General features: G+C 66.5%; 39 protein-coding genes, 2 pseudogenes and 1 riboswitch (1 of these 42 only partly in view). Of the genes and pseudogenes, 22 read left to right on the top strand and 19 right to left on the bottom strand.

The annotated features are described in order from the left end of the window. Positions 1-1,120: 1,120 nt before the first annotated feature. Together CXZ05_RS16000 and CXZ05_RS23480 are read right to left on the bottom strand one after the other, a co-directional pair. Positions 1,121-2,563, bottom strand: a complete 1,443-nt coding sequence (locus CXZ05_RS16000) for a P-loop ATPase, Sll1717 family (RefSeq protein WP_102973524.1) — start codon at positions 2,561-2,563, stop codon at positions 1,121-1,123. 87 nt (positions 2,564-2,650) lie between these two features. After that, positions 2,651-2,830, bottom strand: a pseudogene (locus CXZ05_RS23480) (HNH endonuclease); the annotation flags it as partial. On the opposite strand from CXZ05_RS23480, the gene CXZ05_RS23140 reads away from it, so the two are divergent. The 4 genes and pseudogenes from CXZ05_RS23140 to CXZ05_RS23710 form a co-directional block, all read left to right on the top strand. Further along, positions 2,814-3,044, top strand: coding sequence for a hypothetical protein (locus tag CXZ05_RS23140; RefSeq protein ID WP_180987418.1), 231 nt, complete (start codon positions 2,814-2,816; stop codon positions 3,042-3,044). The pseudogene CXZ05_RS23480 and the gene CXZ05_RS23140 sit on opposite strands and share 17 nt — an antisense overlap. A 6-nt stretch (positions 3,045-3,050) precedes the next feature. Then, on the top strand, positions 3,051-3,179 hold the full coding sequence (locus CXZ05_RS23720; RefSeq protein WP_374754666.1) for a hypothetical protein: 129 nt from the start codon (positions 3,051-3,053) through the stop codon (positions 3,177-3,179). After that, positions 3,137-3,286: a hypothetical protein gene (locus tag CXZ05_RS23715; protein WP_374754665.1), complete on the top strand. Its 150-nt coding sequence runs from the start codon at positions 3,137-3,139 to the stop codon at positions 3,284-3,286. Before CXZ05_RS23720 ends, CXZ05_RS23715 begins: the two co-directional genes overlap by 43 nt. A 9-nt stretch (positions 3,287-3,295) precedes the next feature. After that, a pseudogene (locus CXZ05_RS23710) lies at positions 3,296-3,476 on the top strand (IS110 family transposase); the annotation flags it as partial. Between the two features lie 211 nt (positions 3,477-3,687). Here the strand turns inward: CXZ05_RS23710 and CXZ05_RS15985 are convergent. After that, positions 3,688-3,900 carry a hypothetical protein gene (locus tag CXZ05_RS15985; protein ID WP_102973522.1) on the bottom strand — a complete coding sequence of 71 codons (213 nt, stop codon included), beginning with the start codon at positions 3,898-3,900 and terminating at the stop codon, positions 3,688-3,690. Positions 3,901-4,482: 582 nt separating this feature from the next. Next, positions 4,483-6,513 (bottom strand): VCBS repeat-containing protein, encoded by a 2,031-nt coding sequence (locus CXZ05_RS15980; RefSeq protein ID WP_258006611.1) that lies wholly within the window; start codon positions 6,511-6,513, stop codon positions 4,483-4,485. Positions 6,514-6,743: 230 nt separating this feature from the next. Here CXZ05_RS15980 and CXZ05_RS15975 point away from each other — a divergent pair, with 230 nt between their 5' ends. Further along, positions 6,744-7,613 (top strand): DUF4031 domain-containing protein, encoded by an 870-nt coding sequence (locus CXZ05_RS15975; protein ID WP_102973520.1) that lies wholly within the window; start codon positions 6,744-6,746, stop codon positions 7,611-7,613. Between the two features lie 24 nt (positions 7,614-7,637). Here CXZ05_RS15975 and CXZ05_RS15970 read toward each other — a convergent pair whose 3' ends face one another. The 3 genes from CXZ05_RS15970 to CXZ05_RS15960 are packed head-to-tail and all read right to left on the bottom strand — an operon-like array spanning position 7,638 to position 9,899. Then, positions 7,638-8,039 (bottom strand): YccF domain-containing protein, encoded by a 402-nt coding sequence (locus tag CXZ05_RS15970; protein ID WP_102973519.1) that lies wholly within the window; start codon positions 8,037-8,039, stop codon positions 7,638-7,640. A 52-nt stretch (positions 8,040-8,091) separates the two neighbouring features. Beyond that, positions 8,092-9,261, bottom strand: coding sequence for an MFS transporter (locus tag CXZ05_RS15965; protein ID WP_102973518.1), 1,170 nt, complete (start codon positions 9,259-9,261; stop codon positions 8,092-8,094). Between the two features lie 41 nt (positions 9,262-9,302). Further along, positions 9,303-9,899 carry a phosphoribosylanthranilate isomerase gene (locus tag CXZ05_RS15960; protein ID WP_102973517.1) on the bottom strand — a complete coding sequence of 199 codons (597 nt, stop codon included), beginning with the start codon at positions 9,897-9,899 and terminating at the stop codon, positions 9,303-9,305. 105 nt (positions 9,900-10,004) lie between these two features. Here CXZ05_RS15960 and CXZ05_RS15955 point away from each other — a divergent pair, with 105 nt between their 5' ends. From CXZ05_RS15955 to CXZ05_RS15935, 5 genes are all read left to right on the top strand, one after another. After that, positions 10,005-10,640: a HutD family protein gene (locus CXZ05_RS15955; RefSeq protein ID WP_102973516.1), complete on the top strand. Its 636-nt coding sequence runs from the start codon at positions 10,005-10,007 to the stop codon at positions 10,638-10,640. A 43-nt stretch (positions 10,641-10,683) separates the two neighbouring features. Further along, complete coding sequence (locus tag CXZ05_RS15950) at positions 10,684-11,214, top strand: ferritin (protein ID WP_102973515.1); 531 nt, start codon at positions 10,684-10,686, stop codon at positions 11,212-11,214. A gap of 86 nt (positions 11,215-11,300) precedes the next feature. Continuing rightward, positions 11,301-11,367, top strand: a riboswitch (guanidine-III (ykkC-III) riboswitch). A gap of 9 nt (positions 11,368-11,376) precedes the next feature. After that, the gene (locus CXZ05_RS15945; protein ID WP_102973514.1) at positions 11,377-11,700 is read left to right on the top strand and encodes a multidrug efflux SMR transporter; all 324 of its coding nucleotides are present in this window, start codon (positions 11,377-11,379) and stop codon (positions 11,698-11,700) included. Then, positions 11,700-12,083, top strand: a complete 384-nt coding sequence (locus CXZ05_RS15940; protein WP_102973513.1) for a multidrug efflux SMR transporter — start codon at positions 11,700-11,702, stop codon at positions 12,081-12,083. Before CXZ05_RS15945 ends, CXZ05_RS15940 begins: the two co-directional genes overlap by 1 nt. A gap of 27 nt (positions 12,084-12,110) precedes the next feature. Beyond that, entirely contained in the window at positions 12,111-12,761 is a 651-nt protein-coding gene (locus CXZ05_RS15935; protein WP_102973512.1) for an MBL fold metallo-hydrolase, read from the top strand. Positions 12,762-12,859: 98 nt separating this feature from the next. On the opposite strand, the gene CXZ05_RS15930 is transcribed toward CXZ05_RS15935, so the two are convergent. Further along, on the bottom strand, positions 12,860-14,728 hold the full coding sequence (locus CXZ05_RS15930; RefSeq protein ID WP_102973511.1) for a DEAD/DEAH box helicase: 1,869 nt from the start codon (positions 14,726-14,728) through the stop codon (positions 12,860-12,862). Between the two features lie 718 nt (positions 14,729-15,446). Here CXZ05_RS15930 and cycA point away from each other — a divergent pair. From cycA to CXZ05_RS15900, 6 genes are all read left to right on the top strand, one after another. Then, positions 15,447-16,931, top strand: coding sequence for a D-serine/D-alanine/glycine transporter (cycA, locus tag CXZ05_RS15925; RefSeq protein ID WP_102973510.1), 1,485 nt, complete (start codon positions 15,447-15,449; stop codon positions 16,929-16,931). A gap of 202 nt (positions 16,932-17,133) precedes the next feature. After that, a complete protein-coding gene (locus CXZ05_RS15920; protein WP_102973509.1) occupies positions 17,134-17,481 on the top strand; it encodes a molybdopterin oxidoreductase in 348 nt (115 codons plus the stop codon). After that, complete coding sequence (gene nirB / locus CXZ05_RS15915; protein WP_102973508.1) at positions 17,481-19,994, top strand: nitrite reductase large subunit NirB; 2,514 nt, start codon at positions 17,481-17,483, stop codon at positions 19,992-19,994. Before CXZ05_RS15920 ends, nirB begins: the two co-directional genes overlap by 1 nt. Continuing rightward, positions 19,991-20,305, top strand: a complete 315-nt coding sequence (locus CXZ05_RS15910) for a Rieske 2Fe-2S domain-containing protein (RefSeq protein WP_102973507.1) — start codon at positions 19,991-19,993, stop codon at positions 20,303-20,305. Before nirB ends, CXZ05_RS15910 begins: the two co-directional genes overlap by 4 nt. A 43-nt stretch (positions 20,306-20,348) precedes the next feature. Beyond that, the gene (locus CXZ05_RS15905) at positions 20,349-21,032 is read left to right on the top strand and encodes a cyclopropane-fatty-acyl-phospholipid synthase family protein (RefSeq protein WP_102973506.1); all 684 of its coding nucleotides are present in this window, start codon (positions 20,349-20,351) and stop codon (positions 21,030-21,032) included. A 131-nt stretch (positions 21,033-21,163) separates the two neighbouring features. Beyond that, a complete protein-coding gene (locus tag CXZ05_RS15900) occupies positions 21,164-21,760 on the top strand; it encodes a dihydrofolate reductase family protein (RefSeq protein ID WP_102973505.1) in 597 nt (198 codons plus the stop codon). Positions 21,761-21,848: 88 nt separating this feature from the next. Here the strand turns inward: CXZ05_RS15900 and CXZ05_RS15895 are convergent, their stop codons facing one another. Further along, positions 21,849-23,246, bottom strand: coding sequence for an MFS transporter (locus tag CXZ05_RS15895; RefSeq protein WP_102973504.1), 1,398 nt, complete (start codon positions 23,244-23,246; stop codon positions 21,849-21,851). Positions 23,247-23,248: 2 nt separating this feature from the next. Continuing rightward, complete coding sequence (locus CXZ05_RS15890) at positions 23,249-24,319, bottom strand: Lrp/AsnC family transcriptional regulator (protein WP_102973503.1); 1,071 nt, start codon at positions 24,317-24,319, stop codon at positions 23,249-23,251. A 100-nt stretch (positions 24,320-24,419) separates the two neighbouring features. Between CXZ05_RS15890 and CXZ05_RS15885 the strand changes: the two genes are divergently transcribed. Continuing rightward, positions 24,420-25,676 carry a M20 family metallopeptidase gene (locus CXZ05_RS15885; protein WP_102973502.1) on the top strand — a complete coding sequence of 419 codons (1,257 nt, stop codon included), beginning with the start codon at positions 24,420-24,422 and terminating at the stop codon, positions 25,674-25,676. Between the two features lie 24 nt (positions 25,677-25,700). Further along, positions 25,701-26,990 (top strand): MFS transporter, encoded by a 1,290-nt coding sequence (locus CXZ05_RS15880; protein ID WP_102973501.1) that lies wholly within the window; start codon positions 25,701-25,703, stop codon positions 26,988-26,990. Between the two features lie 7 nt (positions 26,991-26,997). On the opposite strand, the gene CXZ05_RS15875 is transcribed toward CXZ05_RS15880, so the two are convergent. Next, positions 26,998-28,260: an MFS transporter gene (locus CXZ05_RS15875; protein WP_102973536.1), complete on the bottom strand. Its 1,263-nt coding sequence runs from the start codon at positions 28,258-28,260 to the stop codon at positions 26,998-27,000. Positions 28,261-28,469: 209 nt separating this feature from the next. On the opposite strand from CXZ05_RS15875, the gene CXZ05_RS15870 reads away from it, so the two are divergent. From CXZ05_RS15870 to CXZ05_RS15860, 3 genes are all read left to right on the top strand, one after another. Continuing rightward, positions 28,470-28,889, top strand: coding sequence for a DUF3953 domain-containing protein (locus CXZ05_RS15870; protein ID WP_102973500.1), 420 nt, complete (start codon positions 28,470-28,472; stop codon positions 28,887-28,889). A gap of 93 nt (positions 28,890-28,982) precedes the next feature. After that, positions 28,983-29,915 (top strand): tRNA (guanosine(46)-N7)-methyltransferase TrmB, encoded by a 933-nt coding sequence (gene trmB, locus CXZ05_RS15865; protein ID WP_102973535.1) that lies wholly within the window; start codon positions 28,983-28,985, stop codon positions 29,913-29,915. 105 nt (positions 29,916-30,020) lie between these two features. Further along, positions 30,021-30,827, top strand: a complete 807-nt coding sequence (locus tag CXZ05_RS15860; RefSeq protein WP_258006614.1) for a DUF1206 domain-containing protein — start codon at positions 30,021-30,023, stop codon at positions 30,825-30,827. 30 nt (positions 30,828-30,857) lie between these two features. On the opposite strand, the gene CXZ05_RS15855 is transcribed toward CXZ05_RS15860, so the two are convergent. Both CXZ05_RS15855 and CXZ05_RS15850 read right to left on the bottom strand, forming a co-directional pair. Then, entirely contained in the window at positions 30,858-31,541 is a 684-nt protein-coding gene (locus CXZ05_RS15855) for a zf-HC2 domain-containing protein (protein ID WP_102973499.1), read from the bottom strand. Next, positions 31,538-32,038, bottom strand: coding sequence for a sigma-70 family RNA polymerase sigma factor (locus CXZ05_RS15850; protein ID WP_102973533.1), 501 nt, complete (start codon positions 32,036-32,038; stop codon positions 31,538-31,540). Before CXZ05_RS15850 ends, CXZ05_RS15855 begins: the two co-directional genes overlap by 4 nt. A 191-nt stretch (positions 32,039-32,229) precedes the next feature. On the opposite strand from CXZ05_RS15850, the gene CXZ05_RS15845 reads away from it, so the two are divergent. Next, complete coding sequence (locus tag CXZ05_RS15845; RefSeq protein WP_102973498.1) at positions 32,230-32,742, top strand: hypothetical protein; 513 nt, start codon at positions 32,230-32,232, stop codon at positions 32,740-32,742. A gap of 477 nt (positions 32,743-33,219) precedes the next feature. Here CXZ05_RS15845 and CXZ05_RS15835 read toward each other — a convergent pair whose 3' ends face one another. The 6 genes from CXZ05_RS15835 to CXZ05_RS15810 form a co-directional block, all read right to left on the bottom strand. Further along, the gene (locus CXZ05_RS15835) at positions 33,220-34,758 is read right to left on the bottom strand and encodes a glycoside hydrolase family 32 protein (protein ID WP_102973497.1); all 1,539 of its coding nucleotides are present in this window, start codon (positions 34,756-34,758) and stop codon (positions 33,220-33,222) included. Positions 34,759-34,790: 32 nt separating this feature from the next. Beyond that, positions 34,791-35,669, bottom strand: coding sequence for a carbohydrate ABC transporter permease (locus CXZ05_RS15830; RefSeq protein ID WP_102973496.1), 879 nt, complete (start codon positions 35,667-35,669; stop codon positions 34,791-34,793). 1 nt (position 35,670) lies between these two features. Then, a complete protein-coding gene (locus tag CXZ05_RS15825) occupies positions 35,671-36,630 on the bottom strand; it encodes a carbohydrate ABC transporter permease (RefSeq protein ID WP_102973495.1) in 960 nt (319 codons plus the stop codon). Positions 36,631-36,712: 82 nt separating this feature from the next. Beyond that, positions 36,713-38,008, bottom strand: a complete 1,296-nt coding sequence (locus CXZ05_RS15820) for a sugar ABC transporter substrate-binding protein (RefSeq protein WP_102973494.1) — start codon at positions 38,006-38,008, stop codon at positions 36,713-36,715. A gap of 139 nt (positions 38,009-38,147) precedes the next feature. After that, positions 38,148-39,170: a LacI family DNA-binding transcriptional regulator gene (locus CXZ05_RS15815; protein WP_219726557.1), complete on the bottom strand. Its 1,023-nt coding sequence runs from the start codon at positions 39,168-39,170 to the stop codon at positions 38,148-38,150. A gap of 200 nt (positions 39,171-39,370) precedes the next feature. Next, positions 39,371-40,943: the 3' portion of an Ig-like domain-containing protein gene (locus CXZ05_RS15810; RefSeq protein ID WP_102973492.1), read on the bottom strand. 149 nt of this gene lie beyond the right edge of the window; only the last 1,573 of its 1,722 coding nucleotides appear in the window; its start codon lies beyond the right edge, outside the window; its stop codon occupies positions 39,371-39,373.

Raw genomic sequence — 40,943 nt, 5'->3', positions numbered from 1 at the left:
GCTCAACCACACCAACACCGGCGCTGAACAGCGCAAATCGTGGGCCCGGACCCCGGCGCTAACCCGCCCCACACATGGACCCTTCAAGAGCCAATATTCATGATCTGTCTTATGCCATTCTGGAACCCAAGTGTAAGGCAGTGGAGAGCCGCCAAGTTCAGACCGGAGATCCCGAAAAAATGCGCCAAGATGGGAACGCAATTCCTGGGGATCATGGCAGGACTTTGCATACGTGACTGTGCCAAGACGGTTGAGCCGGTTTGCTGCGCAGTAGCGGCGAAGTTTTGACCCGGCGCGTCTCCCGGCCTCCGCAGCTGCCCGTTCAGGATCGGCAGCAGAGCCTTTTGCCACGAACGCGCGGTTCGGTTTGTATGACGACCGAAACCCACCGCCACCCTCGCCGGCATCCGGATACAGCGAGAAGAACCAGCCGGCATCCGCGGCGATGAGCCGGCCAAGAGAAGTGCTGACAGGTGACGTAGACATAAGGACCCCAAGAGAACGAAACCGACAAGGAATCGCCAAGGTCCACTGAGAAAAGAAAACAGAAGATGATTTTCGACAGGGGCCTCAGCATCCGGTCTCGCTCCGGCGGGCCCAACTCTGTCGTTTAACCGTGAGCATTTCTTATGGACGCGGGCCTACCACGCTGTTCGGCCCCTCAGGAAGGCCACCTGCTAAGTATCAATACCGGCCCTGAGTTGGTCCTGCCGGGTCCTGCAATGCGCCCATCTTGCCATATGAATTACACGGTTGTCACTACCTGCCGCGGGACCGTTCGTCCTCGGACGCTGAGCGTCCTCCGGGCGCTGCGTCCCTTGCCACCGTTGACGCGCTACCCTGAGCGCATGACCACAAGCCACCAACGAAGCGGCGAACACGGACCAGACATCTTGATAGTCGACACCTAGGGCGGCACCCTACCTCACCTCGCGCTGCTGGATGATCCTCACGTTTCGTTCTGCGGCGTCGCGACATCCGGACCGTCGCGAACGTGGTTCGCACTGACCGGGTGCAAACGCTGCGCGACGGCAGCACGAAAGAAAGGCATTGCCGCGGTCACGGACGTAGACGGCGATATGTGCCTGATCTAGTCCCCGAGTTATGTTGCTATTTCAAGTCAAGACGCCGCTGCGCGGCGTGTCTCGCGAATGCTGAGTCCCTTGAACAAACTCTGATGAACATAGGCTGCGCCCGAGTCGGGCAACGCAAGGCTGCTGTCTTCTGCTTTGAAGCGCGTAGAACCCGCATCCGCTAGCCGCACACCAATCACAGAGAACTCCAGTAATTTCTCGAGTAGAGACCGTGTTCCATATTCAGATACGAGATCTGGGACTTTTCGCTCAAGTAAGGCAGAAAGTTCATCCAAAGTTTCATAACGGTGCACTTCTTGACGAAGGCTCTCAAGCAACTTTTCGAAGTCAGGAAATGCCTTAGAGTACTCCTGCTTGAGATCACTGACTTTCCAAGCGCTATATCGCTCTTCGGCGGTTCTAATATCGTCCTTCGAGATAAACAGGGCGCCTCCCCCAGCTACCCGGATGCACTCGTCCAGGAACTGAAGCACCTCCCGGGGACGAAGGAAGGTTCTCTTTACCAAGTAGTTGAAAGGAGATATCGAACCCCGCATTTCGCCCTCTTCGAACAATTCACGCGTGGTAAGACCGTCCGGCAGACGGCGATCGACCATCTCATTCAATAGCTCTGGCGTCCATTGAATTGGTTCTTCAAGAGACCTGTGCTTGTCCTTGTCATCGAACTTCAGGCTGTCATAGATGTCGGAGCGAATGAATGTAAGGATGCGGAGCCCTCGATCGTATCCAATACGAGGAAACTCATCATTCAAGTCCTTTGATGCCTTGAGAAGTCCGATCATCAAAGAGGCCGACGATGGGCTACCGTCCCACGAGTCGTCTAGGCGGTCTATCGCTACGACGACTCCTTCTTCACGAATGGCCGGAGCCAGGGCAGCCATAATTTGAGCGGCGATGGCCGGAGTCAGTGGTTGCTTCTCATCAATGCGGCGCGTAACTCCGGCCCCGAAACCAAAGGCGCTGAGATTAAAGGACGTCAGACCTTTCACGATTGATTTTGCAGTTCCGAGAATGCCTGGATTCACGCTGCCATAGTTGTCTGTCAGAAATTTACGGACCTTGGAGAGCGAGTCAGCGGTGCCGGGCGCCCAAACTCTGTCGGCGACGAGCACTGCACCAGCGATCTCGACAGCGAGCGTCAGCTTCCAGGCATCAGTTTGCGCTTGTTCTTCTGAGATTCCTTGCTCCCGGTAGTCGCGCAAAGCTCCCCACGCGTACTGGTTAGGTGTCAGCGAAAGAACGACGGCGTCAGGCTCCGCGCTCTGAGTTACGAGAAGGGGAACCTGTCGAAAAAGAGCCGACTTTCCGCTGCCTTTTCGTCCCAGAAAGTGTCGGCGCTTTCCTCTCAGAGCCGACTCCACGTAGGGAGTCGTCACAAAATATCTCTGGAGCCCCGTGTCAGATTCAGCATCGATCCCACCGAAATCCAAGTCCCTCAGCTGTAATCCCATATCTTCAAGCGTCGCCATCTACCGATCATGTCAGACAGTGACAAGACATCCACAGATTTTCGTGGGTGTTGCCGCGCAAGCGACCAAGAGGTTAGATTCGCAATTTGTCCCGTTGTCGGTGCTGGTGGGTCCGCCGCGGGACCAGTAGGTGATGTAGTGGGCTTCGCACCAGGATTCGGGGATGGTGAAGTTGGAGAAGGCGCAGCCTTGGTCTCTGGCGTTGAGGGCTTTGCGGATGTGGGGCGGGAAGATGCGGGTGGTGCGGCCGATGTCGAGGATCCATACCTGGCTGCGGATCCTCACCTCCCGGCGGGCGGACAAATCCGTGGACCGGGTCCGGACGACCAACCGCCTGCAGGCCCAGCTGCTCGAATACTTCCCGGCGCTGGAGCGGGCCTTTGACTACAGCCATTCAAAGGTAGCCGTGTTGCTGCTGACCAAACACCGGACGCCGGACGGGATCCGCCGGACGGAGAGACCTGGCTTCACGTGGGGCTGAAGAAACATGGCCGAGCTCGATGCGCTGATCAGCGAGAAGGTGACCGAACACCGGCACAGGCAGACCCGGCTGAGCATGCCGGATTCGGACCCATCCTCGCCGCCGAGTTCCTCGGCGCCCCCGGTGGAGATCTGACCGTCTTTGAAACGGTGGACCGGTTCGCCGGCGTCGCCGGACTCGCTCCCGCACCCAGGGATTCCAGGAGGATCCACTGGCAACCACCACCGCCCCCGGTGTGCTAGGACCGCCGGCTCCTCCGCGTGTTCTATCTTTCCGGGCTCTCGGGTTTGAAGAGCTGCCCCGCCTCACGGGCCTACTACGATCGCAAACGCACCGAAGGAAAAACCCACATCCAAGCCATGCCCTCCCTGGCCCGCCGTCTGGGCCATGCTCCGCGACGGAACCACCTACACGCCTCTACCCGTTCACTAAGCGCGCCCTGCTGCTTGACCGTCTCGGCTCGCGTCGCAGCACGATGCTGAATCGATACCGGTTGCTTTCCGAATCTCCGAGGCCTGGCCACCTGAGGTGGTCGTTGCCGGCCTGAGCTGCCGTCCTGAGCCTGCTGCGCCCCGATACGGAGCGAGCAGCCCTCGCTGCCCTCGACGACTGGGCCTCCGGGGCCGAGCGCTGGTCCGCTCCGCTACGGGGCGCAGGTTTTCCGGGCATGAAGGGATGACGACGGCGTGAGGTCGCCGTCGGAGATCCGCCGCACGGCACGCTCGACGCGGACTTGTTCGTCGGCGCCGACGGCATCCATTCCAAGGTGCGTGCCCGGGAGTTCGGTCCTGAGGAGGAATTCTTGCCCCGTCTGGGCATGCGTGCTGCGGCCTTTATCGTGACCGAACCGCTGCATGCCCACTCCCGGAACCGGTTCTTCTCACTGACAGCATCGACCGGGCTCTACAGTCTCCGCTTGGACGAGGTAGAGGCCTTTATGGTCTACCGGGTTGCCGCAGGCGCGATAGTGCATTTGCCGTCCGGGGAGTCCGCGGGAGCGGCTGCGCGGCGAGTTCGCCGGACTTGGCGAGGGGATCGATCGTGTCCTGGAACTGTGCCCCGAGCACCCGTACGACGATGTTGTCGCGCAGACTGTCATGCCAGGCTGGCAGAACGGGCGGACCGTTCTCGTGGGGACGCCTGCGGGGCCGTGTCCCTCCTCGCGGCCCAGGGCGGCTCGCTCGCCATCGCAGGTGCTGCGCTGCTGGGACGTCCTTGCACCCGTTACCGCGTCTGAAGGGATCAGTTCAGCCCAAGCTCCCTTCTGATCGGACCGACCAACAACGGCTAGTCATGATCATCGAACGGTTCCGCCGCCAGCACACGCCGCACTAAGACACCGACCAGGAACACATCTCCAACAGACCTGAGGGCACCGCCTCCGTAACGGATGTTACGAAGGCAGTGCCCTCGTTGCTGGTCAGTCCGGTTCAGGTCTTTAGCTCAGTGCATTCATGATGTTCCAGCCTGCCCCGGCCCTGAGCCTGGTTGGGAAGGCGCCTGCACCGTTGCCGCGGTAGGTCCACAGCACTCCACTCGTGTCCCTGGCGACTAGGTCTTCGCGTCCGTCACCGGTGAGGTCACCGGCGGCACTGATCGCATTCATGATGTTCCACCCTGCACCGACCCGGATCCTCGTCGGGAAGGTGCCGTTGCCGTTGCCGCGGTAGGTCCACAGCACACCACTGGAATCCCGGGCTACCAGGTCTGCGCGTCCGTCACGGGTGAGGTCGCCGGCGGCGCTGATCGCATTCATGATGTTCCACCCTGCACCGACCCGGATCCTCGTCGGGAAAATACCGTTGCCGTTGCCGCGGTAGGCCCACAGCACACCACTGGAATCCCGGGCTACCAGGTCTGCGCGTCCGTCACCGGTGAGGTCACCGGCGGCGCTGATCGCATTCATAATGTTCCACCCTGCACCGACCCGGATCCTCGTCGGGAAGCTGCCGGTGCCATTGCCCAGGTGGGACCAGAGCACTCCGCTGGAATCCCGGGCAAGCAGGTCAGCACGCCCGTCGCCGTTGAAGTCATGCGAAACGATCGGAGCGGTCGTATCACCACCACCGCCACCACCGCCGGTGGAGTCGTAGTAGTGCCAGTACCGGCTTGTGGCGTTCACATCGGCGAGCACCAGCAGACCGCTGTTGGCCGTGCCCCAGGCCGCACTGTTGAGGTTCTGCTTCGTCGACGTTACGTTGTGCACATACTGGTTGGCGTCCACGATGCGGGCCTTCTTCGTGGTGGTGAAGTTGATGTTGCTCAGCGGCGTGGACTTCTCGTAGACCGCACCACCGGAGCTGGTGCAGACACCAGCGTTCGTCGTGCCACTCGGCTTCGGATAGGTAGCGAAGGTACGCAGCTTCTGCGCAGCCTCGTCAATCATGACGATCACCCGGTTCGGGCACTCCGACACGGTCGCGATCGTGTGCGCTGACCATGTTGATGTCGTGTCATTCAATACCAACAGCTGGATCAGCGGCAGGGACGCCGACGTGTTCGAGGTCTTAGTTGCGGCGAAGACCCGGCCACCCGATGAGTCCAGCCACTTCAGGTTCATATGGTCATCACCGGTGCGCAGCCCCTTCACCGCCGCCACAGGAGTGGACCAGGTGGAGTTCGAGGCCCCATCGACGTGGAAGCTCCAGTACATGCCGTCGGTGGCGTCACCGAGCTGCCGGCTCCACATCACACCCATCTTGCCGTTGCCGGCTCCGCCGAACGCGATCACAGCCGAGGTGTCGTCCACAGACACGTTGCTCAACGACGCAGGATGCGCGAACGGCGCCCCCCAGGTCGTGCCAGTCCCGTCAGTGGTGACGTTCAGAAAGATCCGGTTCCCCTGCTGCCAGGTGGCCCATACCCGACCAGTCGAGTCCTTGTCGATGGACATGGTCTCGACCTTATTGTTGTGGATTCTTGCAGAGCCCAGCAGCGTGTACGTCTTCGTACTGGAGTTGTAGCTGTAACGCCGCATGGTCGACGGGAAGTTCGGCTCAAAGGGCAGGCCGTCATTGACGAACCGATAGCTCGCCACAAACAGCGTCGTCCCGTCCCACAGCACGTCATGATGAGTGTTCGCCTGCGTCTCCGTCGCCACACCCGTATTGACCCACGAGTTGGTGGCGGCATTGAACCGGAAGATGTGGAAATCCGAGCTGGCAGTGTCCCACAGGTTCCCCCACCAGATCCCGTCGTTGAACCACAACGCATTCGTCTGCCGCTTTGTACCCGTGGGCGTCCCGGTCCCCGTATGCGAGAAATCCTGCACTCCCACATCAGCTGCAGCGGCCGTAACCGGCACCACCAGAGCAGTCAGCGCAAGCAGGAGCGCTGCCAGCAGTGCGGTGAGGCCCAGATTCCGCGACCCGCGTGACCGGCTCCTGCCACGCCTGCCAACGTGAAAGAATGTATTGCCCAGCAACGTTGCTTCCCGGAGTTGAACGTCGGCCTGTATAGGGATGCTCACTAGCCTCACCACTCATCGAAGTTGTCTGCCTATGCCAGTTCCGAGCAACCTTCCGGGCTGAATCGGAGACATCGAAGCGCCTGCTACTGCGGTCCTGGCAACTTGCGTGCACTCCCCCTCGGAACATGGTCGACGCGACAACTTGTAAAAAGCTTGGGGATTCTTGAGCTAGCCCCAGTTATTGGGGGTAACAGAATCGTTGGAACCGGCATCGGACTAGACTCTCCCCCATGGCCGTCTACCTCGATCCGCCGCTTTGGCCTGCCCATGAAACACTTTTTTCGCATCTGATTTCGGACACTTCCCTGGCCGAACTGCACGCCTTCGCTGCTGCGGCGGGCATCCCTGAGCGGGCATTCGACGGCGACCACTATGACGTGCCGCAGCGCCGCTATGACGGTCTGGTGGCCGCCGGTGCCATCCCGGTTGAGGCACGGGTCCTCGTGCGGAAACTCATTGCCAGCGGGCTCCGGATCCCCGCGCGCAGCCGCACGAAGTCCCTCAAGACTCCCCTGCTCAACCGCTGGAACATGGTGCTGCCGGGCCATGACGCCCTGTTCCTGGACCTGCTGGACCGATGGAGCGAGAGCCACCGCAGGTACCACGGCTGCACCCACCTGCTCGCCGTGCTGGAGGCCCTGGACCTGCTCACCGCACCCGCCCGGCCGGCGCGCACCGTGCTGCTGGCGGCATGGTTCCACGACGCCGTCTACCGGGGAGTGGCGGGCCAGGATGAGGAGGAATCCGCCCGGCTAGCCGAACTCAGGCTCAGCCAGGCCGGACTGCCGGAAGCCGACGTCGAAGAGGTGGCGCGGCTGGTCCGGCTCACCTCGGATCACCGGCCGGAGGCCGGGGACGACGACGGCGCCCTCCTCTGCGACGCCGACCTGTCAGTTCTCGGCGGCGAACCGGAGCCTTACGCCCGGTATGTGGCGGCCGTCCGGGAAGACTATGCGCACATCGGCGACGCCGACTTTGCGGCCGGCAGGGCCGCCGTCGTCCGCCAGTTGCTGGCGCTGGACCCCCTCTTCCACACCGAACGCGCCCGCAGCCTGTGGCTGGAGGCCGCCCGGCGGAACCTGCAGGACGAGCTGGCCTGACGGCGCCGCCGAACTGCCTCTGGGTTAGCGGTAGGCCGTGATGAATGGCCTGTCGGTGGGTACGATCTGCTTGCCCAGTGGCATGAGGGAAACCGGGATCAGCTTCAGGTTGGCGATGGCCAGTGGGATGCCGATGATGGTGATGGCCATGGCGAACGCCGTGACCACGTGCCCAACGGCGATCCAGATGCCGGCCACCAGCAGCCAGATCACGTTGCCGACGAGCGAGAACACGCCGTTTCCGCCCGGCTTGTCCACCACCATCCGCCCGAAGGGCCACAGGGTGTAGGACGCGATCCGGAAGGAGGCGATGCCCCAGGGGATGGTTACGATGAGCAGGCAGCAGATGATGCCGGCGGCGAAGTAGCCCAGCGCCAGCCAGAAACCGCCGAAAACCAGCCAGATGATGTTCAGGATTGTCTTCATCCGTCCATTCTGCCGGGCCGGAGGGCTGAAGCACCTCGGGATGTGCCCTGAACTAACCCTTAACCTTCAGCCTGGAGCTGAGGCGCGGGACCCCGGCGGCCGCGACCAGCAGCGCGAGGAGTCCCAGGCCCAGCGGGAGCGAGGCGGCGGTCGCGACGGCTCCCACCAGGAGCGGGCCGCCGGCATCGCCGAGTTCACGTCCCAGCTCGGCCGAGCCCATGGTCCGTCCCATCCTGTCCTTCGGCGTGCTGTCGGCCAAATGTGCAAAGCCCAGCGGCGTGGCCGCGCCGACGCCGGCGCCAATGACCGCCGCGGCGATGAAGATGGTGACCGGCCCCGGGGCGGCGGCCACCAGGGCGACCCCGGCGGCGGTGAGCAACAGGCCCGTGCGCATTCCGCCGGCGTCGCCGATGCGGTGCAGGTCGCGCATCGCTCCGATCCGCGGCTGGACCAGCAGGGAGGCGACGGCCAGCACACTGACGGCGGCCGTGCCAGCCACCGGATCAAGGCCGTGCTGCACGGCCAGGGCCGGGAGGAAACCGATAGCCGCCCCCATGGCCGCCATCGATGCCGCCAGCACCAGGGTGGGCACCAGGAACCTGCGCTCCGCAACCTGCCGGCCCAGGTCCAGCACGGTGTAGCGCTGGCGCGGGAGCGGCTGCAGATGCGGCACGGCGAGCAGAACCCACACGGCGGTGGCCGCAGCAAGCGCGGACAGAGCGCCGAACAGCAGGGCAAAGCCGCCGGCGGCGATCAGCCCGGCACCGAGCAGGGGTCCGATCACATATCCGAGGCTCTTCCAGGACCCGTACCTGCCGAAGAAGGTCCCGGCGTTCTTCCCGGCCGAGAGCCGGGCCACCATCGCTGAGGACGCCGGCGAGAACGCCGAGGCGGCGGCGCCCTGGCCCAGGCGGGCAAGGCCCAGCAGCAGCGGATCCGCGGCCCACAGGCCGATCAGGGACAGCGCGGCGAAGCCGATGAGTCCGCCGACGATGACCGGCTTGGCGCCGATTCGGTCGCTCAACGCGCCAAAGACCGGCTTGAGGAACACTTCGGAGATGTCGTAGACGGCCAGCAGGATTCCCAGGTTCAGGAGGGTCAGGCCGATGTTGCCGCTCTGGGCGCCCATGCCGGCGGCAATGCTGTGCGCGCCGAACGCGGTCACGAATCCGGCAGCGTAGAGAGGTGCCGCCGGCGTCCGGGTGCGCGTCGGATGTGTCACGGGGTCGCCGGAGTCACGTCATCGGCCGAGTCACGGGGCGGTCAGCCTTTGGCTGCCGTCACGAAGGCCCTGATCTTGGCCAGGTCCTTCACTCCCCTGCTTTGTTCGACGCCGGAGGAGACGTCCACGCCCCACGCCCCCGCATCACGGGCGGCTTGGGACACGTTGGCGGGATCGAGGCCGCCGGCCAGGAGCCACTGCCGTCCCGCCAGGCCTTTGGCGCGCACGGAACCGTAGTCCCAGGCTTCGCCGGAACCGGGAACTGCGGCGTCGATAAGCAGCAGTTCCTCGCCCCAGTTGGCAAACTCGTCCGGTGCGGCACCCATGGTGACGGCGCGGATGACCTTCATGCCAGCGTCGTGCGCTGTTTTTACGTCATCCGGCGTGCGCTCACCGTGAAGCTGGATCCAGCCCAGCCCGGCGGCGCGGGCGATGGTCACCGCGTCGGCGGCCGGTTCGGAACGGAAGACGCCGACGGCGGCCACACCGTCCGGCACGGCCTTCACGAGCTGGGTGACCTGCGCGGGTGACACCACGCGGGGGCTGGCCGTCAGGACAAAGCCGACGGCGTCCGCTCCGGCTTCCACGGCCTCCCGGACTGATTCAGGCGTGCTCAGGCCGCAGACTTTGACGAACATTCACCGACTCCTCGTTGTTGAAAGCGTCGCCCAAGACCGCAGCGATCCGTCGACGACTTTACGCGGGGGGAGAGTGTGCGGGCAACGCGCGGATAGGGTTGGCTGATGCAGATCATCCGCTTCGCCGACCTCAAACCCCAGCCCTGGCGCAACGGCGGCGGGGTCACCCGCGAGCTGGCCAGCCATCGCGGGAGCGCTTCGTCTGGGGCCGCTTCAGCTGGGGCCACGTCATCGGACGATGGCGCGTGGGACTGGCGGGTCAGCATCGCCGACGTCACCAGTGCCGGGGAGTATTCCCCCTTCCCGGGGATGGAACGCGTGCTGACCGTGGTCGAGGGCGAGCTGCTGTTGCTGGCCGTGGACGGGACCGAGCACCCGCTCGAAAAGTACCGGCCCTTCCGCTTCCCCGGCGGCGCGGCTTCCTCCTCGGCCCTGCCCACCGGGGATGTCCGCAACCTCAACGTCATCGCCCGGGAGGGCACTTTCAAGGCGTACACCTCGATCGTTGAACTGTCCAAGAAGCGCGCCCATCCCGTGTTCGAGGGCCAACTGGGCATCCTGCTGCAGGGCCAGGCGGCGGTCAGCGCGGGGAATGCCGGGCAGGACAACGGCGGCGGGCAGGACAGCGCGCCCGTAGCACTCAACCGCTACGACTCGGTGGTGGGTTCGGACAGCCATACGCCGGAGATCCTGGGCCGCGGGTTCCTGGCCGTGGTGTCCATCGATCCCGTGGCGAGCTAACAGCTCTGGTCCGCAGGAGGTGCCGGAACCTAGACTCGGTGCCATGACCAAGTCCAAATTCAGTGATCTCCTGCTGCTCCAGATCGGCAACGAATTCGCGGCCTCGCAGCAGTACATTGCCGTGGCCGTCTGGTTCGCCAACCAGGATCTCCCCCAGTTGGCCAGGTACTTCTACCGGCAGTCGGTGGAGGAACGCAACCACGCCATGATGATGGTGCAGTACATGGTGGACCGCGGCGTTTCCGTTCCTATCCCGGGTGTTTCGGCCGTCCGCAACGACTTCGCCTCTGTCACGGACCCGCTCGCGCTCGCGCTGCAGCAGGAGAAGGAAGTCACCCGCAGCATCGAGAGCCTGTTCCGCGCAGCCAGGGCCGAGGATGACGCCCTCGGCGAGCAGTTCATGCTCTGGTTCCTCAAGGAGCAGGTGGAGGAGGTCGCCTCCATGACCACCCTCCTGAACATCGCCGAACGGGCGGACAACAGCTTCGACATCGAGAACTTTGTCGCCCGGGAAACCATCGGCGACGGCGGCCGCGGCGCCGGAGGACCGGAAGCGGCCGGCGGCGCCCTCTGACCTGCACCCTTCAACCTGTGCGTCCGCCGGTGGTGAGGTTTGCCACCATGGGTGGCAGCCGCCGTCGCGCGTTGCTAGGGTGAAAACCAAGGTCCCCTTCCCCGGACCTCCGGACGACGGTTCAGTACCCGGCGCGCGACAAGACTGGCCAAAGGATCTGTCATGTCGTGGTTCATCCTCATTTTTTCCGGTGCCCTCGAGGCGGTGTGGGCGGCAGCGCTGCACCGGGCGTCCCAGTCCTCCGGCCGGCGCCGGGTCGCGGCCGGGGCCCTTTTCCTCGTCGCAGTCGTGGCCAGCACGGCAGGCCTCGGCATCGCCATGCAGTCCATACCCACCGGCACCGCCTACGCGGTGTGGGTCGGCGTGGGGGTGGTGCTGACCTCCGCCTACGCGATCGTCGCCAAAGTAGAACGGCCGACGGCGGCGCGGCTCCTGCTGCTCGCCGGTATCGCCGCGTGCGTGGTTGGCCTGAAGGCGGTGGCGTGATGCTCGCGAAGCCTGCCACGGCCTGGACCATCCTGCTCGCCTCCGCCCTCCTGGAAGCTGTCTGGGCCACGGCACTTGGGCTGTCCGACGGCCTGACCCGCCCCGCGCCCACCGTTGTTTTCGTAGTGACGGCCGCGCTCAGCATGCAGGGCCTGGGCATGGCGGTGAAGCACATCCCGCTTGGCACCGCCTACGCCGTCTGGGTGGGGATCGGAGCGGCGCTGACGGTCGGCTGGGCCATGGCCACCGGCGTCGAGCCCTTCAGCCTGCTCAAGGTGCTGTTCATCGCGGGCATTGTGGGATGCGCGGCCGGGCTCAAGATGCTGCCGGCGGGTCGGGCCCGTCAGCGCGGGGCCGATCACGGGGCCGGTTCGCCTCCCTAGACTGGGGCTCATCCCTAGACTGGGCTCATGGACACGCTCATGCACTCACTTCGGGACATCACCATCCGCCGGATCTCGGTCAGCGACATGGACAACAACGTGTATCTGCTGACGGCAAAGGAGTCCGGAGCGCAACTGCTGATTGACGCCGCCGATGACCTTCCGGCCATCCAGGGCCTGCTGGCGGATGCCACGGCGGATACGTCCGGCGAGCCCAAGCTGGCGCTCATCGCCACCACGCACCAGCACTGGGACCATGTGCGCGCACTGCCGGGCCTCGTTAAAGCCACCGGAGCCAAGACCGCTGCCGGCACCGACGACGCCCCGGACCTGCCTGTGAAGGTGGACGTGCTGCTGGATCATGGCGACGTGGGAACCTTCGACGGGTTCGACGTCACGGCTGTCCACCTGCGCGGCCACACCCCCGGCTCGGTTGCGCTCGTTTACCAGGACCCGGAGGGACCGGCCCACATCTTCTCCGGTGACTCCCTGTTCCCCGGCGGTGTGGGCAACACGCAGAAGGACCCCGAGCGGTTCAACCAGCTGCTCACGGACGTCACCGAGCGGATCTTCGGCGTCTATCCGGACGACACCGTGGTGCACCCGGGCCACGGCAAGCCCACCACCCTCGGAGCGGAGCGCCCGCACCTTGAGGAGTGGCGCGCCCGCGGCTGGTAGTCCCCGCCGGCCCAGCGGCGCTTCTTGCGATACGCAAAATGCCGGCCGCTACGGGAATTCCCATAGCGGCCGGCATTTTTTTGCGTGTCGACAGTTAGTTAGCGGCCGCGGCGCTCGTTCGACGCCGGGGCCGACGCGCGGCGCGGGGCCTTCCGGGCCGGACGGCCGTCACCGGAGCGGCCACTGCCGCCGGAAGAGGAACCGCCCGAGTACGAGCCGCCCGAGGTGCCTCCAGTGGTGGAGGACCAGACCGGAGCGTTGCTGCCGGTCTTGCTGCCGGCCGCTGCGCGCTGCCCGGTAGCGGGACGTCCGCTGCGCTGGCCTCCGGTGGCCGGGCGACCGGTGCCGCCACGGGGGGCATCGCTGCGGGTGAAGCGGGAATCGCCCCGACCCTCCGCCGCACGTCCGTCCGAACCGCGGCCAGCCGATGAACGGCCACCAGCCGCAGGAACGTCGTTGCGGTGCGTGGACGCCGTGCCACGGCCACGGGCGTTGCGGCGGGCTGCAGCAGCCGCAGTGGCGCGGTCCTCGTTCTGCTCGACTACGCGATCTGCAGCGTCGCGGGCAGCGGCGCGGCCCTCGTAGGCCGCCGCACGGCGTTCGGCGCGGGGCAGGTCCGTGCGCGGAGCCTCGGCCGAAACCCGCCCGCGGCCGCCGCGTCCACCCCGGCCACCGGCCGTGGGTGATGCCTGGCGGCGTGCGCGCTTGCGCTCGGCATTGGCGCCGGTGGAATTGCCGGCACCCTGCTGCGGAGCTTTCGCCGCGAGGAGAGCCGCACGGGTCCGGGGGTCAACCTTGTCGGCGATCGCGCCCACCAGCTCGGCTACGATCGGCGAGCTGGCCGTGACCCGCTCGAAGCTGACCTCAACGCCGGCAGCCTTCATGAGCTTCTTGACGTCAGTCTGCTGCTCGGGCAGGGTCAGCGTGACCACGGTGCCGTCGGAACCGGCGCGGGCGGTGCGGCCGGAGCGGTGCAGGTAAGCCTTGTGTTCGGTGGGCGGGTCCACGTGGATGACCAGTTCGACGTCGTCCACGTGGACGCCGCGGGCGGCGACGTCGGTGGCCACCAGGACACGGACGTCGCCGGAGGAGAACTCGGCGAGGTTGCGGTCGCGGGCGTTCTGCGACAGGTTGCCGTGCAGGTCGACGGCGGGAATCCCGGCGTCGGTCAGGGTCTTGGCCAGCTTGCGGGCGTGGTGCTTGGTGCGCATGAACAGCACGCGGCGGCCGGCGCCGGACGCCAGTTCAACGATCAGCTGCTTCTTGACGGTTTGGTCGTTGACCACCAGCACGTGGTGTTCCATGGTGGTCACCGCGGCCTGCGGATCGTCCACGGAGTGGGTCAGCGGGTTGGACAGGTAGCGCTGGACGATCTTGTCCACGCCGTTGTCCAGCGTGGCGGAGAACAGCAGGCGCTGGCCTTGGCTCGGGGTCATGTCCATGAGCTTCTTGACCACGGGCAGGAAGCCGAGGTCGGCCATGTGGTCTGCCTCGTCCAGCACGGTGACCTCGACGGCCTCGAGGGTCAGGATGCGCTGGCGGATCAGGTCCTCCAACCGGCCCGGGCAGGCGATGACGATGTCGACGCCGGCGCGCAGCGCCTTCTCCTGGCGCGCCTGGGAGATGCCGCCGTAGATCACGGTGGTGTTCAGGCCCATGGCCTTGGCCATCGGCTCGATGGTGGCGTTGATCTGGGTTGCCAGCTCGCGGGTCGGCGCAAGGACCAGGCCCATCGGGCGGCCCGGCTTGCGGAAGTGCTTGGCTTCCCGCTCAGCGAGTCGTGCTACAAGCGGGATTGCGAAGGCAATGGTCTTGCCGGAGCCGGTGCGGCCGCGGCCCAGGACGTCGCGTCCGGCCAGGGTGTCCGGGAGGGTCTTGACCTGGATGGGGAACGGTTCAACGATTCCCTGGGCGGTCAGCGTTTCGGCGAGTGCCTTGGGCGTGCCGAGGGCAGCAAAAGTAGTCATATGCGTTTATCAGGGTCTTTCAGGCGGTATCCAGCGGATATCGGCCCCCGACGCCGGTTGGCGCAGGGGGTCGCCGAAGAAAAGTCAGGTGGTCAACCGGGCTGCTGCCAGTGTTCAAACAGCGGCCGCCGGGACCAATAGCGTTCATCGACGCAGGATGTGCCTCTCACATGAAAAAAGCCCACCATAAGCGGGCATCACTGCACATCAAGTTCCACCAGTCTAGCATCAGGGCGCCGCGGGCCTTTCCTGCCCGCTTTTCCGCCCCTCCCCGGGCCCCTTTGGGGGCCCCTTCGCTGCCCCTTTCAGCCTTGAGCCGTTAGCGCCGGCCGGGCGTTTGCCCCCTCCCGGCACCCCCGGGTACTGCGTGATGCAGCTCACGGACAACAATGGACGACTTTTGGGGCTGGCATGCTGGACATATGTCGAAGACTATTGCGGCGTTTCGCGCTCAGTGCGAATTTCCTGCCGACATGGCTAACTGCCTGCTGGACTGCGGGAATGCGCTTTTCTGGCGGGCCGCTCCGCCAGGCGCGCGGACACACCGCCCGCCCGCCGCCGGGCGGCGCGGGTGGCGGGCGCACCCCTTGCCGCGCCCCGCCGCTCATAGTCTTAACACCATCCCAACTGTTAGTTCCGTCACATCTGCGGCGGACCGACGCGGCCGGCACGGCAACTTCCCGTACGTGCCGGCACCTGTGACAAGGAAGAAGACTTGATGTCTGAACGCACCACCAGCATTTCCGTTCAACCGTCCACAGAGCGTGCTGAATCCGGCCAAAACAGGGAACCGCACCTCGCCCGCGGACTTGGCAACCGCCACATCCAGCTCCTGGCCATCGGCGGCGCCATTGGCACCGGCCTGTTCATGGGCTCCGGCAAGACCATCTCCCTCGCCGGCCCGTCCGTCATCTTCGTGTACATGATCATCGGCTTCATGCTGTTCTTCGTCATGCGGGCCATGGGCGAGATCCTGCTCTCCAACCTGAACTACAAGTCCTTCAGCGACTTCGCCGGCGACATCCTTGGCCCCTGGGCAGGGTTCTTCACCGGCTGGTCCTACTGGTTCTTCTGGGTGGTGACGGGCGTGGCCGATATCGTGGCCATCGCCGGCTACGTGGACAAGCTGGCGCCGGGCACTCCCCTCTGGATCCCCGCACTGATCACACCCGTGGTCCTCATCCTGCTGAACCTTCCCACCGTCAAGGCCTTCGGCGAGGCGGAGTTCTGGTTCGCCATCATCAAGGTGGTGGCCATCCTCGCCCTGATCGCCACCGGTGTGGTCATGATCGCCACCAACTTCACCTCGCCGAGCGGCGCGGTGGCCAACCTGGCGAACATGTGGAACGACGGCGGCATGTTCCCGCACGGCATGTTCGGCTTCATCCTCGGCTTCCAGATCGCAATCTTCGCCTTCGCCGGCATCGAACTCGTGGGCACGGCAGCCGCCGAAACCAAGGACCCGGAAAAGAACCTCCCCCGGGCCATCAACTCGATCCCGATCCGTGTCCTGCTCTTCTACGTGGGCGCCCTGGTGGTCATCATGGCCGTCAACCCGTGGCGCAGCATCGACGCCGCCAGCAGCCCGTTCATCGGCATGTTCACCCTCGCCGGCCTGGGCATCGCCGCCGTCGTGATCAACCTCGTGGTCCTCACCTCGGCCGCCTCCAGCGCCAACTCCGGCATCTACTCCACCTCACGCATGGTCTACGGCCTCGCGCAGGACGGCAACGCGCCGAAGGCCTTCGGCAAGCTCAGCGTCCGCAAGGTTCCGCAGAACGCGCTCCTGTTCTCCTGCATCTTCCTGTTGGCCGGCCTGGTCCTGCTGTACGCGGGCGACTCCGTGATCGGCGCCTTCACCATCGTCACCTCCGTGGCATCGGTGCTGACCATGTTCGTCTGGTCGATGATCCTGATCAGCTACATCGTGTTCCGCCGCCGCCGGCCGCAACTCCATGAGGCGTCCGCCTTCAAGATGCCGGGTTCGGCCTTCATGCCCTACGTGGTCCTGGCCTTCTTCGTGTTCATGCTCGTAGCCCTGGCCCAGGCCGAAGACACCCGCCTCGCGCTGGTGGTTGCCCCGGTGTGGTTCCTTCTGCTTGGCGCTGCCTGGTACTTCAACCGCCAGACGCCGCTGCAGCAGGCCCGGATCGAGGAGTGGAAGACCGAGGGCACCAGCGTCCCCGCCCCTGCCAACTCGTAATTCCGTACGAAAGACGCCGCGCCGCGGGGCACCCAAGTGGCCCGCGGCGCGGCTTTTCCATGCCCGGACCGACGGACGGTGAGGAAGGTGTTAAGCGGAAATTACACAGGCCGCGGGGCGCTGTAACACGTGCGGCGAAGGATGGACCCATGCCGGGCTGATGCCAGCGGCCGCAGTGTCCCTCCGCCGAAAGGATCTGACCATGATCTTGAAGAACATCTTCCTTCAGGGCATCTTCCCGTTCGACGGTGCCGGGCTTGAAAAAGCCGTGCCCATCCACAGCCAGCTCTCCCATTTCGTCCCGGACGGCGTCATCAACCAGACCCTGTATTTCCGCGGCGGCAACTCCTCCGCCGAACTGATCACAGTGGTGCTGATGCGGGACGGCGTGCCCATGCGGTACTTCCCGATTGCGGCCAAGGGCGACGTCCACGTCCCGCTCCGCGTTGTGGAGGACATCGACGGCGGCTCGCTGATCGAGCTGAGGCTGCTGGCGGACACGGGGGTCAGTGGATCCGTTGTGGTCGACATGGGCATGGTGGAGCACTGATGACCGCCCTCGCCAGCCGCTCCGGACGGAGCACGCCGGGTGATACGCGGCGCCGGCTCGTGGTGATCGGCAACGGGATGGCCGGTGCCCGGGCCGTGGAGGAAATCCTGGCCCGCGGCGGCGCTGTCCAGCACAGGATCACCATGTTCGGCGACGAGCCCTACGGCAACTACAACCGGATCATGCTCAGCCATGTCCTGTCCGGCGAGGAGGAGGCCGGCGGCATTTTCCTGAATTCGCTGGACTGGTACCGTGAGAACGGCATCACGCTGCACGCGGGGGTCCGGGTCGAAAAAATCGACCGTTTCGCCAAGCTGGTCTTTTCCGACGACGGCCGGGCCACGCCATACGACGTCCTGGTCATCGCCACCGGCAGCCGCTCGTTCATGCCCGCCGTCGAGGGCCTGTACACGCCAGGCGGGCGGCTGCTGCCCGGCGTGTTCGCTTTCCGCACCATCGACGACACCCACGGCATGGTGTCCTACGCCCAGCAGGACCACCACCGCCGTGCCGTCGTGATCGGGGGCGGACTGCTGGGGCTGGAAGCCGCACGGGGCCTGCAAAGCCATGGCATCGACGTCGACGTCGTCCATTCCGGCGGGCACCTGATGAACGCACAGATGGGGCCCGACGGCGGCGCGGTCCTGCGCCGCAGCGTGGAGGCGCTCGGGATCAGGGTCCACACGGGCAGCCGGACCACCGCCATCCTGGGCGGCGACAAGGTGCGCGGCGTCGAGCTGCGGGACGCGCCGGACATCGCATGCGACATGGTGGTGGTGGCCGCCGGAATCCGCCCCAATGTGGAGGTGGCCGTGACCAGCGGCCTGCCGGTGGAGCGGGCCATCGTGGTGGACGACCACATGCGAGTCCCGGACGAGGACGAGATCTACGCCGTCGGTGAATGCGTCCAGCACCGCGGCGAGGTCTACGGGCTGGTGGCGCCGCTCTGGGAGCAAGCCGCTGTGCTGGCCGACCACGTCACCGGGGCAGATCCTTCCTCTGTCTATCTGGGTTCCCGCACCGCCACGAAACTCAAGGTGGCCGGCGTCGACGTCGCCTCCATGGGGCTGCAGGCCCCGGAACGCGACACCGACGAGCACGTGGTGTTTTCCGAGCCCAGCAGGGGCGTGTTCAAGTCCATCGTGATCCGCGACAGCAAAATCGTGGGCGCCACGTTGCTCGGGGACAGCCGCAAGGTGGCCTACCTGACACAGGCATTCGACCGCGGGCTGCCGTTGCCGGACGAACGGGTCTCGCTGCTCTTCGATCTCGGCGGGCCAGGCGAGGAAGCCGGCGTGGCCGAACTCGACGGCGATGCCCAGGTCTGCAACTGCAACGGCGTCAGCAAGCAGGCGATCACGGACACCGTGAGGGGCGGCTGCACCTCGTTCTCCGGCGTCATGGACGCCACGCGGGCCGGCAAGGGCTGCGGCTCCTGCAAGCTGCTGGTCCGGCAGGTGGTGGAATGGGCGGCCGACGGCGCAGTGGCGGAGGATCCTGCCGCCGCCTACTACGTTCCGGGCGTGCCGCTGGAGAAGGCCGCGCTGATGACCGCGGTCCGGGAGCAGGGCCTGCGGTCCGTGTCTGCCGTGTTCGCGGCGCTGGCACCGGGCGGCGCCGAGGACGCGAAGTCCAAGATGGGGCTGGCCTCCCTGCTGAAAATGATGTGGGCCGGCGAGTACATCGACGAGCGCGATGCGCGGTTCGTCAACGACCGCGTCCACGCCAACATCCAGCGCGACGGCACCTTCTCGGTGGTGCCGCAGATGAAGGGCGGGGTGACCTCCCCGGAACAGCTCCGCCGGATCGCCGACGTCGCGGACAAATACAACATCCCCCTGGTGAAGCTGACGGGCGGGCAGCGGATCGACCTGCTCGGTGTTCCCAAGGAGGACCTGCCCAAGGTCTGGGCGGACCTGGACATGCCGTCGGGCTACGCATACGGCAAGAGCTTCCGGACCGTCAAGACATGCGTGGGACAGGAGTTCTGCCGCTTCGGGACGGGGGATTCAACAAAGCTGGGCATCGAGATCGAGTCGCGGTTCCAGGGGATCGAGTCACCGGCGAAACTGAAACTCGCCGTCTCCGGCTGCCCGCGGAACTGCGCCGAATCGCTGGTCAAGGACGTGGGGGTGGTGGCGGTCGACGGCGGACGCTGGGAAATCTACGTCGGCGGCGCGGCGGGTGCCCACATCCGGAAGGGGGACCTGCTGGCAACCGTGGACGATCCCGAGACGGTGAAGCTGCTGGCCGGGCGGTTCATGCAGTACTACCGCGAGCGCGCCAACTGGCTCGAACGCACGTATGCTTTTGTGCCGCGCGTCGGGATCGGGCACCTCCGGGCGGTGATTGTTGACGACGCCGAGGGGATCGCCGCCCGGCTCGATGAGGCGATGCAGCGGTCCGTCGACAGCTACGCCGACCCCTGGGCCGAGCGCAACGGCCCCTTCACCCCCGGCCAGTTCCGCACGTCGCTCCCGCTCGAGGTGCTCCCCCGGGTGCCGGTCCGATGAGCGCGGGTCTGCACGTCCTTGGCCCCGTGGACGAGATTCCGGTGGGCGAGGGGCGCGCGTACGGCGTGGCCGGCGAACAGATCGCGGTGTTCCGCCTCCGGGACGGTTCCTTCCGCGCGGTGTCCGCCGTCTGCCCGCACAAGGGCGGCCCCATCGCCGACGGCACCATCGACCGGGCCGTGGTGATGTGCCCGCTGCACCAGCACGCGTTTGAACTGGAAACAGGCTGCTCCACCACCGGCGCCGGCCCCCTGCGCAGCTACCCGGTGTTCGCCGACGACTCGCAAAACGTCATCGTCCGGCTCCCCTGACGCGCCCTAGTTGGACCCCCGATTCTGTGGCAGGGTAATCCCCATGGACCACGAAGGGCACGACGGCGCCGCGCGCCATTGGGACGATTTGTACCGGAGTAGGACTCGCGTGTGGAGCGGCCGGCCCAACCCGCAGCTGGTGGCAGAGGCAACCGGGCTGGAGCCCGGCACTGCCCTGGACCTGGGGTGCGGAGAGGGTGCCGACGCCCTGTGGCTCGCCGAGCAGGGCTGGACGGTGACAGCGGTGGACGTTTCCGCCGTCGCCCTTGAACGGGCCGAGCAGCACGCCGCGGATTCGGCGGCCGGGAGCCGCATCACGTGGCTGCAGCGCGACCTTGACGCGTGGGCGCCCGAGGAGCAGTTCGACTTCGTGTCGGCCCAGTTCCTGCACTCCACCGAGGCCCCGTGGCAGCGGCCGCACCGGGTGGCCGCGGATGCGGTGCGGCCGGGCGGGACACTGCTGATCGTCGGCCACCATCCCGACGGCCTGCCGCCCTGGCGGAGCGCTTCGAATGAGGACAGCCACTCGCACGGGGGCGACGGCCATGCGGCTGCGGAGATGTTCTTCACGGCGGAGCATGCCGCGGCCGAGCTCGGCATCGCCCCGCCCGGTTGGCGAGTGGATGTTGCAGCCAGCCGGGAACGGGAGGCCACGGGTCCTGACGGGCAGTCGGCCACGCTCGCCGATGCCGTCCTGCGCGCCACCCGCCTGCAGCAAGGCACCTGACCCGCCGCAGTTCTTCCCCGGCTGGAGTTTTTGTCCAGATATCGTCCTCTAAACGCCCTTTAGCCCGCGATATCTGTCCAAAAACTCACCCGGCAGGATCAGCAGGGACGCCTATCGAGAGGAGCGCACGGATGGCCAGGTTGGTTGCCGAGATGACAATGTCCCTGGACGGCTTCATCGCCCTCCCCGACGACTCCGTCAACGGACTCTTCGACTGGTACAGCAACGGCCCGGTGGAGGTCCACACGGCCCGGCCGGACATGACCTGGCACGTGAGTGAAGCCAGCGCCATGCACCTGCGGCGCACCATGTCCACAGCCGGCGCCATGCTGGTGGGCCGCCGGATCTTCGACCTGACGGACGGTTGGGGCGGCCAGCATCCTATCGACTGCCCCATCGTCGTACTCAGCCATTCCGTCCCGGACGGCTGGCCCCGCGACGGCATCCCCTACACCTTCGTCACCACCGGGTTCGCGGATGCGGTGAGGGCCGCCACCGCGCTGGCCGGGGACAAGGACGTGTCCCTGGCCGGGCCGGACATCATCCGGCAGGCGATCGACGCCGGACTGGTGGAGGAGATCCGGGTGAACCTCGCGCCGTGGATCCTCGGCCACGGCATCCGGTTCTTCGACAATCTCGCGGCGGCCCCGGTAAAGCTGGAGCAGACCGCGGCGATCCAGGGCGACGCCGTGACCCACCTGTACTACAAGGTCCTCCCCCGCATCTGACGGACCCAATCGGAGTTTTTGTCCACGTATCGCGACTTCGGGGCGGTTTAAGTCGCGATATCTGGACGAAAACTACGGCTGGGGGGCGTCAGTGGGCGACGCGGGGCGCCATGGCGACCGCGGCGGCGGCGATCACCGCGGTCAGCACGAAGACGCCGGCGAAGGAGCCCGCCGTCGTCGTAAACGCCGTGAACACGATTCCCGTGGCGGCGAGGGCGAGGGCACCACCCAGGGAATCGGAAATGGACATCGCGGAGCTGTTGAAGCCTTCCGTGTCCGGTGTGGACAGTGCCAGCGTCATCACGCTCAGCCTTGGATACGCGAGCCCCATGCCGCCGCCGGCAAGGACCCAGCCGGCAATCGCGACGGCGGCCGGCCAGCCAAGCGCCGTCGTCACCAGCGCCAGGGCAATCGCCAGCAGCACCATCACCGAGCCGATCCGCACGGCGGCCGGGCTGCCCAGCCGCCCGCCCAGACGGCTCTGGACGCCCGACGCCGCGGCCCAGGCGAGGGCTCCTCCGGTCAGAGTAAGGCCGGCGAACGTTGGAGAGAAAGCGTAGCGCTCCACGAGCAGGTACGGCAGGTACACCTCGGCACCGAAGAATCCGGCCGCAACCAGTCCGCGGATCAGGATCACGCTGGGCAGGCCCCGCCGGGCTGTGAGCGTTCCGCGCGGCACCAGCGGCCTGACGGCCAGCAGTGCAATCACGACGGCGGCTCCCGCCAGGAGCGGTCCGGCCACCGGAAGCCCGGAGGAAAGGTTGAGGCCGAGTACCGCCAGCGCGGCCAGGGCCGCCCAGGCCAGCCGTCGCAGCGCCCAGGGCACCTGCACGCCCGCCGGATCTGAACCGTTCCCGTTCGCGTTGCCGTTCCCGTTCGCGTTGCCGGACCGGACGCCGCGCAGCGCGGGAAGGAGCATCGCGAGGGCGGGGAGTACCAGCACGACGACGCCGAGGAACACCCAGTGCCAGCTCGCCAGCTGGGCCACCAGCCCGGCGGCGAACGGCCCCACGAGGGACGGGATGACCCACGCGGAGGAGAAGGCGGCGAAGATCTTGGGGTGCAGGACGGGCGGATAGACCCTGGCCACCACCACGTACAGGGCCACCGTCATGGCGCCGCCGCCCAGCCCCTGGACCAGCCGGCCGGCCACCACCACCCACATCGTGCCGGCCGTCCCCGCCACCAGCAGGCCCAGCGCGAAGACCGCCACGGAGGCGAGCAGCGGACCGACCGGCCCGTGCCGGTCGGACCAGTTCCCGGCGCCCACCATGCCGATCACACCGGTGGCCAGCGGGCCCGCGAAGGCGAGCGCGTACAGGCCGGCCCCGCCAAGCTCCCGGCTCACCACGGGCATGACGGTCGTGACGGCGAGGGACTCGAACGCGGCGAGAAACACCAGGGCGCAGGCACCCACGGTCACCAGCAGGTAGGGCCGCTGGAGGATTCCGGCACCGGGAGAGGCGGACACGGCTGATTCGCGCACGGTCAGCCCACCAGCTCGGGGGCGCCGGTGGTCACGGCAACAACGTCACCGCTGGCCGTCGAATCGGGGTTGAGCATCCAGCCCACGCGCTTGACCGTCCTCAGCATGACCACGCTCTCCACCAGCTCTATGCCCGGGATGCGCTGCTGAAGGGCCAGCTCTGCGGTCATGACATCAGCGAGCGACTGCAGCCACATGATGATGACAAAGTTGGTGCGCCCGGTGGTGGAGGCGCTCAGCCGCACGTTCCGGAAGCCGCGGAGCTCCTCCGCCGCCGCCTCATGCTGGCCCGGCGGGACGTTGGCGAACCAGTGGCAGGTGACCGGGAAGCCGGAATACCTCTGCGCGATCTCGCAACGGAAGGAGAGGGCACCGCTGGCAAGCACCCTGTTCAGCTGGCGCTGAACTGTGGCCGGATGCCGGTCCAGAGCCCTGGCGATTTCCGCCGCCGTCGCCCGGCCGTCCGTCGACAGGAACGGCAGGATCGCCAGATGGCTAGCGGGCAGCGGCTCCCCCACCGCCGCCGAGGGTGCCGACGCTGCGGCCTCGGGACCGGCGAGTGCCCGGAGCGCCTGGAGCTGGCTGCGGTTGAGGACGTTGATGCGCCAGGCGTAGGCACCAGTGTGCAGCCGTGTGGCCAGCGAGGTCTGGTATTTAACCAGCCCCTCGATGGCGTGCAGCTTCGACGCCACAGCGGTGAAGTGCTGCAGGGAGCCGGTGATGACCGTCAGCATCAGGTCCCGGTTGCTCGCTGCCTCCTCCACGGTGACGATCTCCGGTACGGCCGCCAGTGCCTGGGTGACCTCCGCCCGGCGGTGCAGTTCGCACTCGACATCAACGAACGCGAGGCACATCTTCTGCGGGTCCCCCATCGGATGCGCCGTGACCCAGGCGGCCCCGGCGGCGGTCAGCCGCTCCCACCGCGCGGCCAGGGTGGTGGCGTGGACGCCCAGGACCTCCGCGGCGTCGGCCCAGCTCAGCCGCGGTGCGATCTGTAGGGCGTTGATCAGCGCGAGGTCTTCCTCCGTGACGTCCAGCGGTCCTCCCTCCCCCCTCCTGCACGAATCCTGCATATTGCCCCGGGGTTTTGCATTTTTCCAGCACTTCGGCCGGATGTGAACCAGGCCACTCCAGAATAGACCCACAGCACCGGACCACCAACGAGGAGAACACGTGCCGATTGCCGCAGACGCCCGCCAGATGCAGGAAGACCTTGCCCGTTTCCGCCACAGCCTGCACCGGGAACCCGAAATCGGACTGCAGCTGCCCCGGACCCAGGAAAAGGTACTGAAGGCGCTTGAGGGCCTGCCGTATGAAATCACCCTGGGCAAAGAGACGACGTCGGTCACCGCAGTTCTGCGCGGCGGCAGCCACCCCAGTGGCACCACAGGCTCCGCACCCGCCGTGCTGCTCCGGGCGGACATGGACGGGCTTCCCGTGCAGGAGAAGACCGGCGTCGACTACACCTCCACCATCGACGGTGCGATGCACGCGTGCGGCCATGACCTGCACACCTCCATGCTCACCGGCGCGGCCACCCTGCTCGCCGAGCGGCGGCACCGGCTGGCGGGCGACGTCGTCCTGATGTTCCAGCCCGGCGAGGAAGGCTGCGACGGCGCCAGCTACATGATCCGCGAAGGCGTCCTGGACGCCCCCGGCCGGCGCGTCGACGCCGCCTATGGGATGCACGTGTTCTCCTCCCTGGAGCCGCACGGAACGTTCTGCACCAAGCCCGGCGTGATGCTCAGCGCCTCCGACGGCCTGGTGGTCACCGTGCTCGGCGCCGGCGGCCACGGCTCCGCCCCGCATTCGGCCAAGGATCCCGTGACGGCCGCAGCCGAGATGGTCACCGCCCTGCAGGTGATGGTCACACGCCAGTTCAACATGTTCGATCCGGTGGTCCTCTCCGTCGGGGTGCTCCACGCAGGCACCAAGCGCAATGTCATCCCGGAAACGGCCCGCATCGAGGCCACCATCCGCACGTTCTCCGAGGAGAACCGGCAGCGGATGATGGACGCCGTCCCGCGGCTGCTCAAGGGCATCGCAGCGGCCCACGGCCTCGACGTCGACGTGGACTACCAGCAGGAATACCCCCTCACCATCACCGACCAGGACGAGACGCACACGGCGGAAAAGGCCATCACTGAACTGTTCGGCGACTCGCGGCTCTCGCGGTGGGCCACGCCGCTCAGCGGCTCCGAGGACTTCTCCCGGGTCCTGGCCGAGGTGCCCGGCACGTTTGTTGGACTGAGCGCCGTCCCCCAGGACGCGGACCACGCCACCTCCCCGTTCAACCACTCGCCGTACGCAACGTTCGACGACGGCGTGCTGGCTGACGGGGCCGCGCTCTACGCGGAACTCGCCATCAACCGCCTGGATGCTCTGGCCGCCGCCGGCGCCCGGGTCCCCGCCTCCGTTCCGGCTTTCTAGCCCGCCCATTTCAGGGAGACAACCATGACCGCCATCATCAACGCCCAGCGCGAGGGCCGGATCACGACCCGCAAGACCATCATCGGCACCGGCATCGGAAACGCCGTCGAGTGGTACGACTGGGCCATCTACGCCACTTTCACCCCCTTCATCGCCAGCCAGCTGTTCAGCAAGTCCGATCCCGCTTCAGCCGTGCTGTCCACGCTGGCGATCTTCGCCGTCGGCTTCGTTGCCCGTCCGTTCGGAGGTTTCCTGTTCGGCTGGATCGGTGACCGGGTGGGCCGCAAGGCGTCCATGACGCTCGCCGTCGGCCTGGCCTCGCTAGGCAGCCTCATGATCGGCGTCGCCCCCACGTTCGCCAGCGTCGGGGCCTTCGCGTCGCTGATGCTGCTGGTGGCCCGGCTTGTCCAGGGCCTGGCCCACGGCGGCGAGCTGCCCTCGTCGCAGACCTATCTCTCCGAAATGGCACCCCGGGAACACCGCGGTTTCTGGGCCACACTGATCTACACCTCCGGCACGGTCGGGATCCTGTTCGGCACGCTGCTTGGCGCCGTCCTGAACATGGCACTGACCACTGAGGTCATGAACGCCTGGGGCTGGCGCATCCCGTTCCTGATCGGGGCCGCGATGGGCCTGTACGCACTGATCATGCGGTCCCGGCTGCACGAGACGGATGTGTTCGAGGGCGAGGCCGCCACGGAGAAGCGCGCCCCGCTCTGGCCGCAGATTGTCCGGTACCGCAAGCAGGCCCTGCAGGTGATCGGCCTGACCGTGGGCCTGACGGTGATCTACTACATCTGGGGCGTGGTGGCACCCAGCTATGCCACCACCGCACTGAAGATCGACCGCGGCGAGGCACTCTGGGCCGGCGTCATCGGCAACATCGTGTTCATAGCCGCGCTTCCGGTCTGGGGCAAGCTGTCGGACCGGATCGGCCGCAAGAAGGTGCTGTGGGCCGGCGCAATCGGCTCGGCAGTGATGCACTTCCCGATGACGTGGCTGCTGAAGGATTCCGCCTGGCAGCTGGCCGTGGGCATGTCCGTGATGCTCATCTTCATCGCCGCGAGCGCAGCAATCGTTCCGGCTGTGTACGCCGAGCTGTTCCCCACGAGCATCCGCACCGTGGGCGTGGGCGTGCCGTACTCCATCTGCGTGGCGGTGTTCGGCGGCACGGCGCCCTACCTGCAGCAGTGGCTGGGCACCACCATCCACATGCCGGACCTGTTCAACGTCTACGCGGTGGTGCTGCTTGCCATCAGTGTCGCGTTCATCTTCACCATCCCCGAGACGAAGGGCAAGGACCTGGCGCACTAGGATCGCGCTAGCCCCCGATGAACCTGTCCCGCCCGGCCCGGTAGCCGAACACCGCGGCCAGCGTACCTACAGCCAGGAACAGGAGCCCCGCCGCGGCAAAGGTCCCCGTGCCCTGGTGCAACTGCCCCACCAGCAGCGTGCCGGTGGAGCCGAGCCCGTAGCCCACCCCCTGCATCATGCCGGAGAGGTGGGCTGCGGTGTGCCCGTCGCGGGTCCGGAGCATGATCATGGTCAGGGCGACGGCGGTGAGGCTTCCCTGGCCCAGCCCCAGCAAGCCCGTCCACACCCAGATCAGCTCAAGCGGGCCGAAGATGCTGAGGGCAAAGCCGCCGCCGGTCATGAGAGCCACCACGGTATTGATCGCCCGCTGGTCGCGGAACCGGGCGGCGAGCGCCGGAGCGAACAGCGAGCCGAGCATCTGCAGCACAATGGACACGGACACAATCAGCCCGGCCGTCCCGCCGTCCACCCCGCGCTCGCGCAGGATCGGCGCGAGCCAGGCGAAGACGCTGAATGACATCATCGCCTGCAACACCATGAAGATGGTGACCTGCCAGGCCACCGCCGAGCGCCACACGTTCACTCCGTCCCGCACCGTTTTGTGCTGCCCGTGCCGCTGCCGTACGGCCACCGGCAGGAAGAGCAGAAGTACGACGGCGGCCGGTGCCGCCCAGAACCACAGCGCCGACGTCCACTGGCCGGTAGCGCTGAAAACGGGGTAGGTGAAGCCGGCGCCCAGGGCGGCGGAGGCGCAGATGGCCGTGGTGTAGAGACCGCCCATCAGGCCGAGCCGGTGCGGAAAGTCCCGCTTCACCAGACCGGGCAGCAGGACGTTGCACAGCGCAATCGCGGCACCGCACGCCGCCGTCCCGGCGAACAGCGCCGGCAGGTGCCCGGCGCCCGGGATCGCGGCGGGCCGCAGGAGCAGGCCGGCCGTCAGGACCGCCATGGCGCCCAGCAGGACCCGTTCGGCGCCGAACCGGCGGGCCAGGACTGGGGCCAGCGGCGCGAAAACGCCGAGCAGGGTGACGGGAACCGTGGTCAGCACCACCACCGCCCAGCCGGGCAGGCCGGCGTCGGACGTCACCTCGGGAAGTACCGCCGAAAAACTGGAGAACACAGTCCTGAGGTTCAGTCCGATCAGCACCAGGCACAGGCCCAGGTAGGCCAGGGCCCGGCGACCGGTCACACGAGTGGGTTCGGCGGGAGGAACGTCGTCGGCCTCTGCGTCCACGAGCGTGTCCGCGCTAACGGCTGGATGCTGCGGCAGGCCGCCCTGACTGCGGGGATTCTGGGCATCGATCACCCGCCCATTCTTGCAGTCCCGCTGTGCTGTGCTGACCGGTCCACGGCCCGGACGGGCCCCCTCCGCGAGTTATCCACATACGGCCGCTGCATGGTGTTCCCGGCCGCCGCGGCGCCAATACTCTGACTGCACATGCACTTTACAGACCAGTCGCCCCAGTCAAGGAGGACACCATGAGCGATCAGCGGGCACCGGAGTACCTTGAGCCGCCACCGCGGTACGGCCCGCCAGGCAAGAGCTTCGGAGGCCAGAGGCAGCGCGGGTCCGGCCCGGGCGTGGCCAGCATCGTCTGTGCCGTGCTGGTGATGCCCAGCATGATGATCACCATCATGCCGACCATGCTTATCGCGCTGTTCACCCGGCCAGATACCGGCAGTAACGGCAAGGAATGGATGGCAAACTTCGTCTTCCTTAGCCTTCCTGTGTTGCTGGGACTGCTCGCCCTGACTTTTGGGCTCGTCGCCTTCAGGCGGTCGCCGCGCGGTTCCAACGGGTGGAGCGCTGGTGTTGCCGGCCTCATAGTGGTGCCGGTGGAGGCCGTCATCATATTCTTACCGGCAATTCAGCGCGGCCAGTTTGATGTCTTCTATTGAGCAGCGACCACAGCACGGCATTTACGGGAGTTCGCTGCCCGCCCCTACTGGAGGAAAGCGATGCCCCTCATAACCGCCGGTATTCTGGAGAGGATGAGCGAATCTCCCGAATCCCCCCAGCCGCCGGCAAATCCGAACCAGCCCCGGCCGGTCACGCCGGGAAGCCAGGCATCCTACGGAACCTACGGCGGTCGGCCGGTCAGCTTCGTTCGCCGCGGAACCCGGTTGCAGGGGCGCCGCCAGGCGGCCTGGGAGGAGCACTCCGGCCGCTGGGCCATCGACGTGCCCCGCCATATTGCCAACACCTCGGTCCACCCCGACTACACGTTTGATGCCGAAGCCGAGTTCGGGCGCAAGGCACCGCTGATCGTGGAGATCGGCTCAGGCCTGGGCGATGCCGTCTGCCATGCCGCGGAGGAAAACCCGGACACGGACTTCCTTGCCGTGGAGGTCTATACCCCCGGCCTGGCCAACACCATGATCAAGATCAACAGCCGTGGCTTGACCAACGTGCGGGTCGTCGAGGCGAACGCCCCCGAGGTCCTGGCCACCATGCTCCCGGCCGGCTCGGTCAGCGAACTCTGGGTCTTCTTCCCGGACCCCTGGCACAAGTCCCGACACCACAAGCGCCGGCTGATCCAACCCGAATTCGCCGAGCTCGCCGCGAAGGCGCTGAAGCCGGGCGGCCTCTGGCGCATCGCCACAGACTGGTCCAACTACGCCGTGCATGTGCGCGACGTCCTCGCCGGATCCGAGGCGTTCGAAAACCTTCACAACGGCGAACGCAGCGGTCCCGAGAGTCCCCTCACCCACGTGTGGCAGACCGGCGTCGAGTCGCTGGTGGGCGGTGCGCCGGTCAAGGAAGGACGGGCCCCCGTGAGCACGGAACACACGGGGCCCAACGAGGGCATCGACGAAAGAGGCGGCTGGGCGCCCCGCTTCGAGGGCCGTATCCGCACCAGCTTCGAGAGCAAGGCGCACGAAGCCGGCCGCATGATTTTCGACCTCTGCTACCGGCGGGTTTAACCTCGTCCGGGGCCTCTGTTCCCCGGTGCCACGCCGTGGCACGATAAGCGTGTGGCGGAGTGCCACAGCAGCTGCCGGCGCGGAGGAACGATCATCAAACGAGAACTGAGAAGCGCAGCCGGCAGGGCCGAGGACGTCACGGACTCGAAGCCCCTGGAAATGCTGGCGCGCGGTGGATTTGCCGTGAGCGGTGTGCTCCATATCCTGGTCGGCCTCATTACCTTCGGGCTCGCCCGGGGCCGTGGCGGCCGGGCGGATGTGAGCGGCGCCGTCGCCGAACTTGCCAGCCAGCCGGCAGGGCCGGTGCTTCTGTGGTGCAGCTTTGCCGGATGCGTGGCGCTGGCCCTGTGGCAGGCCGGTGATGCGATTTTCGATTTCGAGCGGTTGCCCACTAAGCACAAAGCCGGCAAGAAATTGCAGGCCGCAGCACAGGCAGTCGTGTATGCCGGGCTGGCATTCACGCTGGCCGCCTTCGCGCGCGGCTCCGGCAAGGACAACCGGGAATCAACCAGTGACTTCACGGTCAACCTCATGAAGGCCCCCGGCGGCGTCCTGCTTTTGGTGCTGATCGGTACGGGGGTGGCCGTCGTGGGGATCATCTACGCCGTCCGCGGGTTCAAGAAGTCCTTTGAGAAGCACATCAATCCGCCAGCCAGCCCGGGCGGGCGCAAAGCCGTCACCGCCCTCGGGATGGTGGGTTATGTGGCCAAGGGCGTCGCCCTATTTGTGACGGGCCTTCTGGTGGTCATAGCCACCGTCACCGTCCACCCCGAGCGGTCGACAGGCCTCGACGGCGGGCTCCGGGCACTCCGGGAACAGCCCTACGGCGTGTACGTGCTGGCCGCGGTGGGCGCCGGACTCATCTGCTACGGGGTCTTCACGGTGGTGCGGGCGAAGCTCGCCAGAATGTGAGCCCGCCGGGGGTTCAGGTGCCAGGACGGTTCAGGTGCCAGGCACGGCAATGACGGCAATGGTCTGCTGCCGGTCGTTCCGCACTTCGACACTGGCGATGCTCGTGTACTGCAGCGGCGTCGCGCTGGTGACCCGGACCCTTCCGCTCGGTGTCGCCGTCCACGCGCAGGCCCGGTCCGCAACCCCGGCACGGTCCTTCACCCACAGCGAAAGCCGGCCGTTCTGCGGCAAGCTCCGTCCGTCGACGGCCAACTCGGTGCCCCAGGTTTTCTTGACCATTCCCACCGTGACCTGCATGCCGGTATCGGCTTTGACCGAATAGCTGGCATCGGGTTTGTCTGCGGGGTCAAAGAGCGGCGCCGCCGCAAATCCCAGGGCGAGGCAGGCCGCGGCCACCACCCCAACGAGGGCTGTCAGCCGCCGTCGGGAATTACGACGGCGGGCCGCCAGCTGGTCCAGTATCGGCTGGGGGACGGGGGACGGGGCCGGTAACGCGGCATCGGGGCCGGGCCGGCTTGCCGCCGGTACGGCGAGAGCCACGGCGTCCGGGACCGGCACGGCATCCAGCAGTCCCGGCAGGGATTCCAGGTCCGTCAGTTCGCTGCGGCAGGTGCCGCACTGCTCGAGGTGGGCTTCGAAGCGCAGCCTCTCTGCGTCGTCGAGCCCTCCCAGCAGGTATGCCCCCAGCAGCTCATGGACTTCCTTGCCGTTCACCGTTCCACACCCATTTCATCGAGAATTGTCCGCAGGGCCTTCACCGCGTAGAAAGCCCTGGATTTCACCGTTCCGCTCGGAACGTTCAACTGGATTGCGGCCTCGCCCACCGTGAACCGCCGGTAGTGCAGAGCCACCAGAACATCACGGTGCTCTGCGCTCAGCCGCAGCAGCGCCTCCTCCATCAGTACCTTGTTCAGCAGGTCGTCAACCCGCCCCGTGGCTTCCTCCGGATCCGCAACGTCACGGTCCTCGGCTTCCACCGGCCGGCGCTGGGCCTTCCGGTAGTTGTCGATCATGATGTTCCGGGCAGTCCGGAACAGGTAACTGCGCATGCTGCCCGTAACCGTGGGCGCCTGCTGCCAGACGCGAAGCACTGTTTCCTGCACGATGTCGTCGGCGAGGTGCGGGTCCCGGGAGGCACTGAGTACAAACCGGCGCAGCGCCGTTCCGTGCTCGCGGTAGATCGCTGCAACCAAATCCTCATCCAGCGGCACGTTCGGCCTCCCTGCAATGACCTGTGAAGCCGTTCCGAGCGGGCCGGCCTTCCTGGCAAATACGACGTCAGCAGCCGGCGATAAGTTCAATTCCGGCCAGCGTCAGATTCTTTGAACCATTCTTCACCTTTGTGCGTCATTCCAGATAGCGCCGGTCTCTCAGTCTGCCGGCCCGAGCCAAGGAGCAGCACATGAAGAAGCAACTGAGCGTTGGCCTCGCAGTTATGGCCCTTGCCGCCTCACTGACGGCCTGTGGCGGCGGATCCGGCACAACAACCACCACCTCGGCAGCAGCCCCGGCCAGCGAGTCGCCTGCCGCCACCGCCAGCGCGTCGGCCACCAGCGACAGTGCCATGGTGGACCTCAAGACGGCGTCGTCCAGCAAGGGCGACATCGTGGTGGACGGCAAAGGCATGAGCGTCTACTACTTCACGAAGGACGTCAAGGACTCCGGCAAGAGCAACTGCACCGGCGACTGCCTCGTGAAGTGGCCACCGGTGTTTGCTGCCACGGACACCCCCAAGGTCGAGGGTGTAACGGGGACGGTCGGCACCATTGATACCCCGGACGGCAAGAAGCAGGTGACGGTCAATGGCATGCCCGTCTACCTGTGGGAGAAGGACAAGGCCCCCGGCGACATCACCGGCCAGGGCGTCGGCAACGTTTGGTACCTCGTGGCACCCGACGGGACGATGATGAAGTAAGCCTGCAGGTTTGGGCCGGCGCCTCTCCGGAGGTGCCGGCACTACCATCGGGCGGATCCGCAGAATTTGAAATCAGCGGCAAGAACCTGGAAGTCCAGGGTGGACAGCAACAGGCACTGCTGCTGCGGAAGCCTTGACGGCCAGTACAGGGACCATCCGAACCTGCGGCCCATCGCCAACACCCTCCTGGCATGGGCCGCAGCCCATCCGGTGGAGATCCAGATGCGCAGGGCTACGTATCGCTGCACACCAACCGCCGGAAGTTCGCGCAGGTGACGGGCGAACCGCACAGCAGTGGACGTAACTCTCCGCCTTGAGGCGCAAATTGGGGAGCGCCTCAAGGCGGTCAAGGTCCGTGCGGGCGATTTCTTCGACCGCAAGGCCGGCTCACCTGACAGCAACGCGGGGTCGCTTACAGCCCATTCCGGACTGGTTATTGGGCTGTAAGTGACCCCGCGTTGCTTTAGAGTGCCGGAGCTAGCCCGTGATGCTGAGGCTTACCAGGGTGGCCCCGTCGCCTTCGGCCAGCAGCCCGACGGCGGTGCTGCCCTCCGCGGGAAAGATCTGGTCCGTAAGGGTCACCCGTCCGTCCTGGGCGAAGACCTCCACCGAGCACCGGTCCAGGAAGATCGTCAGCCGCAGCCGGCCGCTGCCGTCCAGGGAAACCGGCACGCGCTCCACGGACGGGAAGTCGGCATGGAACCCGACGTTCCCGGAGGCTGTCCGGTCCAGGCTGAGCTCGCCGGACAGGGACTGTCCGGACAGGGCAGAGTAGGCCAGCACCGTCCGCTCCTCAATGCCATCCGATTCGCCGGCACGCAGCACCAGCGCCACCTTGCCTGCGGAACCGGGCTGGAACTCGGCGTCGATGCGCAGCACATCCCCGGAAGCCTCCACTGGCAGCCACAGCAGCCCGTCAGCAAGCGGCGCCGGCCCGGCGGCGAACAGCTCCGTCCCGGAAGCCGCGAAGGGGTCCACCGCGGCCTGCACCAGCACAGGGCGCCCGCCGCGGGTCTCCAGCCGGACCTCGCGGACCAGGGACATGGCGCTGCGCCAGCCCTGCGACGGGGTGCTGGCCGCGTACTGCCAGTTGTTCATCCAGCCGATCATGAGGCGGCGACCGTCCGGTGCGTTGCTGAACGACACGGCCGCGTAGTAGTCCCGGCCCCAGTCGAGCCAGCGATAGTCCGGCATCCGGCCGTCGTCCGTCTGCATGCCCTCGGTGACGGTGGTTTCGGAACGGAACGTCACGCCGTCGAACGTTCCCAGGAAGTACTGGCCCGCCGAGCCGCCCGCGATCCCGCCGGGGCTCAGGTTCACCACAAGGACCCACCGGGTATTCCCGGCATCGCCGTCCACGGGCAGTTCGAACAGGTCCGGGCATTCCCAGACCCCGCCCGTGGCGTTGGCTGGACCGAAGGTGCTCAGATACTCCCAGGATTTGAGGTTGTCGGACTTGTAGAGCACCACCTCATGCCGGACGGCCTCGACGGCGGCCATCACCCAATAGCTGCCGGCCTCGCCGTCGTACCAGAAGACCTTGGGGTCGCGGAAGTCCGCGGAGGCCCGGTCCAGCACCGGGTTGCCCTCGTACTTGGTCCAGGTGGCGCCGTCGTCGGTGCTGTAGGCAAGTGACTGCGCCTGCCGCCCGGCAAGCGGCGACGCCGGGGAGTAGGCACTGGTGTAGACGGCCACCAGCGGCGGCACTCCCCCGGCGCCGAACCCGCTGGTGTTGCGGACATCCACCACTGCTGATCCGGAGAAGATGGCCTCCTGCTCGTCGCACGGGATGGCCACGGGCTGCTCGTCCCAGTTCAGCAGGTCCGTCGAGGTGGCGTGGCCCCAGGACATGTTGCCCCACACGTCAGCGAACGGGTTGTGCTGGTAGAAGAGATGGTAGACCCCGTTGGAGTACACCAGCCCGTTCGGGTCATTCAGCCAGTTGCGCTCGGCGGCGTAGTGCCATTTGGGCCGGTAACGGCAGTCAAGCGCGGGCGTTGCATTCAGGGAAGTCATGGTTCGCTTTCGAACTAGAAAGTGGGGCTGGGTCAGCCTTTGACACCGCTGGAGGCGATGCTGTTGATGAAGGAGCGCTGGAACGCGATGAAGAGGACCACCACGGGAACCGTGATCAGCGAGGCGTAGGCCATGACTTCACCCCAGGAGACGTTCAGTTGGAAGAAGTACTGGATGCCGATCATCACCGGGCGCAGCTCCTCGGACTGGACCACCATGAGCGGCCACAGGTAGGAATTCCAGGCGGGCAGGAACGTCAGGATGGCCACCGTGGCCGTCGCGGGACCGGCGAGCGGCATGACCACCTGGCGGTAGATCTTGAACCAGCCGGCGCCATCGATCCGGGCTGCCTCGTCCAGTTCCTTGGGGATGGACTCGAAATACTGGTGGTACAGGTAGATGGAGAACGCGTTGGCGATGAACGGGATGATCTGCACCTGGTAGGTGTCCAGCCAGCCCTTCGAGATTTCCAGGCTGAAGCCGTTGAGTTCGAAGTACGGCAGCTGGTTCACCCACCACACCAGCGGCAGCGCGAGTGTCTGGAAGGGCACGATGAGGGTTGCCAGGATCGCCGTGAACACCACGCGCTTGCCGCGGACCTGCATGCGGGACAACGCGAAGGCGCACAGGCTGTTGACGAAGATTCCCAGCACCACTGTCACGGCGGAGACACCCACGGAGTTGATGAGGAAGCGCGCGGCCGGAACCCGGTCGAAGACGGCGGTGTAGTTGTCCAGCGAGATGTTGCCAATGGGCAGGAAGGCCGCAACGGAGGACATGTCGCCGAAGATCTGCTGGTCCGGCTTGAGCGAGGACACGAGCATGAACACGATGGGGAAGGCGGCGACGGCGGCGAACAGGATGCGCACAGCCATGGCGCCGATCGAATTGAGGCGGAGCACGTTTTTCACGTCAGTCCTTCTCTCGGGTCAGGTAGCGCTGGACCGCGGAGATCAGCAGTACCAGGACGAAGAATACGAGCGAGATGGCGGAAGCGTAGGAGGTCTCCTGCTGCTTGAAGCCGGAGCGGACCGCCTCGTAGATGATGGTGGTGGTCGAGTCGAGCGGGCCGCCCTGGGTCATGACGCTCACCTGGTCGAAGAGGCCAAGGGCCTGGATGGTGATGGTCACCAGGACGAGGGTGCGCGTGTGCTTCAGGCCCGGCCAGGTCACGTATCGGAACTGGTGCCAGCGGCTGGCGCCGTCCAGCTGGGCCGCCTCGTACAGCTCGCCGGAGATGCTCTGCAGCCCGGCCAGCCAGATGATCATGTGGAAGCCGGCGGCCTGCCAGATGGACAGCGCGATGATGGCCGGCATGGCGGTGGCGGGGTCGTTCAGCCAGTCCGCGCCCGGGATGAGGCCGAAGCTGAAGGTGGACAGCAGCTCGTTGATCAGCCCGTCCTTGCGGTACATGAACAGCCACAGCAGCGAAACCACCACCATGGACGTGACCACGGGCAGGAAGTAAAGGGTGCGGAAGAAGTTCACGCCGCGGAACTTTTTGTTGATCAGCAGCGCCATGGCCAGGGCGAGGCCGGACTGCACCGGCACCACCACCACGGCGAAGTAGCTGACGTTCAGCAGCGCCCGCCAGAATGTGGGGTCGGTGAAGAGCCGGGCAAAGTTGTCCGTCCCGACGAACTCCACCGGCCGCGGGGAGATGAGGCGGGCGTTCGTGAAGGCCAGGCCGAAGCCAAGGATCGCCGGCAGGAACACGAAGGCGAGCAGGAGGACCGCTGCCGGGGCGATCATCCCCCAGCCGCTGAGCTGTTCGCGCAGGTGGCGCGGGCGCTTGCGGCGGGCTGCCGCCGGGGTGGTTCCGTCCGGCGCCGGAGCGGCGGGGCGGCGGGAGGGAAGCTGGGTGGTTGTCATGGGAGTCTCCGTTGACAGTCAGTGCCGGGTGGAGGACGACGGCGGCGGTTGCCGTCCGCCGTCGTCCCCGTCCGGCGGCTGGCTAGTTCTTGTAGCCGCCGTTGGACTTGATGTTGGCGTCAATCGCCTTGACCGCCTTGTCCAGGACAGTCTTGGGGTCCGCGCCGGCCAGAATGTCCTGGACGGCCTTGCCGTACTCGGTGGCGATGAACGGGTACGCAGGCGTTTCCGGACGCATGACGGCCTGCTGGCGGGAAAGTTCCATGAACACCCGGTTGTCGCCGCCCTCGGCAAACGCCGGGAGGAGCGCCGCGGCCTCGTCGGTGGCCGGGATGGTTCCGGTGGCCTTGGCCACGGCAGCGATGTTTTCCGGCTTCAGCGAGTAGGAGAGGTAGTCCATGGCTGCCTCGGAGTTCTTGCAGCCGCTGGTCACGCCCCACTGCCACGAGGCGCCGCCGATCTTCGGGCCGTTGCCGAGGTCCACGGACGGCATGACCGCCAGGTCCTTGCCCAGCGCCTTGCGCGCCTTGTCCGCAGCCCAGGAGCCGGTGTAGACGATGCCGCTCTTGTTGTTCAGGAAGTCCTGGGTGGAATCCTTGCCGCTCTTCTTGGCCATGAAGCCCTGGTCGGCGAGTCCGCGGAACCATGCGGCCCACTCGACGGCCTTGTCGCTGTTGAGGGCACCGTCCGCCGTCTGGAATCCGTCGCGGTTGACGAGGTCTCCGCCAAAGGACTGGAGCAGCGGCGAGTAGGCGTAGGGCAGCCACTCGCCGGTGCCTGCAGTCCCCATGTCGAGGGGGTACTGCCACTTGCCCAGGGCCTTGAGCTTGGTCAGCGCGTCCTGGAATTCCTCCTTGGTCCACGGCTTTTCAACGGTGGCCGCGCGGATGCCGGCTGCCTTGAGGTCAGAAGCGCGGGCAAACATGGCGAGGGCGACGTCGTAGTAACCCACCGCGTACGTCTCGCCTTCCCACTTGGCGACCGTGCTGGGGAGGTTCTTGGACAGGTCCACCGAAAGCTTCAGCGGCGTCAGGTACTTGGCCCAGGCCCAGTTGGGCACGTTGGGCCCGTCGATGTCCACGATGCACGGCAGCTTCCCGGCAGCGGCGGCCGAAACCACGGAGTCGTTGTAGGACTCCTGCGGGAATGCCTGCACCTTGATCTGGGCTTTCGCGGCGCCGCTCTTGTTGTAGGAGTCCACGACGGACTTGATGGCTGCGAGCTCATCAGGATTGCCCGCGTTGTGGGTCCACATGGTGATCTCGTTGCCGCCCTCGGACGTGGCGGACGCGCTGCCCTTGCCGCAGGCAGCGAGGCTGCCCATGAGCGCAGCCGCGGCTATGCTGGTGGCCAGGATCCGTGTGAATCGCTTGTTCATGAAGGTCCAGTCTTTCTGCTGATTTTGCGCGTGGATGATTGGCCCGGGGTCCCGAAGGGACGCGGCCGCTGCAACGGCTGCGTCCCTTTTTCAGGCGGACGCCGGGTGGATTGCTGGTGATGGTTGTTTTGGAATGCGGTCAGGCCCGGGGCGGCCCTACAGAGCCCCGTTCGACCAGGGGACATTCGAGCCGCACCTGTTCCGGCGGCCTGCCCGGATTCTCAATGTCGTCAAGAACCCGGTTGACCGCCCACCGCCCCATGTCGTAATGCGGCAGGGCCACGGTGGTCAGGCCCGGCCACAGCGAGTCCGAGATGAGCTCCAGGTTATCGATGCCCACGATCGAAACGTCGTCCGGGATGTTCAGTCCCAGCGCTGTAGCCGCCTGGTACGCGCCCATGGCCATCCTGTCGCTGAAGCAGAACAGTGCTGTTGGCGGGTCCGGCCGGCTGAGCAGCGCCAGCGCGGCTTCTCTGCCCCCGGAGGTCTCCGGCTCGGCAATGACGAGGTGCCTTGGATCGTGCTGGATGCCGTGGCGTCGCAGGGCGTTGTGGAATCCTTCCAGCCGGCCGTGCGTTGCGGGAATGTCGTCCACGTTGTTGATCATGCCGATCCGCGTGTGGCCTGCCCTGATGAGGGCTTCGACCGCGGTTTCGGCGGCATCGACCTCGTCCGGGACGATGGACGACACCGTGGGGTCCCCGGTGACGGCGTCCAGCAACACTGTGGGGATCCCGGCGAGCGCCGGGGGCAGTTCGACTCCCTGGTGGTACAGCCGGGCGTACACCACGCCGTCCACCTGGTGCTGCTGAAGCATGGTGATTTCGCGGTGTTCGAGCTCGCTGTCCAGGCCCGAGTTCACCACCATGACCACGTAGCCCCGCTCGTAGGCCGCGTCCTGCGCTCCGCGGATCATGGCCCCGGCGAATGGCGTGGTGGTGATCTCGTCGCTGACCAGGCCGAGGATCTGGGAGCGCTGGTTGCGCAGCCCGCTGGCGAGCCTGTTGGGAGCGTAGCCAAGGTTCTTGGCCACGTCCCTGACATGCTGCTGGGTTTCCGCTTTGACCCGGGAGCTGGTGGCGTCGTTGAGTGCGTGGGACACAGTGGTCACTGAGACTCCGGCGGCCTTGGCCACTTCGCGTATCCCTACTCGCGTCGTCATCGACTTCCTTTGCAAAACGTTTTGGTTCCGTGTGAATGAGAGTACACAAAACGTTTTGCATGTGTCAACCGTCACTCCCACCCGGACCCTAACCTCGCAAGCTCGGCCAGGTAACCCTGCGGGCGTGGCCCCGGGCTCAACCGGCGGGCATGGGTCCGGCCCGGCGCTGCCCTTTCGGACGGCACCGGGCCGGATACGTACTACCGTCCTGTGGTGAAACTCCAGGTCTGTCCGCTGAGGGGGTTGCCTCCTGCATCCTTGATGTTCGCGGAAATAGCGGCCGTGTACCTCGTGTTGGCCGCCAGGGTCACGTTCGGGTTCAGTGTTGCCACGTGGCTGGTGGTGTTGTAGCCGACGGCGTAGCTCACCAGGGCGCCCGTGGCGGCGTTGCGGAGGGCGAAGGTGCCGTTGGCCACGCCGGTGACCCCTTCACTAATCGTCGCCGTGACGTTGGCCGTGCGGCTGACCCCGGTCGCGTTGGCTGCCGGCGATTTCGCGGTCACCACCGGGCGTGGGCCCGTCGTGAACACCCAGGAGTTCGCGGCAATCGGGTTGCCGGCGATGTCCGTGATGCCTGAAGTCAGGGTTACCGTGTGCTTCCGGTCGGCAGTGAGCGTTACGTTAGGGTTGGCGGTGGCCACACGGGTCGTGGCGTTCCAGGTGACGGGAGCAGCGATCACCGCCCCCGCGGAGTTCTTCAAATTGAAGGCTGCGAATCCTACGCCGGCGACCGGCTCACTGAAGGTTGCCGTGACGTTGGCCGTCTGGCTGACCATCAGTGAGTTGATGGCCGGAGCCTTGGCGGTCACCGAGGGCGCCACGGTGTCGACGGTGACGGCCAGTGAGCCGGCGGAGCGTGTTTCGATGCCACCCGGGCTGACCTCTCCGGCTGTGACGGTGTGCCGTCCGTTGACCAGGGCCCGGCTGGACGTGATCGAGTAGCTGCCGTTAGCGCCCACGGATGCCGAACCGCTGGGCACGCCGTCAATGTAGAGGTTGACGCTGGCGGCGTCCGCCAATGCGACGGCACCCGCAAAGGTGGGCGTGGTGTTGCGCGTGATGTTGTCAGCATTAAGGCGGCCGGTGTCGCTTGCCGCGGTCAGGTCGGGTGTGCTCGGTCCCTTGGCCAGGGGTGCCGTGCATTCCGGGCCGGCCGGACCGCCGATGGCCGCGTACTCGAAAATCGTGACTTCGTTTCCGACCGCGGCGTCGCGTCCCAGCCACATGCCCCGGCTTTCGGAGTTGGTGCGTGATGCTGCGCGGTCTGCGTCGGTCAGGCCGTCCGCACCAATGCCGCCGAGGCCCGTCCAGGTGGCCGTCCAGGTGGTGAGGCCAGGACCGTCATAAGCGATCGTGCCGTCGTCACCCGCCGCTGCGCTAGCACGAAGCGTGCGGCGCCCGTTGCTTGCGAAGGACTGGTTGGCCGCCACGACCCTGGCTTCCAGCTGGTCCGCCGGAAGCTGCCCGCCGCCGGGTGCAACAGCGGTGCCCTTCATGACGACGGTGCTGGCGTTGATCTTGGTGGCCGGCTGCGTGACGATGACGTTCCCGACGAACGTCTGGTCGCCGACGTCGGGCGCTGTCAGAACGCGGACCACATCACCCGGGCGAATGTCCGGGGTGGTGCCTTCCCAGCATCCTCCGCCGGGGTGGTTGACTTCCACGATGCCCTCCGCAGGCACCAGGTTCGACGCTGTGCCAATGACTGTGCCGCCGCGAAGAACCTGGATGGTGGGACGGTCGCCGGCTGCGTACCCTTCGGCTGAGACCATG

Source organism: Arthrobacter sp. AFG20 (assembly GCF_002892795.1).
Taxonomy (GTDB): Bacteria; Actinomycetota; Actinomycetes; order Actinomycetales; family Micrococcaceae; genus Arthrobacter.
The sequence above is the reverse complement of the archived record's forward strand: the minus strand, read 5'-3'. Positions and strand labels throughout refer to the sequence as shown.

Excerpts from the sequence above, each read along its gene's own strand:
- CXZ05_RS15815 (WP_219726557.1), bottom strand. The coding sequence starts at position 39,170 with ATGACGACGCGAGTAGGGATACGCGAAGTGGCCAAGGCCGCCGGAGTC.
- CXZ05_RS15880 (WP_102973501.1), top strand. The coding sequence starts at position 25,701 with ATGACCGCCATCATCAACGCCCAGCGCGAGGGCCGGATCACGACCCGC.
- CXZ05_RS15920 (WP_102973509.1), top strand. The coding sequence starts at position 17,134 with ATGATCTTGAAGAACATCTTCCTTCAGGGCATCTTCCCGTTCGACGGT.
- CXZ05_RS15845 (WP_102973498.1), top strand. The coding sequence starts at position 32,230 with ATGAAGAAGCAACTGAGCGTTGGCCTCGCAGTTATGGCCCTTGCCGCC.
- CXZ05_RS23140 (WP_180987418.1), top strand. The coding sequence starts at position 2,814 with ATGTCGAGGATCCATACCTGGCTGCGGATCCTCACCTCCCGGCGGGCG.
- trmB (WP_102973535.1), top strand. The coding sequence starts at position 28,983 with ATGAGCGAATCTCCCGAATCCCCCCAGCCGCCGGCAAATCCGAACCAG.
- CXZ05_RS15905 (WP_102973506.1), top strand. The coding sequence starts at position 20,349 with ATGGACCACGAAGGGCACGACGGCGCCGCGCGCCATTGGGACGATTTG.
- CXZ05_RS15910 (WP_102973507.1), top strand. The coding sequence starts at position 19,991 with ATGAGCGCGGGTCTGCACGTCCTTGGCCCCGTGGACGAGATTCCGGTG.
- CXZ05_RS15890 (WP_102973503.1), bottom strand. The coding sequence starts at position 24,319 with ATGCAGGATTCGTGCAGGAGGGGGGAGGGAGGACCGCTGGACGTCACG.
- CXZ05_RS23720 (WP_374754666.1), top strand. The coding sequence starts at position 3,051 with ATGGCCGAGCTCGATGCGCTGATCAGCGAGAAGGTGACCGAACACCGG.
- CXZ05_RS15985 (WP_102973522.1), bottom strand. The coding sequence starts at position 3,900 with ATGCAGCGGTTCGGTCACGATAAAGGCCGCAGCACGCATGCCCAGACG.
- CXZ05_RS15945 (WP_102973514.1), top strand. The coding sequence starts at position 11,377 with ATGTCGTGGTTCATCCTCATTTTTTCCGGTGCCCTCGAGGCGGTGTGG.
- CXZ05_RS15955 (WP_102973516.1), top strand. The coding sequence starts at position 10,005 with ATGCAGATCATCCGCTTCGCCGACCTCAAACCCCAGCCCTGGCGCAAC.
- CXZ05_RS15870 (WP_102973500.1), top strand. The coding sequence starts at position 28,470 with ATGAGCGATCAGCGGGCACCGGAGTACCTTGAGCCGCCACCGCGGTAC.
- CXZ05_RS16000 (WP_102973524.1), bottom strand. The coding sequence starts at position 2,563 with ATGGCGACGCTTGAAGATATGGGATTACAGCTGAGGGACTTGGATTTC.
- CXZ05_RS15975 (WP_102973520.1), top strand. The coding sequence starts at position 6,744 with ATGGCCGTCTACCTCGATCCGCCGCTTTGGCCTGCCCATGAAACACTT.
- CXZ05_RS15940 (WP_102973513.1), top strand. The coding sequence starts at position 11,700 with ATGCTCGCGAAGCCTGCCACGGCCTGGACCATCCTGCTCGCCTCCGCC.
- CXZ05_RS15935 (WP_102973512.1), top strand. The coding sequence starts at position 12,111 with ATGGACACGCTCATGCACTCACTTCGGGACATCACCATCCGCCGGATC.
- CXZ05_RS15900 (WP_102973505.1), top strand. The coding sequence starts at position 21,164 with ATGGCCAGGTTGGTTGCCGAGATGACAATGTCCCTGGACGGCTTCATC.
- nirB (WP_102973508.1), top strand. The coding sequence starts at position 17,481 with ATGACCGCCCTCGCCAGCCGCTCCGGACGGAGCACGCCGGGTGATACG.
- CXZ05_RS15825 (WP_102973495.1), bottom strand. The coding sequence starts at position 36,630 with ATGACAACCACCCAGCTTCCCTCCCGCCGCCCCGCCGCTCCGGCGCCG.
- CXZ05_RS15970 (WP_102973519.1), bottom strand. The coding sequence starts at position 8,039 with ATGAAGACAATCCTGAACATCATCTGGCTGGTTTTCGGCGGTTTCTGG.
- CXZ05_RS15960 (WP_102973517.1), bottom strand. The coding sequence starts at position 9,899 with ATGTTCGTCAAAGTCTGCGGCCTGAGCACGCCTGAATCAGTCCGGGAG.
- CXZ05_RS15930 (WP_102973511.1), bottom strand. The coding sequence starts at position 14,728 with ATGACTACTTTTGCTGCCCTCGGCACGCCCAAGGCACTCGCCGAAACG.
- CXZ05_RS15950 (WP_102973515.1), top strand. The coding sequence starts at position 10,684 with ATGACCAAGTCCAAATTCAGTGATCTCCTGCTGCTCCAGATCGGCAAC.
- cycA (WP_102973510.1), top strand. The coding sequence starts at position 15,447 with ATGTCTGAACGCACCACCAGCATTTCCGTTCAACCGTCCACAGAGCGT.
- CXZ05_RS15820 (WP_102973494.1), bottom strand. The coding sequence starts at position 38,008 with ATGAACAAGCGATTCACACGGATCCTGGCCACCAGCATAGCCGCGGCT.
- CXZ05_RS15835 (WP_102973497.1), bottom strand. The coding sequence starts at position 34,758 with ATGACTTCCCTGAATGCAACGCCCGCGCTTGACTGCCGTTACCGGCCC.